This window comes from Taibaiella chishuiensis (assembly GCF_003014535.1).
GTDB lineage: Bacteria > Bacteroidota > Bacteroidia > Chitinophagales > Chitinophagaceae > Taibaiella > Taibaiella chishuiensis.
Window position 1 is genome coordinate 807399 of record NZ_PYGD01000001.1, and the last position, 57671, is coordinate 865069.

At 50.1% G+C, this 57671-nt stretch carries 44 protein-coding genes (1 of these 44 only partly in view); 22 read left to right on the plus strand and 22 right to left on the minus strand.

Annotated features, from left to right (window positions below; all coding sequences use genetic code 11):
* Window positions 1-63: 63 nt before the first annotated feature.
* On the plus strand, window positions 64-558 hold the full coding sequence (locus B0I18_RS03380) for a TlpA family protein disulfide reductase (RefSeq protein ID WP_106521228.1): 495 nt from the start codon (window positions 64-66) through the stop codon (window positions 556-558).
* Window positions 559-634: 76 nt separating this feature from the next.
* Complete coding sequence (locus B0I18_RS03385) at window positions 635-1009, plus strand: DUF1634 domain-containing protein (protein ID WP_181358319.1); 375 nt, start codon at window positions 635-637, stop codon at window positions 1007-1009.
* Window positions 1010-1015: 6 nt separating this feature from the next.
* Here B0I18_RS03385 and B0I18_RS03390 read toward each other — a convergent pair whose 3' ends face one another.
* Window positions 1016-2017 carry an NAD(P)H-dependent glycerol-3-phosphate dehydrogenase gene (locus B0I18_RS03390; RefSeq protein ID WP_106521230.1) on the minus strand — a complete coding sequence of 334 codons (1002 nt, stop codon included), beginning with the start codon at window positions 2015-2017 and terminating at the stop codon, window positions 1016-1018.
* Between the two features lie 105 nt (window positions 2018-2122).
* Here B0I18_RS03390 and B0I18_RS03395 point away from each other — a divergent pair, with 105 nt between their 5' ends.
* The gene (locus tag B0I18_RS03395; RefSeq protein WP_106521231.1) at window positions 2123-3436 is read left to right on the plus strand and encodes a MutS-related protein; all 1314 of its coding nucleotides are present in this window, start codon (window positions 2123-2125) and stop codon (window positions 3434-3436) included.
* A gap of 56 nt (window positions 3437-3492) precedes the next feature.
* Complete coding sequence (hpt, locus tag B0I18_RS03400; protein ID WP_106521232.1) at window positions 3493-4029, plus strand: hypoxanthine phosphoribosyltransferase; 537 nt, start codon at window positions 3493-3495, stop codon at window positions 4027-4029.
* Window positions 4030-4187: 158 nt separating this feature from the next.
* On the opposite strand, the gene B0I18_RS03405 is transcribed toward hpt, so the two are convergent.
* The 4 genes from B0I18_RS03405 to B0I18_RS03420 form a co-directional block, all read right to left on the minus strand.
* Window positions 4188-5354, minus strand: a complete 1167-nt coding sequence (locus B0I18_RS03405; protein WP_106521233.1) for a T9SS type A sorting domain-containing protein — start codon at window positions 5352-5354, stop codon at window positions 4188-4190.
* Between the two features lie 35 nt (window positions 5355-5389).
* A complete protein-coding gene (locus B0I18_RS03410) occupies window positions 5390-6118 on the minus strand; it encodes a hypothetical protein (RefSeq protein WP_106521234.1) in 729 nt (242 codons plus the stop codon).
* Between the two features lie 250 nt (window positions 6119-6368).
* A complete protein-coding gene (locus tag B0I18_RS03415) occupies window positions 6369-8489 on the minus strand; it encodes a prolyl oligopeptidase family serine peptidase (protein WP_106521235.1) in 2121 nt (706 codons plus the stop codon).
* 34 nt (window positions 8490-8523) lie between these two features.
* Window positions 8524-9219, minus strand: coding sequence for a hypothetical protein (locus tag B0I18_RS03420; protein WP_146146642.1), 696 nt, complete (start codon window positions 9217-9219; stop codon window positions 8524-8526).
* A 152-nt stretch (window positions 9220-9371) separates the two neighbouring features.
* Between B0I18_RS03420 and fabG the strand changes: the two genes are divergently transcribed.
* Both fabG and B0I18_RS03430 read left to right on the plus strand, forming a co-directional pair.
* A complete protein-coding gene (gene fabG / locus B0I18_RS03425; protein WP_106521237.1) occupies window positions 9372-10118 on the plus strand; it encodes a 3-oxoacyl-[acyl-carrier-protein] reductase in 747 nt (248 codons plus the stop codon).
* A 134-nt stretch (window positions 10119-10252) separates the two neighbouring features.
* Window positions 10253-11242, plus strand: coding sequence for a beta-ketoacyl-ACP synthase III (locus B0I18_RS03430; RefSeq protein ID WP_106521238.1), 990 nt, complete (start codon window positions 10253-10255; stop codon window positions 11240-11242).
* A 1558-nt stretch (window positions 11243-12800) separates the two neighbouring features.
* Here B0I18_RS03430 and B0I18_RS03445 read toward each other — a convergent pair.
* On the minus strand, window positions 12801-13436 hold the full coding sequence (locus B0I18_RS03445) for a response regulator (protein ID WP_106521241.1): 636 nt from the start codon (window positions 13434-13436) through the stop codon (window positions 12801-12803).
* Between the two features lie 68 nt (window positions 13437-13504).
* The gene (locus B0I18_RS03450) at window positions 13505-15481 is read right to left on the minus strand and encodes an ATP-binding protein (protein WP_106521242.1); all 1977 of its coding nucleotides are present in this window, start codon (window positions 15479-15481) and stop codon (window positions 13505-13507) included.
* A gap of 229 nt (window positions 15482-15710) precedes the next feature.
* Between B0I18_RS03450 and B0I18_RS03455 the strand changes: the two genes are divergently transcribed.
* The 3 genes from B0I18_RS03455 (at window position 15711) to B0I18_RS03465 (ending at window position 24964) form a co-directional block, all read left to right on the plus strand.
* Window positions 15711-19061 carry a GEVED domain-containing protein gene (locus tag B0I18_RS03455; protein WP_106521243.1) on the plus strand — a complete coding sequence of 1117 codons (3351 nt, stop codon included), beginning with the start codon at window positions 15711-15713 and terminating at the stop codon, window positions 19059-19061.
* Window positions 19062-19185: 124 nt separating this feature from the next.
* Entirely contained in the window at window positions 19186-21780 is a 2595-nt protein-coding gene (locus tag B0I18_RS03460; RefSeq protein WP_106521244.1) for a T9SS type B sorting domain-containing protein, read from the plus strand.
* Window positions 21781-21811: 31 nt separating this feature from the next.
* Complete coding sequence (locus B0I18_RS03465; RefSeq protein ID WP_106521245.1) at window positions 21812-24964, plus strand: T9SS type B sorting domain-containing protein; 3153 nt, start codon at window positions 21812-21814, stop codon at window positions 24962-24964.
* Window positions 24965-25039: 75 nt separating this feature from the next.
* On the opposite strand, the gene sufD is transcribed toward B0I18_RS03465, so the two are convergent.
* From sufD to sufB, 3 genes are all read right to left on the minus strand, one after another.
* On the minus strand, window positions 25040-26404 hold the full coding sequence (gene sufD, locus B0I18_RS03470) for a Fe-S cluster assembly protein SufD (RefSeq protein ID WP_106521246.1): 1365 nt from the start codon (window positions 26402-26404) through the stop codon (window positions 25040-25042).
* Window positions 26405-26461: 57 nt separating this feature from the next.
* Window positions 26462-27214: a Fe-S cluster assembly ATPase SufC gene (gene sufC / locus B0I18_RS03475; RefSeq protein ID WP_106521247.1), complete on the minus strand. Its 753-nt coding sequence runs from the start codon at window positions 27212-27214 to the stop codon at window positions 26462-26464.
* A gap of 63 nt (window positions 27215-27277) precedes the next feature.
* The gene (sufB, locus tag B0I18_RS03480; RefSeq protein ID WP_106521248.1) at window positions 27278-28723 is read right to left on the minus strand and encodes a Fe-S cluster assembly protein SufB; all 1446 of its coding nucleotides are present in this window, start codon (window positions 28721-28723) and stop codon (window positions 27278-27280) included.
* Between the two features lie 356 nt (window positions 28724-29079).
* On the opposite strand from sufB, the gene B0I18_RS03485 reads away from it, so the two are divergent.
* Both B0I18_RS03485 and B0I18_RS03490 read left to right on the plus strand, forming a co-directional pair.
* Window positions 29080-29274 (plus strand): class I lanthipeptide, encoded by a 195-nt coding sequence (locus tag B0I18_RS03485; protein ID WP_106521249.1) that lies wholly within the window; start codon window positions 29080-29082, stop codon window positions 29272-29274.
* Between the two features lie 86 nt (window positions 29275-29360).
* A complete protein-coding gene (locus B0I18_RS03490) occupies window positions 29361-29576 on the plus strand; it encodes a class I lanthipeptide (protein WP_106521250.1) in 216 nt (71 codons plus the stop codon).
* A gap of 69 nt (window positions 29577-29645) precedes the next feature.
* On the opposite strand, the gene B0I18_RS03495 is transcribed toward B0I18_RS03490, so the two are convergent.
* The 4 genes from B0I18_RS03495 to mscL form a co-directional block, all read right to left on the minus strand.
* Entirely contained in the window at window positions 29646-31202 is a 1557-nt protein-coding gene (locus B0I18_RS03495) for an Rne/Rng family ribonuclease (protein ID WP_106521251.1), read from the minus strand.
* Window positions 31203-31598: 396 nt separating this feature from the next.
* Window positions 31599-32468, minus strand: a complete 870-nt coding sequence (locus tag B0I18_RS03500) for a tetratricopeptide repeat protein (protein WP_106521252.1) — start codon at window positions 32466-32468, stop codon at window positions 31599-31601.
* Between the two features lie 978 nt (window positions 32469-33446).
* Window positions 33447-34208, minus strand: coding sequence for a phosphoglycerol geranylgeranyltransferase (locus tag B0I18_RS03505; protein WP_245882042.1), 762 nt, complete (start codon window positions 34206-34208; stop codon window positions 33447-33449).
* Between the two features lie 61 nt (window positions 34209-34269).
* Window positions 34270-34701 carry a large conductance mechanosensitive channel protein MscL gene (gene mscL, locus B0I18_RS03510; RefSeq protein ID WP_106521253.1) on the minus strand — a complete coding sequence of 144 codons (432 nt, stop codon included), beginning with the start codon at window positions 34699-34701 and terminating at the stop codon, window positions 34270-34272.
* Window positions 34702-34938: 237 nt separating this feature from the next.
* On the opposite strand from mscL, the gene B0I18_RS03515 reads away from it, so the two are divergent.
* The 9 genes from B0I18_RS03515 to B0I18_RS03555 all read left to right on the plus strand — a co-directional run bounded on the left by B0I18_RS03515 (window position 34939) and on the right by B0I18_RS03555 (window position 46743).
* Window positions 34939-35499, plus strand: a complete 561-nt coding sequence (locus B0I18_RS03515) for an RNA polymerase sigma-70 factor (RefSeq protein ID WP_106522038.1) — start codon at window positions 34939-34941, stop codon at window positions 35497-35499.
* A 63-nt stretch (window positions 35500-35562) separates the two neighbouring features.
* On the plus strand, window positions 35563-36543 hold the full coding sequence (locus tag B0I18_RS03520) for a FecR family protein (protein WP_106521254.1): 981 nt from the start codon (window positions 35563-35565) through the stop codon (window positions 36541-36543).
* Window positions 36544-36744: 201 nt separating this feature from the next.
* Window positions 36745-38541: an STN and carboxypeptidase regulatory-like domain-containing protein gene (locus B0I18_RS03525; protein ID WP_181358320.1), complete on the plus strand. Its 1797-nt coding sequence runs from the start codon at window positions 36745-36747 to the stop codon at window positions 38539-38541.
* Window positions 38542-38596: 55 nt separating this feature from the next.
* A complete protein-coding gene (locus B0I18_RS03530) occupies window positions 38597-39826 on the plus strand; it encodes a hypothetical protein (protein WP_106521256.1) in 1230 nt (409 codons plus the stop codon).
* 132 nt (window positions 39827-39958) lie between these two features.
* Complete coding sequence (locus B0I18_RS03535) at window positions 39959-40672, plus strand: head GIN domain-containing protein (protein ID WP_106521257.1); 714 nt, start codon at window positions 39959-39961, stop codon at window positions 40670-40672.
* 143 nt (window positions 40673-40815) lie between these two features.
* A complete protein-coding gene (locus B0I18_RS03540; RefSeq protein WP_181358321.1) occupies window positions 40816-41175 on the plus strand; it encodes a DUF4288 domain-containing protein in 360 nt (119 codons plus the stop codon).
* 1185 nt (window positions 41176-42360) lie between these two features.
* The gene (gene murB, locus B0I18_RS03545; RefSeq protein ID WP_106521259.1) at window positions 42361-43377 is read left to right on the plus strand and encodes a UDP-N-acetylmuramate dehydrogenase; all 1017 of its coding nucleotides are present in this window, start codon (window positions 42361-42363) and stop codon (window positions 43375-43377) included.
* A 211-nt stretch (window positions 43378-43588) separates the two neighbouring features.
* Window positions 43589-45895: a TonB-dependent receptor gene (locus B0I18_RS03550; protein WP_106521260.1), complete on the plus strand. Its 2307-nt coding sequence runs from the start codon at window positions 43589-43591 to the stop codon at window positions 45893-45895.
* A gap of 41 nt (window positions 45896-45936) precedes the next feature.
* Window positions 45937-46743: a DUF4249 domain-containing protein gene (locus B0I18_RS03555; protein ID WP_106521261.1), complete on the plus strand. Its 807-nt coding sequence runs from the start codon at window positions 45937-45939 to the stop codon at window positions 46741-46743.
* A 100-nt stretch (window positions 46744-46843) separates the two neighbouring features.
* Here B0I18_RS03555 and B0I18_RS03560 read toward each other — a convergent pair whose 3' ends face one another.
* The 4 genes from B0I18_RS03560 to trhO all read right to left on the minus strand — a co-directional run bounded on the left by B0I18_RS03560 (window position 46844) and on the right by trhO (window position 51468).
* The gene (locus B0I18_RS03560; RefSeq protein ID WP_106521262.1) at window positions 46844-47896 is read right to left on the minus strand and encodes a tryptophan 2,3-dioxygenase family protein; all 1053 of its coding nucleotides are present in this window, start codon (window positions 47894-47896) and stop codon (window positions 46844-46846) included.
* Window positions 47897-47946: 50 nt separating this feature from the next.
* Entirely contained in the window at window positions 47947-49608 is a 1662-nt protein-coding gene (gene gldG / locus B0I18_RS03565) for a gliding motility-associated ABC transporter substrate-binding protein GldG (RefSeq protein ID WP_181358322.1), read from the minus strand.
* 139 nt (window positions 49609-49747) lie between these two features.
* Window positions 49748-50368, minus strand: coding sequence for an HAD family hydrolase (locus B0I18_RS03570; RefSeq protein ID WP_106521264.1), 621 nt, complete (start codon window positions 50366-50368; stop codon window positions 49748-49750).
* Between the two features lie 2 nt (window positions 50369-50370).
* Window positions 50371-51468: an oxygen-dependent tRNA uridine(34) hydroxylase TrhO gene (gene trhO / locus B0I18_RS03575; protein ID WP_106521265.1), complete on the minus strand. Its 1098-nt coding sequence runs from the start codon at window positions 51466-51468 to the stop codon at window positions 50371-50373.
* 539 nt (window positions 51469-52007) lie between these two features.
* Here trhO and B0I18_RS03580 point away from each other — a divergent pair.
* Complete coding sequence (locus tag B0I18_RS03580) at window positions 52008-52784, plus strand: T9SS type A sorting domain-containing protein (RefSeq protein WP_181358323.1); 777 nt, start codon at window positions 52008-52010, stop codon at window positions 52782-52784.
* A gap of 98 nt (window positions 52785-52882) precedes the next feature.
* Here the strand turns inward: B0I18_RS03580 and B0I18_RS03585 are convergent, their stop codons facing one another.
* Window positions 52883-53872: a tetratricopeptide repeat protein gene (locus B0I18_RS03585; protein ID WP_106521267.1), complete on the minus strand. Its 990-nt coding sequence runs from the start codon at window positions 53870-53872 to the stop codon at window positions 52883-52885.
* Between the two features lie 200 nt (window positions 53873-54072).
* Entirely contained in the window at window positions 54073-54921 is an 849-nt protein-coding gene (locus B0I18_RS03590; protein ID WP_146146643.1) for a T9SS type A sorting domain-containing protein, read from the minus strand.
* Window positions 54922-55096: 175 nt separating this feature from the next.
* On the opposite strand from B0I18_RS03590, the gene B0I18_RS03595 reads away from it, so the two are divergent.
* Window positions 55097-55993, plus strand: a complete 897-nt coding sequence (locus B0I18_RS03595) for a hypothetical protein (RefSeq protein ID WP_106521269.1) — start codon at window positions 55097-55099, stop codon at window positions 55991-55993.
* On the opposite strand, the gene B0I18_RS03600 is transcribed toward B0I18_RS03595, so the two are convergent.
* Both B0I18_RS03600 and B0I18_RS03605 read right to left on the minus strand, forming a co-directional pair.
* The gene (locus B0I18_RS03600; RefSeq protein WP_181358324.1) at window positions 55948-57195 is read right to left on the minus strand and encodes a 3-deoxy-D-manno-octulosonic acid transferase; all 1248 of its coding nucleotides are present in this window, start codon (window positions 57193-57195) and stop codon (window positions 55948-55950) included. The two genes, B0I18_RS03595 and B0I18_RS03600, sit on opposite strands and share 46 nt — an antisense overlap.
* Before the next feature lie 31 nt (window positions 57196-57226).
* Window positions 57227-57671: the 3' portion of an MBL fold metallo-hydrolase gene (locus tag B0I18_RS03605; RefSeq protein WP_245882043.1), read on the minus strand. Its footprint extends 332 nt past the window's final position; only the last 445 of its 777 coding nucleotides appear in the window; the start codon falls outside the window, past its right edge — the gene reads right to left on this strand; it ends in the stop codon at window positions 57227-57229.

The following is a 57671-nucleotide window of genomic DNA, read 5'->3' on the forward strand; positions in this document are numbered from 1 at the left end:
TTTTTGTTTAGCAATCAAGCAATATTTTTATTATTCTTTTTAACTGTTTATCATTCTCCATTTATGAAAAAAATATGCGCGCTCCTCGCCCTGGCTGCTTTCAGCTTCCAGTCTTTTGCCCAGCAGTCCGATCTGCCTGCTACGCCGGTAAAAGATCTTAAAGGCAGCACAGTGTCTTTTGATAAAACCTTTGAAAAAGGGAAAGTAACCCTGGTAAGCTTTTGGGCTACCTGGTGCGTACCCTGCAAAAAAGAAATCAAAAGCATCCGCGACAGGATGACGGAGTGGAAAAGCCAGGCCGACTTCAACTACATGACCGTATCGGTTGATGACAGCCGCGCTACCGCCCAGGTAAAAGGTTATGCCAAATCCCAGGGCTGGGACTTCCCCGCTTATCTCGATCCTAACTCTGATCTGAAACGCAGCCTTAACTTCCAGAACGTACCCTTTACCATCATCGTAGGTAAAGATGGTAAGATCGCACATATGCAGAGCGGTTACGAAGCCGGTGGCGAAGACATCCTGTTTACCAAAATCAAAGAACTGGCTGCAAAATAAGCTGCATCCTGCTTTGCAACGATATATATCGATCCCGAAGCCTTTCCTTTGCCGGAAAGGCTTTACTTTTGCGTTTATGAAAACTTTCCGGGATAAAGACCTGCAGTCCCTGGTCGGCAACCTGCTGCGTATCGGTGTAATCTTCGCCATGACCATCGTCGTGGCCGGCCTCGTGCTTTACCTGTTCCGGCATGGCGGCGAACAGGCGCACTACGAGACCTTTACCGATCAGGGCGTCTTTGGTTTCGATAAATTCTTTGCAGACCTTAGCTCGGGCCGTGCAGGCGCTATTATCGAACTGGGCGTTATGGCCCTGATCGCAACGCCCATTGCCCGCGTCATCTTTACGATGATCGGTTTCTGGCTGGAGAAAGACCGTTTGTACACGGTTATTGCATTATTGGTATTGTGCGTGATCGTGCTGAGTATGATGCTGGGTGCAGCGCACTAATCCGGATCAGGAAAGCAGTTGTTCGATCGCTGCAAAAGCATCGGCAGGCTGGTATTGCTGCCAGAGCACGGTATAGATATGTTCCATGATCGGCATCTCTATCTTCAGGTTTGCGGCGATCTTCATCATCCCTTCTACGGCAAAATAGCCTTCGGCAACCATGCTCATTTCTGTGGTTGCCGCCTTTACCGAATAACCTTTGCCCAACAGGGTACCGAACGAACGGTTGCGGCTGTGCGGCGAATAGCAGGTTACCAGCAGGTCGCCGAGATAGGCGCTGGTATGGAAGTCCGGCACTTCGCTGGATGGATGTACCTGTTCGAACTGGATCTGCAGGAAGCGGTACATCTCGCGGTAGCAGTTGGTAATGTACACACTCAGGAAGTTGTCGCCATAACCGATACCATGGGCCAGGCCGGCGCCTACGGCATAGATATTTTTCAGCACGGCGGCATATTGCGCGCCCCATAGATCGTGGTTAACGGTCGTGCGTATGTATTCGGTACAGAAGTTAGCGGCGGCCAGGCTGGTCGTTGTATCGTTAAGCCCCGAAAAGGTAAGGTACGAAAGGCGCTCCTGGGCTACTTCTTCGGCATGACAGGGGCCCGTAATGGCCACATACTGCTCGAGCGATATATGGAAACGGCCGGCCAGGTAATCGTGCAGCAGCACATATTGTTGGGGTAATATGCCTTTGATGGCAGAGATCACCGTCTTGCCTTCGAAACTATCGGCAGGTAAGGACTCCAGCAATTGCACCACGAAGGCCGAGGGCACGCAGATGATCAGTTTGTCGCTCTTTTCGATTACAGCCTCCAGGTCGGTGGTCGGCGCAATAAGATCAGGATTGAAGTTAACGGAAGTGAGGTACTGGGGGTTGTGGTGTTTGCGGAGCAGGTGTGCTACCGAAGCATCGTTACGCATCCACCAATTGATTTTATGACCGTTATCCGTCAGCATTTTTGCTAATGCGGTCGCCCAACTCCCGTTTCCAATAATACCAAACATTATTCTGTGACTAAATTTGCGGAAAAGTAATACCTTAATCGCGCAAATAAAAATTTTAGTTGTGTGGAAATTGCGTAAACAAGGATCAGTACTAAAACCAGAATTGTGAATTTAGATAAGACCACCCTCAGCGATCTGTCCTTTCTTACGGGCGATCATGCTGTGTTTAACCTCATAAACCGTTGCACGACACAAATGGGTACCGAGGCGCTCCGGCAACAGGTGCTCAACCCGCCCGCTACCTATGGCCTGCTCAAAGCACAACAGGACGCGGTGCGCTTCTGGGAGCAACACCTGGACCAATGGCCCAAAGGCATCTCGAACGGAACCCTGGTGATGCTCGAGAAATTTTACGAATCGGCCGACATGGCCGCCACCCGGCCCAATGCCTTTGGCTTGATGATCAGCTCGCTGATGCAGCGGTTGTTTGACCGTAACGAATACTCTTTTATCCGATTTTCGGTATCCCACCTTATCGATTTCCTGAAAGGTTGCGACGAACTGATCGCCCTGCTGGAATGGAACCCGCCGGAGCCGGTGCTCCGCGAACTGGAACTTTTTAAAAGCGGCCTGGAACTGCCGCTCTGCCAGGCTTTGATCCGTACCGACGCCCATGCCAAACAAAGTACCCTGCTGGACCTGAGCTACCATGCCCGTCGCGAGATCAAACACCTGGTGCGTAAAATGATGGCAGGATATGCACGCCTCGATGCCCTGCAATCGATGGCCCGGGCTACCCGCGAACATAACTGGAGCCTGCCCGACCTGCTGCCGCCCGACCAACTCAGCTACCAGGCACAGGGACTCTACCACCCATTGCTGCAACGGCCTGTGGCTTATGATATCGCTTTTGCCAAAGACCAGAATTTCCTGTTCCTGACCGGCGCCAACATGTCGGGCAAGAGCACGCTGATCAGGGCTATGGGCCTGGGTGCACTGCTGGCGCACCTGGGTATGGGCGTACCGGCGAAAGGGATGACGATCAGTTTCTTGGAAGGTATTATTACCAATATGCACGTGGAAGATAATATTATACTGGGCGAGAGCTACTTTTTTGCAGAGGTGCAGCGGATGAAAATGACGGCGCAGAAACTGAACAGGAACCGCTACCACCTCGTACTTATGGACGAGTTGTTTAAAGGCACTAATGTGCACGATGCCTACGAATGCAGCCGCGCGGTGATCGAAGGCCTGCTGACGCACCGCGACAACCTGATGGCCTTATCGACCCACCTGAACGAACTTTCCGAAAATATAAAAACCGTACCGAACGTGGTATTCCGGTATTGTTATACCCGTATCTCGGAAGCGGGACAATACGAGTTTACCTACCAGCTGAAAGAAGGCGTGTCGAAAGACCGGATCGGCTACCTGGTACTGAAACAGGAAGGGGTGCTGGACCTTTTAAAACGGGATTAGCCGGGCTGTTCGCCCGATATTTCGTTTCTTTGCGTTGCAAAAAAACAAAACCCGGTATGGAAAGGATCACAGTACATGATAAAAATTTTGTCCCGTATCTGACGGCTGCAGATATCGAAGTGAAGGTAAAGGAACTGGCAGCGCGCATCAGCGCCGACTATGTTGATAAACGCCCGCTGTTCCTCGCTGTGCTCAACGGCTCTTTCCTGTTTGCGGCCGATGTGTTCCGCAACCTGACCATCGAAGCGGAGATCTCTTTTATCAAGCTGGCATCGTATAAAGGCACGACCTCTTCGGGTAATGTGATTACGGCTATCGGCCTGGAAGAGCCCTTGTTCGAACGTCATATAATCCTGCTGGAAGACATTATCGATACCGGCAAGACCCTGCACGAGTTTATACCGCAGCTGGCGCACCAGCAGCCGGCCTCGATCCGTATTGCCGCATTGCTTACCAAACCCGATGCGCTCAAATACCCGGTACATGCCGATTACGAAGGTTTTGCCATTCCCAATAAATTTGTAGTGGGTTATGGCCTGGATTACGATGGCCTGGGCCGCAATATTCCCGCCATCTACCAGGTGGAGCTTTAATGCTTGCACATATACAGGACTATTACGCAGGCCCAATTATCGCCGGGAATTACCAATTAGAAAATGCCGGAGTATCTATCCTAATACTTTACCACTTTATACAGGAACAGCCATCCCGGAACAGGAGATGGCTGTTCCTGTATATGAGGAGGGCAGGACTATTGCTTAACTACTTTCTGTACTTCAATACGTGTGCCATCTGTAACCCGCACAAAGTAAATACCATTGGGCAGGGAGGATATATCGATTTCGGTTTGTGACTTTCCTGAAATCTTTTCTTGTTTTACAATTCTGCCATCTATTGATGTAACGGATACTTCGGCAGCTTCAGGCGCCTGCGCAAAGCTGATCCGGAACAGGCCTTTCGTAGGGTTCGGTGTTACAGTAAAGCACTTGATATTGCTTTGGGGGAGGTCAGGGTTAAAATCAATGCTGCCGCTCTTCGTGTCGTTACCGGGTCTGGCATAACCGCAGGCTCCCGCTCTGAATTCATGCTCTACCACCCCGAAAGGAAGGTTTAAAGGAAATGCTGAGAGACAGTCGTAGGGCCTGACATCCAGGACTACTGTTTTACCCGGATCAACGGATAGGTTCGTGTTTTCCCGGAGTTCAATCTTTTTTGTAGCAACAATCTCAGTGGATTGGGTCGGGTCGCTGCTGGTAAGTGACGCTATATTGCCGAAGCTCGAACCAATGTATATATTCTTCATGGCTGTTGTCCCTGGCGATATAGTAGTATTGTAACAGTAGTAATTATCGTCGATGGAACAGGATGTGATCGTAATGCAATCTAACGCCAAGGTAGCGTGGCCTCCGGGTATTGTGGTTACAGGGTAGAAAACAATATTCTCATAGCCCTGGCTGTAGGTCCGGAATTTCAGGCGTAATGTTTTATCGGAAAAGTTAGCTCCGACATGGCTGTAGAGTTGCCTGGACGAAGGGAAAGCGGGTATGGAACTACCTTGGTTTTGAATGCCGTTTGCCACAACATTGTTGGCCAGCAAAACCTTAAATCCATTTTGGTTATGGTCGGGGAATGTCTCGGAAGAAGGGATCCCGATATAAATGTCGTATTCGGTATCGGGCATAAAATTGAACCTTTTGAATACACCTTCTCCTACATTCCAATCTTTGTTATACCACATAAAAAAGTACGAAGGGAAATAGTCGGGGGAACCATGAGTGCTGCCCCAATCGCCAATCTGGCCTACAAACGAATGGATATTATCCGGTCCAAGGTAGATGGGGTCCGTTACATAGTACTGTGCTGAAAGGCGGAAGGAGGTGATTAAAAGCCCGGTGAAAACCAATATTTTTTTTATCATGTGATGTGTTTTTTCAAATAGGGGATGAAGCGGGTTTACTTTGCTTTTAAGGTCTCCAGTTGCTTTTTCATTTCACTGTTTTCTTTACTTATCTGAATCATATACAGGGTAAGCTCTTCCACTTTTTGTAGCAGGATTTTATTCATCGCACCCATTTCGACGCCATTTGTCAGTACTTCTTTTTCACTGGGTACACCGGGCAGGTGTTTATGCTCCTGTATATATTGCTCCACTTCGGCAAGGTCGGGCAGGTTGTAGTTCTCGTTAAATACATAATCGGCCCAGTTAGAGACCTGGATTACACAGCGCTTTGCGATCATATCTCCATCCACGCTTAGTTTGTAATTGGCATAGGAGCCATTGGCGGCCGTTGCCCCTATCCGAAGGCTCTTGCTGATGCCCACCTCGTCGCGGTTACTTATCCAGAATACGAGGTTGGGATTGTAATTTTCGAAAGACCCGTTTGGGCCGGAAATGAGCTGGTGAATACCGTTCCATACCTCGAAAGCGTTGTTCATTACCGAACCATCGTATCCGTTCAAGATTTTCAATCCAGTCGGTGCTTGGTTGAATACAGGTAATGTTTGACGCTGGATGTTTTTTATCGTCAATTTAGCATTCGCATAGGTAGTCGTACCAATTGCTGCATTGCCATTTGTGGCAGTCGAGATAGAGGATCCGTTCCAGGCCTGTAACAAGGTGATTTGTGCCATGGACCCTGTACCCGTAAATATCAGCGAAATAATCAGCATGTATTTTTTCATAATTTTTTAATTAAAACTTTATAATATAGAATAATTTCTATTTCAAATTTATATTATGTATAAAGTTGGTCAAAAAAGAAATGAGTAAGTGAGCTGTTACACTGATTATGTGCGTAACATTCCTGGAAATGTGAGGGATCCGGCGTAGATATCTGCAATTACGATATGTATGAACGACAAAACGCCCCGGCCTTTCGGGCCGGGACGTTTTGTCGTTATAAAGCTTTTAAGAATAAAAGCCCGGGTACTCTTACAGTTTTGTAATACCCATATTGTAGAATACAAAGCTCCAGATATCTGCGGCTTCGTCGATCATTTTGGAGGTTGGTTTACCCGCGCCATGACCGGCTTTGCTGTCGATACGGATCAGGGTAGGATTGGCGCAACCCTGGGCTTCCTGCAGTGCAGCGGCAAACTTAAAGGAGTGCGCCGGTACTACGCGGTCGTCGTGGTCGGCCGTGGTAACCAGGGTAGCGGGGTAGCAGGTGCCTTTTTTGATATTGTGTAAAGGCGAGTATTTGATCAGGTAATCAAACTGGTCTTTGTTGTCGCTGCTGCCATACTCTACCGCCCAGCCCCAGCCTACGGTGAATTTGTGATAACGCAGCATATCCAGTACGCCAACCTGTGGCAGGGCCACTTTAAACAGGTCGGGACGCTGGGTAAGACAGGCGCCGATCAGCAGGCCGCCGTTGCTGCCGCCGCGGATGGCCAGTTTGGATGAACTGGTATATTTCTGTTTGATCAGGTATTCGGCGCCGGCAATAAAGTCGTCGAACACGTTCTGTTTTTTGCCGAGCATACCGCCTTTGTGCCACTCTTCGCCATACTCGCCGCCGCCACGCAGGTTGGCTACGCAATACACACCGCCGTTTTCGATAAATACCATATTGGCTACCGAGAAGGCTGGGGTAATGTTCACGTTAAAACCGCCGTAGGCATACAGCAGGGTCGGGTTCTTGCCATTCATTTTCAAACCCTTTTTATGGGTAATGAACATGGGCACCTTGGTGCCGTCCTTGCTGGTATAGAACACCTGTTTGGTTTCGTAGGCAGCCGGGTCGAACTTTACTTCAGACTTGCGGAACAGCTCTGATTTACCGGTTTGGATATCATACTTGAAAATGGTAGGCGGATAGGTAAAGGAGGTAAAGGAATAGAAGAAAGACTGGTCTTCTTTTTTACAACCGAAACCGCCGGCAGTACCTACACCGGGCAGGGTAATGTTGTGCTCCAGTTTACCGTCGAGGCTGTACTGTACTTTCAGCGAAGCGGCATCTTTAAGATAACTGGCAAACAGTTTGCCACCGCCGGTGCTTACGCCTTCCAGGGTTTCTTTCTGCTCGGGGATAATGGTTTTCCAGTTGGCTTCGCCGGGGTTTTTAGGGTCGAGCAATACCACTTTATTGTTGGGCGCACTGCTATTGGTCTGCAGCAGTATTTTGTCGCCTACGTTGTCTACCACGCTGGCATTGGTTTTAAAGCCGGGCACGATGGTGGAGAAGTTGCTCACGCTGCGGTCGGTCAGGTCCTGTACTTTGATCTCACTGCCGTCGGTACCTTCAGAAATACTCAGTACCAGGAAGCGTTCGTCTTCGGTAAGACCGCCGCTTACATAACGCAGCGGGTGCTCGCGGTCTTCATAGATCAGGATATCCTGGCTTTGAGGTGTGCCTATGCGGTGGAAGTATACTTTCTGGTATTCGGTTTTGGCGCTGAACTTGGTCGCTTCGTCCTTCGGACGGTCGTAACCGCTGTAATAGAAGCCCAGCTCTCCTTTCCAGCTGATGCCGGTAAACTTCACGTATTCCAGTTTATCGGAAAGCAGTTTACGGTTCTGGAAGTCCATCACATAGATTTCCTGCCAGTCGCTGCCCGAGGCCGAGGCGGCGTAGGCAAAGTACTTTTGCTTTTTGGAGAAGGCCGTGGCCTGCAGGGCTACCGTACCGTCGGTAGACAGTTTGTTGGGATCCAACAGTACTTCCGGTGTACCGGTCAGTCCTTTTTGAACATAGAGCACGGCCTGGTTCTGCAAACCGTCGTTTTTATAAAAGGTATACCAGTCGCCTTCTTTATCGGGTGCGCTGTACCTGGGGTAGTTCCAGAGTTCGGTCAGGCGGTCGTGCAGTTTCTGCCGGTAAGGAATTTTCGACAGGTAGTTATGGGTCAGGGTATTCTCTTCCTTAACCCAGGCTTCGGTATCTTTTGCCGTATCGTTTTCGAGCCAGCGGTAAGGGTCGGCGATCTGGGTGCCAAAGTAATTGTCGGTCTGCTCCACTTTGCGGGTGTGTGGATACTGTAGGGATTGTGCGCTCATACCAAAAGAAACGCCCAGCGAAAGGGCGATTAAGGGTAAGGATTTTTTAGCCATTTTATCGTGTTTGATGAGGTTTTTTCTTGTTCGGTTAAAGTTGTTTGCAATTATGAAGCTGCATGTCTTCCATATCGTCGTACATCAGTTTTAGTAATTTCGATTTCCTTTTCTGTATATTCAGTTTATCGCGGGTATAACGGTCAAAGAAATTAAAACAGTTATAACTCGCGCACCCGCCTTCCTGTTTCAGGATAATCTGGTAGCAATCCCTGAAATGCTGCATCGCGGTATAAAAATAGTCCAGGCTGAACTTCAGACCAAAAACTTTACGGGTACCGACCGTATGGGTACAGCTATTTTTAAAAGCATCCGTTATTTTACGCTGCGGGCTGATCGCCATTACCGTATTCGGGCTGAAACATTGCATGTCTATCACCAGCGAATCGCGGATCAGCGGGATCTCTGCTTCTATACCATTGCTCAGCAGCTCAAAGCCGTTTTTCCTTTTCCGCAGGAATACCAATACCTGCTGGCCTTCGGCATAAGGCATCCAACGGTAGGATCCCGAGCCTGCCAGGCCTATGTACCGGGCAATTTTGATCTGGCCGCCCTTGCCCTGCCGGTCGGCAAGGTAATAATACAGGTCCTCTACCTTGGTAATGGTGCCGTAGGCAATCCTGTCTGCCGATATCGCCATATCGAATAGTTTCATGGCTTTGTAGGTTGCGTGTGCACCAGGCAGGAACACCGCCAGGCATACGAGGATAAGCAGGAAACTCTTCATCATGCTGCAAGATACAATAGCCGGAAACGGTACGGAAAAGACAGGGAAAACAGGCCGGCAACCTGCCGGGGGGCGGGATGCCGGGGCGGCTAATTTCGTCCAAAAGTACAAATTTCGATCATAAAGATTTATTTTAGCGGCGCGAAACTACAATTATGAGATTACTTGAGAATAAAACCGCCCTGGTTACCGGTGGTAGCCGGGGTATCGGCGAGGCTATCGTACTGAAATTTGCAGAACATGGCGCCAATATCGCTTTCACCTATTTATCTTCCGACGAGAAGGCCAAAGCCCTGGAAGAGAAACTGACCGCTATGGGTGTAAAGGCCAAGGCCTATAAAAGTGATGCCGCTGACTTTGCCGCGGCAGAAGCACTGGCTGCCGATGTGGCGCAAACTTTTGGTGGTATCGATATCTGTGTGAATAACGCCGGTATCTCGCGCGACAACCTGTTGCTGCGGGTTACGCCCGAACAATGGGATGAAGTCATGCATGCCAATCTTAAATCCGTATTTAACCTTACCAAACAGGTAATACGCAGCATGATGAAGGCACGCAAAGGCAGTATCATCAATATGACCTCTATTGTAGGTGTAAAAGGTAATGCAGGCCAGAGCAGTTATGCCGCTTCCAAAGCGGGCATCATCGGGTTCACCAAATCTATAGCGCAGGAGCTGGGCAGCCGTAATGTACGTTGCAACGCCATTGCACCGGGCTTTATCGAAACCGATATGACCCATTACCTGAAAGAAGGCGATGCCGGCAACTGGTTCGAAAAAATTCCGCTGCAGCGTTTTGGCAAGCCCGAGGAGATCGCTGATGTAGCGCTGTTCCTGGCTTCCGATATGAGTAATTATGTAACCGGCCAGGTGATCAGCGCCTGCGGCGGTATGAATGTATAAATAAGGAACGTTGAAGACTCCGGCAGGAGTGCTGTCCGGGTTGCCGGCGGTACTCCTGTTAATTTGCCGGGCAGGGCTGTAGCTAATTACTGAATTACTCCTACCTTTGTCCTCTCAAAAATAAAAATATTTTAATGGGAAAGATTCATGCAGCGATTACAGCTGTAGGTGGCTATGTGCCGGACTATATTTTATCCAATAAAGAATTAGAATCAATTGTAGATACGACCGATGAGTGGATTTCTGCGCGGACCGGGATTAAAGAGCGTCGTATCCTTAAAGGCGAGGGACTGGGCACTTCTTTCCTGGCTACCAATGCCGTAAAAGATCTTTTAGAAAAAAGGCAGATCGATCCTGCTACTATAGACCTGCTGATCTGTGCTACGACTACGCCCGATATGCAGTTCCCGGCTACGGCCAACCTGGTTGCCGCCAATACCGGTATGACCAATGCTTTCAGTTATGATATCAGTGCCGCCTGTAGCGGCTTTCTTTACGCCCTGAATACCGGTGCGCAGTTTATCGAAAGCGGTAAAAGCAAACGCGTAATCGTTGTGGGTGCTGATAAAATGAGCTCAATCGTCGATTACCAGGACCGTTCTACCTGTATTATATTCGGCGATGGCGCGGGTGCTGTACTACTCGAACCCAACGACGAAGGTAATGGTGTACTGGACTCTATCCTGAAGAGCGATGGTAAAGGCTGGGTGCACCTACACCAGAAAGCCGGCGGTTCGGCAAAACCGGCAACCATCGAAACGGTAATGGCCAAGGAACACTTTATTTACCAGGAAGGCCAGACGGTATTCAAATTTGCGGTAAAAAATATGGCCGATGTGTCTGCCGAGATTATGGAACGCAACGGGCTTACAGCCGAGTCGGTAGACTGGCTGGTGCCGCACCAGGCCAATCTCCGGATCATCAGCGCTACTTCCGAAAGGATGAACCTGCCCGAAGAAAAAGTAATGCTCAATATCCAGCGGTATGGGAATACGACCAGCGGTACCATCCCGCTGTGTCTCTGGGAGTGGGAGAGCCGTCTTAATAAGGGCGACAACCTGATCCTGGCTGCATTTGGCGGCGGTTTTACCTGGGGATCAACTTATATTAAATGGGCTTATTAAGCCGTTTTCAATACTACCGGAAAGGTGTGTCTTACGTGACGCACCTTTTTTGTTTTAGGGGAAGTCCTGTCATCCTGAACACCCGGAAGCACAACTACCCAAAGGGAGTCTGTCATCCTGAGCCTTGCTAAGGATCTCATCCCATAGCTGGCTTTATTAGAGGGGTACGTTTAATGGAGTGTGCTACCGGCTTACTTGTACTTGTACGCCCTTCAGTAAGATCCTTCGCGATGCTCAGGATGACAATCATCTTCCCTAATAGACTACTCTCTCAGTTTTGTACTTAACCTTCCTCTGTTAAGATCCCTACCAAAGGGAGCCTGTCATCCTGAGCCGTGCGAAGGATCTCATCCCATAGCTGGCTTTATTAGAGGGGGGCGTTTAAATGAGTGTACTACCGGCTTACTTGTACTTGTACGCCCTTTAGTAAGATCCTTCGCGATGCTCAGGACAACTACCAAAGGGAGCCTGTCATCCTGAGCCGTGCGAAGGATCTCATCAGTTAGCTGGCTTTATTAGAGGGGTGCGTTTAAATGAGTGTGCTACCGGCTTACCTGTACTCGGACGCCCTTTAGTAAGATCCTTCGCGGGGCTCAGGATGACAATCATCTTCCCTGATAGACTACTCCTCAGTTTTGTACTTGTCCTCCCTCTGTTAAGCTCTTTCGCTGTGCTCGGGACAACTACCAAAGGGAGCCTGTCATCCTGAGCCGTGCGAAGGATCTCATCAGTTAGCTGGCTTTATTGGAGGGGGACGTTTAATTGAGTGTGCTACCGGCTTGCTTGTACTTGTACGCTCTTCAGTTAAGATCCTTCGCTGCGCTCAGCGACAACTACCCAAAGGGAGCCTGTCATCCTGAGCCGTGCGAAGGATCTCATCCTATAGCTGGCTTTATTAGAGGGGGTGCGTTTAATTGAGTGTGCTACCGGCTTACTTGTACTTGTACGCTCTTCAGTAAGATCCTTCGCGATGCTCAGGATGACAATCATCTTCCCTGATAGGCTACTCCTCAGTTTTGCGCTTGTCCTCACTCTGGTAAGCTCTTTCGCTGCGCTCGGGACAACTACCCAAAGGGAGCCTGTCATCCTGAGCCGTGCGAAGGATCTCATCAGTTAGCTGGCTTTATTAGAGGGGTGCGTTTAATTGAGTGTGCTACCGGCTTACCTGTACTCGTGCGCCCTTCAGTAAGATCCTTCGCGATGCTCAGGATGACAATCATCTTCCCTAATAGACTACTCCTCCGTTTTGTACTTGTCCTCACTCTGGTAAGCTCTTTCGCTGGGCTCGGGACAACTACCCAAAGGGAGCCTGTCATCCTGAGCCGTGCGAAGGATCTCATCCCATAGCTGGCTTTATTGGAGGGGGACGTTTAATTGAGTGTGCTACCGGCTTACCTGTACTCGTGCGCCCATCAGTAAGATCCTTCGCGATGCTCAGGATGACAATCATCTTCCCTGATAGGCTACTCCTCAGTTTTGCGCTTGTGCTCCCTCAGTTAAGATCCTTCGCGGGGCTCAGGATGACAATCATCTCACATCTCACATCTCACATTTGCCATCACTTATCCAGGCCGAGCTCTATGGCATACTTCACCAGGCCAGCGGTATTCTTGGCCTCCAGCTTCAGCGACAGGTTTAACCGGTAATTTTCAACAGTTCTTTTGCTGAGAAAAAGTTCGTCGGCGATTTGCTGGTTGCTGTAACCGCGGGCCAGCAACCGGAGTATTTCCGTCTCCCGGGGTGTAAGCGAATACCGTGCCGATGTTTTGCGGTTGATCGTTTTCTGGAAGTCGGTAATGCGTTGCCGCATATCGTCTGTAAGGAATTGTTGTCCTGCCGATACGGTTTCGATAGCGCGGATCAGCGTTTCCCGGTCGGTATTCTTCAGCAGGTAACCTAATGCCCCGTTTTTGATCATATTACTTGCATACAGGGTATTGTCAAAATTCGTGAGGGTAAGCACTTTCAGTTCCGGGAACTCTTTGCGCAACGCAAGTATAATTTCTTCGCCACGGATATCGGGCATATTGATGTCGAGCAGAAGTACATCCGGGAGGTTGATGCGAAGTCCTTCGAGCAGGGTGGCGCCATTGAGGTAAGTATACGGTACACTTATAAAAGAGCAGGAGGACAACATGTCCCTTACCCCGTTAATAACCAGGGGATGATCATCGGCAATGGCAACACATATCATAGCAGCTTTATAATCAGCAGGTTTAGTCTATACAATAATACCAAAAAAAAGCGTCTTCCTGCTATTTTTTAACTAAAAGGGAATTCCATGCTGGTTGTGGTGCCTCTTCCCGGCGTGGAACTGATATGAATTTTGCCCCGGAGCAGCCTGGCCCTTGCTTCGAGATTGGTAAGACCGAGTCCTTTCTTTACTTTGCCCATATCGAAACCAATGCCATCGTCTTCGATCAGCACATTGAGTTTACCGTTCCGTTCAAAGATCTGGATATTGACCTTCGCCGCCCGTGCATGTTTGACCGTATTCTGGATTACCTCCTGCAGCATCCGGTATATCGATAATTTGGCCGAAGGGTCGCTGATACAGATCTCGGAATTGACCTGGAGGTCGATATAGTTTTGCTGTAGCGATTGGTTGACCGAGCCCGTGTAGGAGGTCAGTATTTCTTTAAGGCTAAAGCCTGTAATGGCATCGGGCATTAAGTTGTGCGCGGTTTTGCGTACCTGCACCGCTGTTTCGTTAAGCAGGGCCACTACACCGGCAGTGGCATCGCTGTGGTCCAGGCTCAGCTTCATTTTCAATACGGCCAGCATGCCGCCTATACCGTCGTGCAGTTCTTTGGCAATACGGCTGCGTTCTATTTCTTCGCCTTCCATTTTTGCTTTAAGCGTGGTTATCTTGGTCCTGTTCCTGAAGTTACGATAGCCGGCGATCGCAAGGATCAGGATAATGCCGAGGCCGGTAACCACGGCTACGATCTGGGTATTCTTGTGTTCTATATCCCGTTGTTGTTTTTCGATCAGGAATTCTTTCTGTGCAATTTGTTTGTCTTTTTGTTCGCTGCGGAACCGGGCTTCCAGTTCCCCTGCTATTCTCAGGCTTTCGCGGTTTTGTATGCTGTCGCGCAGGGCATTGGCTACATGCTGCTGGGCAAGGGCTTCCTGGTAGCGCCCGGTGTTTTCATAAATAGCTACGAGGGTATTCAGGGCTTTCAGCTTGCCCGACAGGATGCCGGACGATTCGGCTTTGTCCAGCGCTATAAACAGTGCCAGTTCTGCATTCTTAAAGTCGCCGGCCTGGTAATAAGCATCCGCCAGGGTATAATAAGGCGCTACGATAGAGTAAAACGGGTAGGCTGCATTACTGGGACTGCGCAATGCCCTGCTTTGGTAGGGGATAGCCTTCTCCGGTTGGTGGAGCGCCAGGTAAAGGCGTGTACGGATAATATAACAGGACTGCAGCAGTTCCTCGTTGCCCGACTTTAAGCCATTGGCCAGGGCCTTGGCTGAATAGGCTTCGCAGGCTTTATAATCCTTGCGCATCAGGGCTACTTCCGATTTGTTGATCCATACATACCCATATATACTTTCCAGTTTCTTTTTCTTCAGCATGAGCGTTTCTGCCAGGTCGAGGTAGTAGGCCGCGTTATCGTACTGGTCCATATGGATCAGGACATCTGCAATATTACTGTAGGCCATTACCATATTGCGGTCTTCAGGCATTACCTGTTGCATGTACTGGATAATTGCGGAATAATATTCGATGGCCTTCTCATAATTTTCCTGTACGAAATAGGTGACGCCGATATTGACAAACAGCTTGGGCAACAGCTTCCGGTCATTGCCCGATGTACGGATGTAATGATAAGCTTCTTTATAGTAGCTGAAGCAGGAGTGGAAGTCGCCCTGGCCCATAGCCACCAGCCCCATCGATATCTTGGAAAGGGAAGCGAAGTAATAGTTGCCGGTAGCGATACTCTGCTGGAACAAGCGGTTGAACAAGGTCATAGCGCTGTCGGGATAGGTCCATTGCAGCAGGGTGCCCTGCTGGAACAGGTTTTCCTTTTTAATAGAATCAAGGGCATCGGGAGGCTGTTTCGGCATCCACATACGCAATACCGGGGCGGTGCCCCGCACATCGGCTTTAAACTCCTGTGCATACAGCCCCCTGCCCGGCAGCAGGTACAACAGCAGCACGAGCAGCCAGGTATAGCAGGAACGGCAGGCCCGCGGCAAAGAGTTATGGCAGTAGGTAAATAAGGCCGGCATTTGATTTAAGAGAATGGTAACCAGGCGCAAGATTGAAAGAATTGTTTAAAAATTATAGAGTAGTAGTACTCTATATATTTTTTTTGTAATGCCGCATTGGTGTTGACCTGTAGCTTAAGCCGGCAACGCCCGTTTTTTAAATAGGAGTAGTAATACTCTGTTTTCTGGCTGGAGCAATAGATAGTTTTGGATTAGAAATTTTGATCACTAATCATCAATTCAATTGTTCATGAAGAAACTAATACAAAAAACGGGCGCGCTTTTATTGCTGCTCTGTAGCCTGCTGCCTTTGCAGCGGGTGGTTGCCCAGGTCATTACGATCGGTACCGGAACCTTTTCCTCCACGTTGTATAACCCGGTTTCGGTGGGAGGTATGGCAATCTTTAACCCGGCTACGGCGCCTAAGAATGTGCATATACAGGTGGTATACAGCGCCGCCAGTATTAACGCTGCCGGCATTACGGCGCCGGGCATGATCGACTCTATCGCCTGGGATGTGGCTACGGTACCCAGCCGGCCGCTGATCAATTATACCATCAAGGGTAAGCTGCATAACACGGATTCCATTAGCGCCTTTTCGGGTAACAACCTCACACAACTTTTCAACCAGGCGAGTTTCATGCCGGTCGCCGGCTGGACCTGGATGCACTTCCAGACTCCCTTATACTGGAACGGTGTGGACAACATTGTTTTCGATATCTGCTCCGATACGGTTACCGCACCTATTTCCGGTACTGTAAGGTTAAGCAATCCTACTACCGGGCCTAATACCTGGGTTGCGGCCACAGCCCTGACCCCGCTCTGCGGCGTCTATACCGGCGCCAACGGCGGTATACGGTTAAGGCCCAATATCAAAATGTCTTTCCGGCCGGTAACCTGCAGCGGCGTACCCGCTACGATGACGATCACGCCGGCAGGTCCATTGCAGGGTTGCGATGGCAACTACAAATTACTGCAATTGGGTAGCGTACCCCCCGGCGCTTATAGTGTACAATGGCAAAAGTCGGTCAATAACGGTCCCTGGGGAAATATAAGCCCGGGCGGCAATAGTGTGGCCTATAACGCGCAGATCGTTGCCGGGCAATCCGTAAAATACCGTGCCGTTATTTCATGCCCTACTACCAGTGCTTCTGTTACCAGCAACGAGGTTACTGTAAATCCCGCACCCGATCCGGTATTTGCCGTATTACCCTATACCCAGGATTTTGAAAGCTGGATGGACCGCTGTCTGACCAGCGATGCACCGGACTCTTCGTGGTTGAACGTAAATGCTGACGGGCCTTTCTCCTGGCGCCGCGAAGACCAGGGAGCAACTGCGGGCTGGATTTATGATGTGAACCCGCTTTACTATAACCCCGTGAGCTCCACCGGCAGCCACTCTGCGCGTATCCAGAGCTCCAAAGGCCCGGGTACGGGTAGCCTGCTGTTGCACGTTAACTGTACCGGTACCGGTAATAAGGAGTTACGTTTTGACTATATGAGCAAAACCGGGTCCAACAACAACCTGCAGATTCTTTCTTCTTCCAATAACGGGACTACCTACGATTCGTTGGCCACCTTTGGTTCTATGGGCGTAAACGCCCAGTGGCAGTCGTATGTGGTGCAGATCCCATCTACCAGCGCCAATACCATTATCCAGTTCAAGTCAATCAGTTCCGGCAGCCAGTCTGGTGATTTCGATATGGGTATCGATAACGTGCATGTTTATCCTGCTTGTGATGGTAAGCCTGTAGCGGGTACTGTGGATTCTGGCTCAGCTTGCCCCGGCGCAGGCGTAACCCTTTCGCTCTCCGGATCTTCGCTGGTAGCCGGGCTGAACTGGCGCTGGCAGCAAACCACAGACGGTATTGCCTGGACAGACGTTGCCGGCGGCAATGTCGAGCATCCGACCACGCCCTTAAACGCACCTACCTGGTTCCGTTGTATCCTCACCTGTACCAATAGCGGGCAAAGCGATACCACGGCGCCGCAATTATTCGCGCTTAAATCTTTCTTTAATTGTTACTGTAACTCCGGTTCTACGGTGGCCAGTCCCGGTCTGAATATCGGCAATGTAAAAGTATTCGCCCCGGCTGCCACAACACCCATGGTAGATAATGGTAACCCACTGCCGGCAACCAACAACCTGCAGGCCAAAAAACACTATACCGATTATACCCATGTGGCACCCGCAGATATGTATCGCGACAGCACCTATAAACTGCTGCTGACCTTCTTTACCAGTAATGGGACCAATGTATTCCCGCAGATGGGTAAGACCTATACCAAAGTATGGATCGACTTCGACCATAACGGTACTTTCGATGCTGCTGAACAGGTAATGGGGCATACCAAAGAGGCCAGTGTTTACGTGGATTCTGCCACCTTCGTTATACCAGCTACAGCCGCAGCAGGTATAACCGGTATGCGTATCGTAACCAACGATGTATATGATACCACGCTGATACAGCCCTGCGGGCCTTACAGCTATGGCGAGACCGAAGACTACCTGGTACACCTCTGGAACATGCCTTGTAACGGAAGTGCCGCAGCCGGTACCATAACAGCTTCCGATAGCCTGGCTTGTCCCGGTTATCCGTTTACCCTTACCCACACCGGTTATGACAGCACCTCAGGACAAACAACCCGTACCTGGCAGCAGTCTGCAAACGGAACAACCTGGACCGATATAACGGGGGCGGATAACGTAAATGTACTGGCACAATTGTTTACCGCTAAACAGTGGTATCGCGTAAAGACGGTATGCAATGCTACGGCAAGCAATTCCTATTCCGACTCGGTGCTCGTTAACCTCAGCAATGCCTGCTATTGCGTAAGTTATGCCGATGGCGGCTTTGCCGGTAAGGCAGACAGCAGCGATATAGGCGGCTTCAGCTTTGCATCGATGAGCTTCCCGCTTACCGGTGGGCACCTCAATAACCCCGATGCCGTGCGTAAGTATACCAGCCGCACCTACCTGGCGCCGGTACAGCTCTGGGCCGACAGCACCTATAATTTTACAATAGATCATACTTTGTTACGCAACGACCATGCCGATGCCAAAATAACCCTGTTCATCGACTATAATGGCAATGGTACTTATGATATACCTGCCGAACGTGTGTATTCCACGATTTCGACTGCTACTACCTGGCATAAAACCGGGCAGATCACCATTCCTTCCGGTGTGATCACCGGCCAGTCCGTGGGCATGCGCCTGATCGTTAACAACGATACCAGCGCCAATGCGCCGTCAGACGAGGCTTGCGGCATCTACACTTCCGGAGAAACGGAGGACTATTGGTTACGTTTCGACAAGTTCGTATCGATAGGCGATATCGCTCATAGCCTCGGCGCTATCCACATCTTCCCCAACCCTACTACGGGTATAACCTCTGTACGATACGATGGTAAAGGTGTGCGGCAAGCTACGCTTAAAGTAACGAATATAACCGGGCAGGTACTGGAAACGCTTGTCTTGCCTGTACTGGAACAGGGACAGGTGATCAAACTAAACCTGGATGGTTACGCGAAAGGCATCTACTTTATTACGCTTGGAGCAGACGGCCGTAGTGTAACCGGTAAAATAGCTATACACTAGCAACGGGAAGTGGTTATCCCCATTTATCGTTATGCCGGACGCTGGAATAGATAAGGCATCCCGATGATTTTGCAGTTCCGCGGGCCGCCCGGCCTGCGGGACTGTTTTAAAATTTTTTTATACCATGTCAGTATTATACCGATCAGGACTTTTTACCACGTTGCTGTGCCTTGCTTTTATAACGCTCTGCGCCCAGCAGGAAAATAAATGGGCCTTCGGCAATCATGCGGGCCTGGATTTCAGTTCCGGCACGCCGGTTGCGTTCCAGACGGCCATGCAAGGGTTTGGCGAAGGCGAAGCCTCCGTATGCGACCCCGTTACCGGGCAATTGCTGTTTTATACCGAAGGCAGTTTTGTATGGGACCGGAACCATAACCTGATGCCCAACGGATCCGATCTTACCGGACTTGCAAGTGTTACCTCTTATTCTGTTACATCCAGTGCTTCGCAGGGTGCATTGATCATACCGATGCCCGGCAATACCCAACAATATTATGTATTCTCGCTCACCTCCATGGAGCAGAATGGCGTGGGTAACGCCGGCAAGTTGTACTACAGCATTGTCGATATGAGTCTCAACGGCGGTATGGGCGATGTGGTGCCTAATAAGAAAGGGGTTTTTGTAGACGGCGGCCTGTCCGAACGTATGACAGCCGTAGCCGGCGATCGCTGTAACATCTGGGTGATCACCTGCTCGGTAGATGCACAGATCAGGGCCTACGAGATCAACTTTACCGTAGTGGATCCCGTGCCTGTAACATCGCCTGTAGGTATGGCGCAATTATTCACCGGTAACCTGGCTATATCGCCCAACGGTAAAAAGCTGGCGGCTACCAAATGTAACGTATACGGGCAGGGGCTTGACGGCGCTATGTTGTTCGACTTCGATGTCACAACGGGCCTGGCTTCCAACCCCATCAACCTGTTGCCTGCCTATGGCGGCTACAGCGTATGCTTCTCGCCCGATAACTCAAAACTCTATGTAGCCGGTGGTTTTCAGCACCTTTTCCAGTACAACCTGGCTTCGGGCAATGCAGCGGCGATACAGGCTTCAGAAACGAATATCGGCGCAGCATCCATGACGGATCTCAAGATTGCGCCCAATGGCAAGATCTACTTTAAAGCAAACGATTATCTCGCAGGCAGTCCCAATTATCTTGCGGCACTGAACACGCCCAACCTGCCGGGCACGGCTGCCGGTTATACGGCCAACGCGGTAATGCTGCTGCCGGGTACCTCGGCCCTGGGTAGCCTGCCCAATATCGTACCGGTATTCAGCTTCAGTAAAGATACCCTGCACAGCATGCACTACCGCAGCGATGTGTGCTTTAGCAACAGCATCCTGCTGGAAGCCACGAATACCAATGGCTGGAGCTATACCTGGAGCAACGGCGACACGGGGAGCCTGCTGGTCGTGAATACGCCCGGGCTCTATACGGTACGTTACTATACCAGTCCCTGCTCTTATAATATCGACAGCTTCGAAACATTTTTCCCCTCTGTACTTACGAAGAACAGCTGCCGGCAACAGGCCAACGGCAGTGCATGGGTTATACCGGCCCAGGGCGATACCACCGGTTACACCTATACCTGGACCGATACCGCGGGCAATGTACTGTCTGTATCCGATACCCTGCCCGATGTTGCACCGGGTAATTACAAACTGCTGATCACCTCGGCAGGCGGCTGTAATACCAAGCTGGATATCAGTATCGGGGAGGATGTATACGAAACCTCGTTTACAGCCGATACGCTTGCCTGCCAGGGCAAGGCTGTCGCCTTTCAAAATAATTCCGATCCTTACTTCACCGGCTTCCGCTGGTATTTCGGCGATGGGTCCAACTCCGTACAGGTAAGCCCGGAGCATGGCTTCGGCAATGCCGGCAGCTACCGGGTAATGCTGGTGGGTACGGGTACTCATTGCACCGATACCAGCTACCGGCAGATCGTGATCGATAGTATATACCAGTTGTCGCTAACTAAAGATAATAACCGTATCTGTATGGGGAATACAATCCGTTTCGAACCCCGGGGTATAGCGGACAGCACAGTACAACAACTCTCCTGGTCCTTTGGCGACCAGACTGGTTTCGCCGCACAACCCGGCCCGGTAAGCCATGCCTACGACCGGCCCGGTGTAATGCCGGTAACGCTTACCGTAATGTTCCGCACTTGCCCCGAACAGGTACTGCAGGATACGGTCATTGTTTTTGCCATGCCGTATGTCAACCTGGGCGCCGATTCCAGCCTTTGTCTGCATGGATCTCCATTGGTATTGACCGAACTTAACGGACAGCCCGTGGGCAGTACTTACCGCTGGAGTACCGGCGAGACGGGCAATAGTATAACGGTACGGCAGCCGGGCACTTATACGCTCAGCGTTACTTCGCCCGACGACTGTACCACCAGCGAGGTACTGGAAGTGCGTAAAGACTGTTATATCGATATTCCCAATGCCTTTACGCCTAATGACGATGGGATCAACGATTATTTCTTTCCCCGTCAGTTATTGTCAGCAGGTGTAACAGGCTTCTCCATGAAGGTGTTTAACCGTTGGGGCCAGGTGGTATTCGATACCGACAAAACCGATGGCCGTGGCTGGGACGGCCGCTTTAACGGGGCAGAGCAACCCCAGGGTGTATACCTCTACAAGATCGATGTGGTGTTGAAGAACGCACGAATGGAAAACTATACCGGTAATGTAACCCTGCTCCGGTAGGCTACAACCTAAACGAATAAAACAAACTAAGATGAAGAAGATACACATTGGGATGGCGCTGATCGTAATCTTGCTGCAGTTGGTATGCAGCAAAAGGGCTGGCGCTGTCGATGCGGGGGGCGGCGAGCTGACCTATGAATATGTAAACGACTCTACCTACCGGTTTTATTTTAAGTATTACCGGGGCTGCGGCGGCTTCCCGGAATGGAACCAGATAAGCCTCTGTTACCGCAATACAACCTGTGGCGGTATCTGGTCTACCAAGCGCCTGGATAAAATGGTATCCACGCCCGATGGCCGGCCCAACGGCCAGGTTGTAGATGCGGGCTGTGCCGGAATCAGTAATACCTGTAACGATCCTACTTCTACCAACGAGATGTACCGTGCCTGGTGGTATTCCGGCGAAGTAACCATACCACCCTGCAACAAATGGCTCTTTTCCGTCAACATCGTACAGCGCGATATGAATACGCCTTCTAACCTGGTGGTACTGCCTTACCCCGACAACAACCTGTACATAGAGGCTGTGATCGATAACACGGTTGCCAAAAAACAATCCTCTCCTTACTTTACCGTACCGCCGCCGGTGTATGCCTGCGCCGGCAGTAGCTTCAGCTATAACGGCGGGGTGATCGATCCCGACGGCGACTCGCTGGTCTATCGTACCATTCAGCCGAGAAGTGCGACCGCCGATCTTTTTGTTGTTTGTGCCGGCTATCCGCCGCTGACCATGTCCTTTTCCAACATGGCTTACAACACCAACAATAATCCCTTTGCCACCAATAATAGTTATAGCCTTAACGCAGCCACGGGCGATATGAGTTTTACACCGGCCGGCAGCCAGCGGGCTTACCTGGCCTATATCGTAGAGAAATACCGTAACGGTACACTGATCGGTTCGGTGATGCGCGATTCCCGCCTGGATATCCGCAATTGCACCACGCCGCCCTTTACCGTAAATATGAATACCGCTACGATAACCGGCGGTACCATGAGCAATGATACCCTGATGTTGTGTGGCAATACGGAAGCCAACTTCTGCTTCCAGGCTACAGCAGCCGCAGGTACGGTACTGCAGGTTACGGACAATAGCGGCGCGATGTTGAAAGGAGCGGCTGTAACCTATACGGGACAAGGCTCCAACAATGTATCGGGTTGTGTACAATGGCGGCCGCAGGGCAATGATACCGGTTATCATAACTTCGTGGTGAATGTAAAAGATTCTACCTGTTCGGCTACCGGTATGCCGGTTATCCGTTCGTACCGCTTCCCGGTTTATGTAAAACCCGGCGCCCAGATCTGGGTAGAGGATACGCTCATTTGCCCTGGAGCATCTACACGGCTTGCCGGTATCGGTGGTACGCAGTTCTCCTGGTCTTCGGTGCCTATGAACTCGGGCTTCTCCTGCACCACCTGCGATACCACCATCGTTACGCCCCAGGATACCACGCTGTACATCGTACATTCGAACCTCAACAACGGTTGCCGTACCGTCGATTCGGCATGGGTATACCGCGACCGGTCTACCAGGCTGGACGTATCGCCCGATACCATTGCGCTCTGTGATGGCGGGGCTTATGTAATGCTGAATGCAACCGCTTCGGGGCTTAAGCCGCTCAAAACCGTTGCCTGTGGCGCTTACAGCCCTGTATCGTCTACCGGGCTGCATGTGATGGAAATGGCACAGGGCAGCAATAACAGCAGCTCCAGCAATATTCATTATACCTATGCCGAATATTGGGGACCTTTCTACCAGCTCTATCGTACCCAGCGTATGCAGACCATCTACCGTAAGGAAGAGCTGCGGCATGAAGGCATGTTGCCCGGGAGTATACAGAAGCTGGCACTGCATTACGCGCCGTCCGGCGGTGTCAATCCCACCTACCAGGACGTAAAGATCGCTATGCGGTGTACCGACAAGTTCGAGTTTGTATCGCCCTTCCAGAATGAATTTGAAACCGGCCTGGTCGAAACTTTTTCCGCGCCGAGCGTCACTCTGCAACCGGGTTGGAACGAATTTACCTTTACCGTACCTTACGATTACGATACGGCTAAGAACCTGGTCGTGCAGTTTTGCTACAGCGGTGTAACGCCCGCCTACTCGGCCTCGGCGCCTATGCTGCCTATCTATTATGTAACCACGCCCTACCGCTCGTCTATCAGTTCGGGGCAAACGGCAGCGGGCAGCGCCTGCAGCAACAACGTAGGCACGGTGGTCACCAATAGCCGCAGGCCGGATATCCGTTTGTCCTTTACCGGTATGCCGGAAACCAACTATACCTACGCCTGGACACCGCCTGCCGGAATGGATAACCCCGGAGCCGCATCTACAGGCGTGTTTGCCGACTCTACCCGCTGGTATACCGTATCGACCAAAGGGCGTTATGGCTGCGAGGTTAAAGATTCGATCCTGGTTTATGTAGCTAAGAAAGATTTTGAAGTATACCCGGCACGTACCGAAGCCTGCCTGGGCGATGTAGTGCGGTTGAATGGTACCGGCGGTTATACGTACAACTGGTACAACAGTGATTTTTCGCTGCCCTCCGGCTTTACCTGTATCAACTGCGATACGCCAAACGTTACGCCCGGCCTGGGCCAGCATGACTACAGTGTGATCATTGCCGACTATTTCAAATGCTCCGATACGCTCAATGCCTCGATCTATGTAAACGATACGCCGGCCACGGTTGTGCTCAATAACGATACGACCATCTATTACGGGCAAAGCATACAGCTGTTTGCCGAAGGCGCCCTGCATTATATCTGGACGCCGGCCGCTTCGCTCAATAACCCAAGGGTTGCTGCCCCGGTAGCTTCGCCGCAACAGAGCACCTGGTACGTGGCCAACGGTTATACCGCGGCAGGTTGTACCAATAAGGATTCTGTGCTGGTAAAAGTGATCGTTAATGAAAATGCATTTATCCCGAACGCGTTCAGTCCTAACGGCGATGGCGTCAACGATGTGTTCAAGGTAGGCAACCTCATACACCAGCGTATTATGGCCTTCAGCATTTTCGATCGTTGGGGGGAAGAGATATATAAAGCCGGTATCAACGAGAACGGCTGGGACGGAACCTACCGGGGCAAACAGATGCCCCTGGGCACTTACTATTACTATATACAGCTGGCCCTGCCCGACGGTGCGCTTAAAACTTACCGCGGCGACCTGACGCTGATCAGATAGACGACCAAACGAGTACCTGCAAAAAAACACCCGCGATAAGCGGGTGTTTTTATCTACAGGTATATTTTACTCAGGTCAGGCTTCTTCGTGTTTCGACATTTCGGCAGCGATCAGCTGTTCGAGATAGGTGCGTAATGCGGGTATTTTTACCTTTTCGGTAACGTCGAAGGCAAAGGCATTCACCATCATCTTCTTGGCCGACTGTGCACTGATACCGCGGCTTTGCAGGTAGAACAGGGCTTCCTTGTTGATCTGCCCGATAGTAGTACCGTGGCTGCATTTTACATCGTCTGCAAAGATCTCTAACTGCGGCTTGGCATTTACTGTAGCCTTTTCGCTGAACAGGATATTGTTGCTCTGCTGGAAGGCATTGGTCTTCTGGGCATCCTGGTATACATAGATCTTACCGTTAAACACCGCTTTAGACTTGTCGAGCAATACGCCTTTATACAACTGGTTGCTTTCGCCATGCGGGAACTTATGGTGTACCTCGGTATGGTTGTCGACCAGCTGGCTGCCTGCGGTCAGGTACAGGCCATACAGATGGCTTTCAAGACCTGCGGCATTCAGGTGCAGGCTCAGGTTATTGCGTACAAAGTCTGCGCCGGGTAAGGTAAAGGTATAGTTGCTGTAATTGCTGCCTGCAGCCTGTGTGGCTTCGGTACGATGTACCAGGCGGATACCTTCCCTGCCGGTCTGTATATCGTAATGGTGGAAGTGCGCGTTTTCGGCTACTGCGATTTCCGTTACACCGTTTACAAAAACAGGGTTAGTGGTCTTGTCGGTAATTACGGTTTCGATAATCTCGAGCGATGCGCCTGCAGCTACCACGATCAGGTGACGTGGTTGCAGGAATACAGCCGAGTCGGCCAGGATTACGTTAACGATATGCAGGGGCCTGTCGAGGGCTTTATTTTTAGGCGCTTCGAGATACAGGCCGTCGGTATACAACGCGGTATTCAAAGCGGTAAAGGCATTGTCCTTAACCGTGGCAATAGCGCCGAAGTGTTGTTCAAAAGCAGGCTCATGCTCTGCATCCAGGAACGAAAGGATCTTCAGGTCCTTAGCATCGGGCAGTACGGACAGGTCGTTGTTGATACGGCCGTTAACCGTAACCAGGCGGTAAGCGCCTTTCTGCTCGCCTTTGATCGAATGTTGCACCTCGTCCAGGTGGGCGGCGATCAGTTTTGCAGTCTGATCGAAAGCTTCTTTGGACAGCTCGCTGGTAACTACTTCCAGGTCGTAGGCTTCTTTAAGGTAGGGCAGGGTATTGGTAAACCGCCACTCCTCGTTTTTAACAGAAGGAAAACCAGTAGATCTGAATATATCGAAAGCTTCCTGGCGCAATGCCCGCAAGTGTTCGTTGCCGCTTTGTAAAGAGGCAATTTCAAACTTAGCCGCAAAGCGCTCGTATAACGGCGTTTCTATTTGATTGGTCATTATCATTTTTATAGATTTTCATGCTGCACCGGTGCGATGCACCCCTACATCAGCAAATTAACTCACTGTTTCTTCTTTGATCCAGTCATAACCCCTTTCTTCGAGTTCCAGGGCCAGTTCTTTGCCGCCGGTTTTTACGATCTTGCCATCGCTCAGTACGTGTACAAAATCGGGAACGATATAGTCCAGCAGGCGCTGGTAGTGGGTAATGATGATGAACGCATTGTCCTTGCTGCGCAGTTTGTTTACGCCGCGGGAAACGATACGCAGGGCATCGATATCGAGGCCCGAATCGGTTTCGTCCAATATGCTCAGCTTAGGTTCGAGCATAGCCAGCTGGAAGATCTCGTTCCTTTTCTTCTCACCGCCGGAAAAGCCTTCGTTGAGCGAACGGTTAACCAGTTTGGCATCGAACTCTACGAGTTTCTGTTTTTCTTTGGACAGGGCCAGGAACTCTTTCGCAGTCATAGCCTCAAGGCCTTTATACTTGCGGATCTCGTTCATGGCTGTTTTCAGGAAGTTGATATTCGATACGCCGGGGATCTCGATCGGGTACTGGAAAGCAAGAAACACACCTTCGCGGGCACGGTCTTCGGGCGACATGTCCAGCAGGTCCTTGCCATCGAGGCTGATGCTGCCTTCGGTCACTTCGTAGTTCTGGCGGCCGGAAAGTACGGAGGCCAGCGAACTTTTTCCCGCGCCGTTGGGACCCATAATGGCGTGAACTTCGCCGGCTTTTACTTCGAGGTTAAGCCCTTTCAGTATTTCTTTTTCTTCTACTCCTGCGTGCAGGTTTTTAATTGATAACATATAAGCTCAAAGCCACGGGGGCCTTTTTAATTAAGGTTGATCACAAAAAATGAATGCCGGGTCTTAACCGACGCTGCCTTCCAGGGATATCGCCAGCAGCTTCTGTGCTTCTACGGCAAATTCCATCGGCAGTTTATTCAGTACTTCTTTGGCAAAACCGTTCACGATCATCTCCACCGCCTTTTCGGTATCGATACCGCGGGCATTGAGATAAAAGATCTGGTCTTCGCCGATCTTCGACGTCGTAGCCTCATGTTCCAGCGTCGCCGTATTGTTCCTGGATTCGATATAAGGGAAGGTATGCGCACCGCAACGGTCGCCGATCAGCATCGAGTCGCACTGGGTAAAGTTACGTGCGTTGTCTGCCTTGCTGCCGATCTGTACCAAGCCGCGGTAGCTGTTCTGGCCATTACCTGCCGATATCCCTTTGGAGATGATGCGGCTGCGGGTATTGGCGCCCAGGTGATAAATCTTGGTGCCGGTATCGGCAATCTGTTTGCCTTTGGTAACGGCTACGCTGTAAAACTCACCATAGCTGTTGTCGCCCTGCAGGATCACGCTGGGGTATTTCCAGGTAATGGCCGAACCGGTTTCTACCTGGGTCCAGGAGAGTACCGCGTTGGCGCCTTTGCAGATGCCGCGTTTGGTTACGAAGTTGTAGATACCGCCTTTGCCTTCCGCATCGCCGGGGTACCAGTTCTGCACGGTCGAGTATTTTACTTCGGCATTATCCATCACCACGATCTCTACTACTGCGGCGTGCAATTGGTTCTCGTCGCGCATCGGTGCGGTACAGCCTTCGAGGTAGCTTACATAAGCTTCCTTATCGGCTACGATCAGCGTACGTTCAAACTGGCCGGTATTCTGCGCATTGATCCGGAAATAGGTAGAGAGTTCCATCGGGCAACGTACGCCTTTGGGTATGTATACGAATGAGCCATCGGAGAACACCGCGGCGTTCAGTGCGGCAAAAATATTATCGCTGTGCGGTACCACGCTGCCCAGGTATTGTTTTACCAGTTCGGGATGCTCTTTAACGGCTTCGCCGAAGGAGCAGAATATAATACCCAGTTTGTTCAGCTCTTCCTTGTAGGTGGTCTTTACCGACACGCTGTCGAATACCACATCCACGGCTACACCGGCCAGGCTTTTCTGTTCGGAAAGCGGTATGCCCAGCTTTTCAAAAGTGGCCAGCAGCTCGGGATCTACCTGGTCGAGACTGTCGTATTTAGGTTTGGAACTGGGAGCAGCGTAGTAAGAAATGCCCTGGAAGTTCATGTCGGGCATTTTAAAGTTCTGCCAGCCGGGAAGGTCCATTTTCTCAAAAGCATGAAAAGCCTTCAGGCGCCATTCCAGCAGCCATTCGGGCTCTTCTTTTTTCTTTGAAATAAAGCGAATGGTATCTTCATTAAGGCCGGGTGGCAATATGTCCATTTCGATGTCGGTAACGAAACCATGCTCGTATTCTTTACCGGCAATCTCTTCTAAGTATTCGGTACTGTTTTCCATAACATCTCAGCCCATGGGATATAGGGCATTACCTGTGATTAAGCCTGCAAAGTTACAACCAAAAACCTGCAAAAACCAAGGTTAATGATAAAAGGTTTCTATATAGTATTAGGCTATACAAACCGGCCTCCGCAGCAGGCTTGCAGCACTTTTATCCTCCTGCACCGGGTATCGGTCGGTATATTTTGCGCCGCAAAGTTCTTATTAAAAAAATAAAAAATACCAGGAATCCGGTATTTTTTATTAATATGTGAAAATTTATTTTTGTTGCCGCTGCTTATGCAGCGTACTCCGGGGCTTGCCCCGTTTTTACCCGGCTTATCATTTCCTTTTATTCACTTAAAAACCAAATTTTTATGAAAAAGAAAAGTGCTGGTCTCTCCCGTAAATTATTTCTGAATAAAGCTGTGCTGGCCGAACTGAACCTGCGGCAGCAGCAAGTGCTTATCGGCGGGGCTGCGCCCAGCCGCAAATTGCCCTGTGTAACCGTAGCCGGCGCCGGCAGTTGCAATACTACGCCCCCGAACCAGGATATCTGTATCTGGTGCTAAAATTAACCGGTACCATTTGCATTGCCTGATGTCCCCGCTGCGGGGAACTGAAGAAAATTTAATCACCCCCTTTATTCCCATTGTTTATGAAAAAGAAAAAAACCGGCCTGCCCAGGCTGCAGTTCAACAAAGAAGCCATCAGTATTTTGAATACCTGGCATAGCGCCGGGGTAAAAGGCGGCAGCGGCCTCGATTGCGGCGGCGTGCAGGTGAGCAATGGCCAGCCCATCAGCTGTATCGGCCATACCTGCGAGTCCTGGAACTCCGAGATGCCTACCTGCTGGAATTGCGCCGAGGCCTGATCCCGGGTATAAAAAAGAACGCCGCCAATAACCACGATGGTTAAGGCGGCGTTTTCTTTTTTGAAGCTTTTAGAGCTTAATAATTTCTTCCGTTTTCTGATCGAAAAAATGATATTCGGTCATCTGGTAATTGTTGTCGGTGTGGAGCTTCAGCCATACACCGTACGTACGGTACCATTTCCACTGCAGGGAGCGCCAGAAACCGCTGGTCTTCAGGTAAGCAACAAGCATGGGGTGTGCGTGCAGCTTCAGTTTGCGGTGTCCCTGGTTGATCAGGTACCTGAAATCTTTTTCTACCTCGTCGGTAATCAGGATCGAAGGGCCTATTTTGCCGGTTCCTTTACAGGTAGGGCATACCTCGGCCGTACTGATATTGATCTCGGGGCGGAGGCGCTGACGGGTAATCTGCATCAAGCCGAACTTGGAGATCGGGAGCAGGGTATGCCGAGCTCGGTCGGTGGTCATGCACTCCGTCATGTAATCATAAAGCTTTCGCTTGTTGTCGGGCAGCTTCATATCGATAAAGTCGATAATGATGATACCGCCGATATCGCGAAGGCGCAGTTGCCTGCAAATTTCTTCTGCGGCTTCCAGGTTGGTCTTCAGGGCGCTTTCCTCCTGGTTGCCGTCTGCGGCGCGGGTACCGCTGTTCACGTCGATCACGTGCATCGCTTCGGTATGCTCGATAATGAGGTAAGCGCCGCTTGCGAGGTTTACCGTTTTACCGAATGCGGCCTTTACCTGCCGGGTAATCCCGAAGTGATCGAATATCGGCTGGCCGTTATGGTAGAAGTTGACGATCTCTTCTTTTTCCGGTGCGATACGGGATACATATTCCCGGGTTTCGTTCATGATCCCTTTTTCATTGACAACGATACGCTGGAAACTTTCGTTCAGCAGGTCGCGCAAGATGGAGGTGGTTTTAGCCTGTTCGCTCAGGATCCGTTTGGGCGGATGAGCGCCTTTCAGGTTTTCCTGTATAGTTTTCCACTGGTTGGTCAGGTCCAGCAGATCGGCATGCAATTCGGCCGTGTTTTTGCCCTCGGCTGCGGTTCTTACGATTACCCCGAAGTTTTTGGGTTTGATACTTTCCACGATCTTTTGCAGCCGTTTTCTTTCTTCTCCGGAGTGAATTTTCCGGGATACGGATACAAAATTATTGAAGGGGGTAAGTACTACAAATCTTCCGGGAAACGAGAGTTCGCAACTTAAACGGGGACCTTTGGAAGATATCGGTTCTTTCAGAATCTGGACAATGATCTCAGGTTTCTGGGTAAGAACATCGGTAATCTTACCGGTCTTTAATATTTCCTGCTCATTCTCGAACTTGCCAAAATCGAAGCCATTGGGGCTGTTGTCCCTTATGGCTGTATTTGTAAATTTCAACAGTGAACGGATATACGGACTCAGGTCGGAATAATGGAGAAAAGCGTCTTTTTCGTATCCAACATCTACAAATGCGGCATTAAGGCCGGGCATCAGTTTTTTTACTTTGCCTAGATATAAATCACCAACGGCAAACGCCGAATTATTATGTTCGTAATGAAGTTCTACGAGTTTTTTATCTTCCAGAAGCGCTATTTCTACCCCATCAGCCGACGCATTGATTATCATTTCTTTATTCATGAAAATCGTTTTAGTCGTCACCAATACTGCTCCTGCTCCCGGGTATAGATCCCGTGGAGCAGTGCAGTTTTTTTTCTGCACGCTTATAAAAATACAAACCCCATACTTACTCAGGGAGCAGTACCGGGGTTAGCATTTTATAATATTGGAATTAAACAGAAAGGCCATGCATATACATTAGATAAAGCTGGTTTCCGTTAAAAAACAGTGCTATTTCTTTTTGCTCTTATGACGGTTCTTTCTTAAACGCTTCTTACGTTTGTGGGTGGCGATTTTATGACGTTTCCTCTTTTTACCACTTGGCATAGCTCAAATAATTTTTTGTTGTTAAAAATAGTATTTCGTATAGAGTACCTTATAAAAAAGTCTTCCAAAGTTTGGTTCCCTTACGGGAAATTAAAAGGTCTTCATGTATTCGTCCAGGTCTTTGTTGAAGTCCGGGTTATTCATGATCCTTTTAGCTTCATTGAACATCGCTTTCGCTTTATCCGTTTCCTTTTGCCGCTTATAGGCTTCACCCAGGAACAGGTAGGCTTCTACGTTATTCTTATCCACCCGCAATATCGTATTGCCCCGCGCTACAGCCTTATCCAGCTGTCCCGACTCCACGGCCATTTTACCTAAAATAATATTGGCAGGTATATTTGTCGAGTCTTTCCGCACAATAGTCAGCAGCTGCTCAATGCCTTTCATCGTCTCTCCGGTTCCATCTATAAACACGCCGGCAAGCTCTATGCGGGTAGTGTCGTTATTGGGGTTAAGCTCCAGAAGCTGGTTGTAGCAAGCGATTGCTTCCTCTGCCATCCACTGTCTTACCGATCGATTCCGTTCATGATGGAGCTCCTCTGACAGCAAATGGGCTGCAAAGTTCAGCTTTTTTTCTGAATTTTCCAATTTTCCGGATTTCGCGAAGTAATAAGCAGCTACGGCGTGGTTTTTATTTTGTTGCCACAGCTTACCGAGGGTCTCATAAGCAGCGATTTGCTGGGCGGTTACATCGCCGCGGGTAATCGTATTTTCCTGGCGGTTAATTTCGGCCTGGGCTGCCGGAGCCAGCTTTTGCTTGGCGGCGGCGAGCAGCGAATCGAAGCTGGCGGCTTTTGGAATTTCCATACCGGCGGCCTGGCGTTCACCCGGTGTTCCGCCCTGGGACATGGCTGCAGCCATTTTATCCTCTTTTTTAGGCGCCACCGTATTCCCGGCAAAATAGAGCAATGCAATCAGTCCTAAAGCGGCGGCAATAGCGCCGTAATGTATCGGTTTCAAAGGCAAAATTTGCTGCAAAGGTAGGGAAGGAAAATTTAAGCGCCGGTTAATGGGTGCAAGGCCCGCGATCCGGCAGACACGGATGAAGAGGAATTAAGGACGCTAGTTAAGGCCTCACACCGCTGCGATTCTGGTGAATTGTATTGCTTTGGACGGGATAGTGTGGATTAGGGCGGATTTAAGGGTTGGCTATTGTTAGGGATATTTTTAGGTCTCGCGGCGGCTACGATTGTCGTGGTGTATTGTATTGCTTGGGTCTGTATCGTGCGGGTCAGGCGGGATTGAGGGATGGATATTGTCATAGATATTTTTGTCTCGCTGCGGCGCGGCGAGACCATTTTTTTAATACCTGTTACCTGTATCAGGCCTGCAGTGTAACAGGACAAGCGAAACTTCGTATGCTCGTCCGGGGCTTTTTCAGGTCTCGCAGCGAGACAGCGATTGTGTGGATTTTATTGCTTTGAACGGGATAATGCGGATCACGCGGATTTGAAGGTTAGCTATTGTTATAGATGTTTTCCGCCGCTGTTGGTGTTGTCACCAACAGCAGATTTATATGCTAAAGTACGGTTATCAGCACCCGGAGAACGCTCGGAATAGATCGGGCTAACAGATAAGCTTGCTCAAAATTGCCGCGGGGAGGAACAAGATGATGGTTTATAAGGTGAAAGGCAGGATAAGGATGGATCAAGCGGAAAAGCTGGATATTTCCGGACATCACTTGTCTCGTTGCGGCGCGGCGAGACTATTTTTTTAATACCTGTTACCTGTATCAGGCCTGCAGTGTAACAGGACAAGCAAAACTTCGTATGCTCGTCCGGGGCTTTTTAAAGTCTCGCAACGACACAGCGATCGTTGCGGGAAATGTTTTGGTAAGTCGTGTGCAAACAGCCAGGGTAAAGTATCCGCCTGCAAACTCAAAAATAAAACTCCCGGCGCCGGGCCGGGAGTCTGAAAAAAATATCAGGAAAAAAGGGATCAGATGCCGATCGCGGATTCTTTGGCGGCGAGGCTCATTTCCCGGATCAGCGAAGGATCTTTTTCGATGGCATTGCCCACCACGATGATCTGTGCACCGGCCCTGCCGTTTTCATAAACCTTTTCGGGCGTACGGATACCGCCGCCTATTACCAGCGGGATGTCTATATTGCCGGCTACCCGGCTGATCATTTCGGTACTGATCGGGTACTTGGCGCCACTGCCGGCATCCATATAAATAAGGTGCTTGCCCTGCAGTTCGCCGGCCCATGCGGTACAAAGCGCCACGTCGGGTTTGTTGGCCGGGATGGGCGCCGAATGGCTCATATACGAAACCGTAGTGGGCACGCCACCATCGATCACCATATAACCGGTAGAGATCACTTCGAGGCCGCTCATCTTAACCGCCGGGGCAGAGACTACGTGCTGCCCGATCAGCAAGTCCGGGTTACGACCCGAGATCAGCGAGAGGTACAGCAGGGCATCGGCGCAGGGGGAAACCTGCGCAGGGCTGCCGGGGAACAGTACTACCGGGATCTTACTGACGGTTTTAAATTGCTGGATACAATGGTCTACATGTGCGGTAACCACGATACTACCCCCCATAAAGACATAATCTACGCCGGCATCTTCACATTTCTGTGCGATACTGCATATGGAGTCGGGAGTAACGCTGTCCGGGTCAATTAAAACGGCAAAGGCATGTTTGCCCGTCGCTTTTAATTGCCTGAACTGGGGTAGAACCAGGCTGGCACGCATCATAATCTATTGGATTAAAGGGGCCCGGGGCAACCCGGGCCGGGTACTTGAATTTACTGCAAACTTAGTTTTTCTTTTTCAACTCATCACGGATTTCAGTAAGTAAAACCTCGGTAGAGGAGGGCGCTTTCGGCGGTGCAACAGCCTCTTCTTTACGTTTCATGGCATTGATTGCTTTTACCATAATGAAAATAACGAGGGCCAGCAGCAGGAAATTGATCGCTACGGTAATAAAGTTACCATAGGCAAATATGGCGGTGTCTTTGATCTTCTGCGCTTCGGCCAGGGGTGTACCGGCCGGCACATCTCCTTTCAGGACCACATAAAGATTGCTGAAGTCGGGCTGGCCGATAACGGCCGAAACCAGGGGCATGACAAGGTCTTTTACGATGCTGTCGATGATCTTGCCAAAGGCAGCGCCAATGATGACACCGACCGCCAGATCCATTACATTACCCTTGATTGCAAACTCTTTAAATTCTTTAAGAAATCCCATACGATTTTAAATTTATTGGTTAAAAATAAAGATCATGGCTCAAAAATAATTCCTTTTATGATAAATGCAGGTTAATAATAGGATTATTATCCCCGGCAGGGGCCATTTTTCTGTTTGTTATTACTGAAACAAATTTCGTGCCGTTGTATAGGGGTAAGTGTATTTTTAAATGTCTGATATTAAATGCAAACTTTGGAACAAGCGAGTACCTTTGACGGGCAAAGCCATTTATTGCACATGGAAATAAATACTACCGGAATTACCACAACGGAATTTGAACGGATTTTTAAGGCCCATTTCAAGCCCTTGCATGCTTATGCCTGTACGATCCTGAGGGAGGAAGCGATAGCGGAAGAGATGGTGCAGCAGGTTTTTTACAAACTGTGGGAGAAAAGAGAACAGGTGATCATTAACCAGTCGGCCAGCGCGTACCTGTACCGTTCTGTTTATAATGAATGTTTAAATTATCTGAAACATCAAAAGGTGAAACAGGCACATCAACAGCATACACGGCATACGACAGAAGAAGCCTCGGAGCACGCTTCGAAAAAAATTATTGCCAAGGAACTGGAGGCGAAAATTGCAGACGCGCTTACCCAGTTGCCCGAACAATGCCGCACCATTTTCCAGATGAGCCGCTTCGAAGAACTGAAATACCGGGAGATCGCACAGCGGCTCAACCTTTCGGTGAAAACGATCGAAAACCAGATGGGTAAGGCACTGAAGATTATGCGCATGCAACTGGCAGAATACCTGCCCCTGGTACTGGTGGGATTACTGCATTTATTACACTCCTGATAGGGTCGGGAGTAAAAAACAATACTTAATTGCCCGGGGGGGCTGTTATAAATAACTGATAAAATGGATGAACTTTTAGTAAAATATCTTTTGGGAGAAACCAGCGCGGAAGAGAGCCGGATGGCAGAGCAGTGGATCAATGCCAGCAAGGATAACAAACGCTACTACGATCACTTCAGGCTGATATGGGAAGAAAGCCTGCAGCTGACCGTAACCCATGAGATTGACGAAAATGATGCCTGGGCCCGCTTTCAGCAGCGTATAGCGCCACAGGAACAGGAGCAGGATACGGCTACCAGCAATAATGTGATTGCCTTCCCGGTTAAAAAGAAGAAAACGGTGTGGCGGGCAGCCGCAGCCGTCGCAGTACTGATGTTCGGCGCCTGGGTAGCACACTTCTATTACGAAACGAACGCCAACCGGGTTACCCTGGCCTCCTCGGAGGATGTGCGCATCGATACCTTGCCGGATGGCTCGGTGGTGACGCTGAACAAGAACTCGTCGCTGGCCTATGCCCGCGATTTCAAAGGCAATGTGCGCGCAGTAACGCTTAAAGGCGAAGCTTTCTTTAATGTGGCCCCCAATAAGGCCAAGCCCTTCGAGATAACGGTCGATGATGTAACGGTAAGGGTAGTGGGTACCTCGTTTAACGTAAAGAACACGCGGGATAAAACCGAGATCATTGTAGAAACGGGTATCGTAACGGTGGCCAAAAGAAGGAACCAGGTAAAATTGCTGCCCAAACAAAAAGCTACCGTGCTGAAAAAGGATGATGCGCCGGTAATTGAAAAAAATAGTGACGAGTTATACAATTTTTACCGGACCCAGGAGTTTGTATGTAATAACACCCCCTTGCATCAGTTGGTCGACGCCCTGAACGAATCGTACAATGCGAAGATCACAATCAATAACCCGGCCATCCGCAACCTGCCGATAACGACGACTTTTCACCGTAAGGACCCGCTTAACCTGATTCTTGGCGTAATAGTAGAAACTCAGAATATACAGATCGAACAAAAAGACGGAAAAATTATGCTGAAATAAACAGCAGCAGTTTTTCAGTGGGATAAAAAAGGTTAGCACAATTTGCTTTGCTGCTAACCTTTTTATTTTTACCAGGGTATGTTTTCCTAAATATTCCCTAAAAGAAAATGAAAATCCCCCGGTAAGGGGGGCGTATTATCTGCGGCTGCGGTTGATTAAAATATTTAATCCCCATAGCTTTGCATGCTATTTCGTCGCCCCATGAAAATACGAATTATACCCTTTATACTCCTTTCCTGCCTTTTACTCTTTTGCTTTTCCACCCGGGCGCAGAATTATCTTCATAAGCGGATAACGGTGCAGGTAAAAAATAAGCCGGTATCGGGCGTATTGAAAATCATCGAACAACATGGTGGTTTTTATTTTTCCTACAACAACAATATCATCAGGGAAGACAGCCTGGTAACGCTCAATATCAATAACAAAGAGGTGCAGCAGGCGCTGGAAGCCCTATTCGGCAAGCGTTACCAGTTCGTTGAGCGCGACAACTACCTGATCATACAACCTTTCCTTTCGCCACAGTTCTGGTATGTAAGCGGCGTGGTGATCGATAAGAGCACCGGCGAGCCGGTAAGTAATGCTACGGTATACGAACGGCAGCAACTGATATCGACGATGACCAATGAGCAGGGTTATTTCCGCCTGCAGCTTAAAGAGCGCCGTCCCGATGTGAATATCAGTGTCAGCAAGATATCTTATGCCGACACCTTCGTGGTATTATCCTCGGCTACGCAACCCGAAGAGCTTAAGCTTACCATTGCGCCGGTTGCCTATCAACTGGATTCGGTGGTTATCTCGGGTGTGGAGCGTACCTGGCTGGGTGGCGCTTTCCTCTCTTCGAAGCAGACCATGAACAGTCTTAACCTCAACAGTTTTTTTACCAAACAACCCTTCCAGTTTTCCCTTACACCCGGGCTGGGGTCGCATGGCCGTATGGGCGCGCAGATCGTTAATAAATTTTCGTTTAACGTGTTTGGCGGTTATACCGCGGGGGTAAATGGTTTCGAGCTGGGCAGCCTGTTCAATATCGTCAAGAAGGATATGAAGTACGCACAAGTAGCCGGTGTGTTCAATATCGTAGGCGGGAGTGTAACGGGTGTACAGATCGCCGGCCTGCACAATACCGTGCTCGACAGTATGAGCGGTATACAGATCGCGGGACTGACCAATGTGGTATCCAAGCGGGTAAAGGGTATACAGATCGCGGGCCTGTACAACCATGCCGTAAGGGGCGATGGTATACAGGTAGGCGGCCTGGGCAATATCAATATACGCCATGCCTCGGGTCTGCAGGTAGCCGGCTTCTTTAACTGTACGCAAAGCCTGAATGGTACGCAGATAGCGGGTTTTGCCAATGTGAACGTGAAAACGCTGAAAGGTATACAGATCGCCGGCCTGGCCAATGTAAGCGCCAAAGAAGTAAACGGGTTGCAGATCTCGGCTTTTGCGAATGTGGCGCGGGTACTGAAGGGCGTACAGATCGGCTTTGTCAACTATGCAGATACCTCTGACGGTTACAGCATCGGCTTTTTGAATATTGTACGTAGAGGCTATCACAAGCTCTCGATCTCCACCAGCGAACTGCAACATGTAAACCTGGCCTATAAATCGGGCAACCATAAGCTGTATAGTATACTGGTACTGGGTTTCCAGGTCGCTGGTAAAGAAGATGCCTACTCCTTTGGTTATGGCCTGGGCAGCGATCTGCGCCTGGGTAAAAAAGGTTTTTTCTTTAACCCCGAACTTACTTCCCTTTATGTATATACGGGCGACTGGGAGCAGCAAAACCTGCTGCACCGTTTGCAGCTGAATATGAAATACAAGCTGGGCAAGCTTTGCAGCGTTTATATGGGGCCTGCGGTTTCTATACTGTATGCCAAGCCTGTGGGTTATGTGGAGGGCTATCGTTCTGATTTTGTAAATGGTTATCCCTCTTTTTCACTGGGCAAAGAGGTGACCGGCTGGCTGGGCTGGTGTGTGGGTGTAGACCTGTTCTGATACTTCCGTAGGGGTATACACGCGTTGGGGTGTCTCATATCCAAACGCACACAGTATGACACGGAAACTTTTTAGCACGGCCCTGCTTTGGCTGATATGCAGTATCCTCGTTTTCTTTTGTTTTCTCATCGTTGCTTCGGCGCAGGAGCTTAAACCGCGCCCGGCACATGTCGGCATTATTTATCCTTTAAGTACTAATGGTACCGAAGCGCCGGAATGCAGCAACCGTTTTTCACTGCACCTGCTCTCCGGCGTTTCGCGTAATGAAACGGCCTTTTGCTTGTCCGGCATCTCGGGTGTGGTACGGCAAAACGCACAGGGGCTGATGCTTTCGGGTATTACCAATATTGTAGGCGATAAGGCACGTGGTGCACAGGTAGCGGGCATCCTCAACCTGGCCCGCAAAGCCACAGAAGGTGCGGCTATAGCCGGTATCGTTAATATTACCGCCGATATGCGCGGTGCACAGGTTGCGGGTTTTGCCAATATCGTACGCGATGCGGAAGGCGCACAGGTTGCCGGTTTTATCAACAAGGCACGTACGGCCGATGCACAGGTGGCTGGTTTCGCCAACCTGGCGCAACGCTCCGATGCCGTGCAGATCGCCGGTTTCGTGAATGTATCAGCCCAGGGTGCAGGGTCGCAGGTGGCAGGTTTTGCTAACCTGGCGGGTAAGACACAAGGCGTACAGGTAGCCGGCTTTGGCAACCTGTCGCGTAGCGATGCCGGTTCGCAGGTAGCAGGCCTGATCAATATTGCCCGCAAGGTGAAAGGGGTACAGGTGGCCGGCCTGATCAATATTGCCGAAGAAAGCGACTACCCCATTGGCCTGATCAACATTATTAAAAACGGGGAAAGGCAGATCGGCGCCAGCATAGACGAGTCGGGCGTAAGCATGCTTACCTTCCGTTCTGGCGGCCGTTACCTCTACGGTATACTCGGCGCCGGTTATAATTTCAAAGAAGATAACGCCCGTTATGCGCTCGAAGGCGGTATCGGCTTCCACATTCCGCTGGCGCGTTATTTCAGGGCCAATGTCGAAATGACCGCAGGTGCACTCTCCGACCTGAAACACAACGTTTACTACAAATCGGGCCTGCGGGTACTGGCAGCCTATAAAGTGGCCAACCGTATCGAGTTCTTTGCCGGCCCATCTATCAACAACCTGAGTTACGAAAGAGACCAGGACGATATCCGGGACCATTACCTCTGGCAGCATAAAGGACGCAACAGTATCAACGGGATATATATCGGCGGAATTGCCGGTATACAAGTAAACCTGTAAGTCCGAAAAAATAAGACCGCCTTTACAAATCTTTAGCCAAGCCTGCCCGCTTTTTCTCCGTCTATGAAGGTGAAGAGGTGAAGTTTTAGCAGATCGCAACACTATTATTTTAAAACAAAACCAATTCAAAACATGAAAAAAATAGCCCTGTTACTGTCTATTGCCTTTTTTGTCCTTACGGTACAAGCCTGCCGTAAAGTATCGGGCCGCGGACCGGTAGTGACCGAAAGTCGCAGCGTGGCCGATTTCAAAGAGATCAAATCCGATATTTCCGGGCAAGTGTATGTTACCCCTTCCGCTACTTATTCCGTAACCATCGAAGCGCAGCAAAACGTGATCGATGTGATCGAAACCGTATTGAACGACAACCGGCTGACCATCAGGGTTAAAAACAATACCTCTGTACGTGCCGAAGACAACATCATCGTACGCGTTTCTTCGCCCGATATCCGTGGGCTGATCCTCAGCGGTTCCGGCAATATCAGCGCCAACAGCCCGATCGCCACTTCCGACCTGTATATGAAAGTAAGCGGCTCCGGTGATATCTACCTCAATGGTTTATCAGCACAAAGCCTGGATGCCAATGTAAGCGGTAGCGGCAGTATCGACATCGCCGGCGGTTCGGTAAACAGGCAGTCGCTCGAGATTACGGGCAGCGGCGATATGGACTTCCTGAATATGGCATCGGGCGATGCCGATGTAAAGATATCGGGTTCGGGTAGCGCCAAAGTGCAGGCTACCGAGAGGCTTAAGGTGCGTATTACCGGTAGCGGCAATGTGTACTATCGCGGTAGTCCCGCCATCGATGTGAATATTACCGGTTCGGGTGGACTGAAGCATATATAAATTAACGTCCCGTTATAAAGGTGCATGTTAAAAAGAAGGTGCTTAAAAACACCCTGATAATAATTCCCTGGCAGGCCCGTTAATACCTGCATGTTACATGTGGCGTTCAAAGGGATAATACGTTTTCTTAAAAAATAATGATTATGGCAACGCAGTGGTTTCTTTCAGAACTTATTTTCCGGATACACGACCCCAGTGGTAAGGCCCTGAATAAATTTATCAAGCAATTGCGACTGGTGAGCGCCGAAACAGAAAAAGAGGCCTACCAGCTGGCGCTGGTACGGGCTTCGCAAGAACTGGACAAGCTCAATAACCCGCCTTATAAAGATATGATCTGGGAGTTTGCCGGTATCGGTTTTATTAAAAACACCGACGACCAGGAGGAAAAAACGACCGAACATCTTTTTGATACGATCGAAGAATACCCGGATGCCGGGGCTTATATGAACCAGCTGCGGATGCGCAACGAAGTGATCCAGATGCAGATCGCGCTTACTGCCTGAGCAACCGGTTCACGACAAGATAATGTTGGTCTGTATGTATACCTTTCGGATTTAACGGATCAGGAAAGGGCAGGATATACCGCTTAGATATTTCAGACATAAATAGCATCGCTCCTGCCAAAGCCGTCTGCTGCATACCAACGCCTTACCCAGCTTCTCCCCGCGCCTGCGGTGGAGAAGCTTTTTATTTCAGGATTAATCGCGGGAAAGAGCGCTCTTCGGGTCAAGCGGAAAAGTTGGGGAACCCCTGGATACTTACCCTGTGTTTTTATTCTTCTTTGTCTTGATACAAAGAAGCAAAAATCAAGACTGTAGAAAAAGTGCTAAAAATGCCTTGTACGCCTAAAAGAAATATTCCGGGCAGTAGAAAAAAATGGACGAAGGAATGATGAACAAACTAAGGTACAGGGCCAGACTGTGGGAACTGTATTTCTTTCTATACGGCGTCCTGCAGCATTTATTCGCTGTATTTTTTTATTCTTTTATTGGTGCTCATGAGCGCTACGCGGTTTATTAACGCCCTTTTTCTAAAGGTCGGTATGTTTGGTTGTTTCCTGGCTAGATGCCCGGCAATGCATGTAATAGGCGTTGAGCAAAGCATTTCCTACGCGGTTGGAGACCAGATGTTACGACCAATATGCACCCGTTCGCTGTGTCGCAGCGCCGCTATTAATATAGTCTATAATTCCCACTACGAACTGCGTAGTGCGCCTTACGGACATTGTGGGGATATCAGGATTTTCTTTTGCTCGCTGCGAGATCCGCGCCGCCGCGAGACCTTAATTAAATATAGCCCCGAAAGCTACAAAATCGACCGACCTTAGAAAAAGAATTCCCCAAAATTCTGCTTGATCCTGCTCTTCCAAGACACATCCGGTCTCGCGAAAAAAGACAAATAAGCATACCGGGCCCGACAAAGCGATTCGTTTAATGTTTCCCTATTTTTTCCAGCCGCGGCGCTACGGAAAAAAATGAATTTCACCGGATCACATTCGCTGGCAAGGACCTTGTATGATAGTATATTTATCTATTCCGGATAGCTTAGGTACTCCCTACTAATTTTCCTCGCATAAAATAACATAGCAACACAGCTGCAGGCTCGATTTGTAATACCCCCGGAAATTCCTCCTGGTCCGTTTTTTCCCGATTTGTTGGTAGTTTCGCAGCACAATTCTACAGATCTACATGTTACAGGTACAACCACACTACGCATTGGCGGGGCTTAATACATTCGGAATGCAGGTTTATGCAGCCCGTTATGCCACCTTCGACCGGGAAGAAGAACTTGCCGGCCTGCAGCAGGAACCGGCCGCAGCAGCGGGCATCCTGGTACTGGGTGGCGGCAGCAATATGCTCTTTACCGGCGATGTGCCGCAACTGGTTGTACACAACAGGATCAAAGGCATCGTTAAACTGCGGGAAGACGGGCAGCACGTATGGCTGCAGGTCGGCGCCGGCGAAATATGGCACGAACTGGTGTTGTATGCCGTAGCAGCCGGTTATGCCGGTATCGAAAACCTGTCGCTGATACCCGGTACGGTAGGCGCTGCACCGATACAGAATATAGGGGCCTATGGCGTGGAAGCCAAAGACGTGATCGAAGCAGTACGGTACTACGATATCGCATCCGGCGCCTTTACCGTTTTGGGCAACGAAGATTGTCGTTTTGCTTACCGCGACAGCATTTTTAAACGCGAGCTGAAAAATAAGGTGATCATTACCGCGGTCACTTTCAGGCTTAATAAAATACCCGTATTCAATACCAGTTACGGTAATATACAACAGGAGCTGGATGCCATGGGCGTTACCGAACTGTCCATCCGGGCTATATCTGATGCGGTTATCCGTATCCGCAGCTCCAAATTGCCCGACCCGCGCGAGATCGGCAATGCCGGCAGTTTTTTTAAAAACCCGGAGGTCGACACTGATCTGTACCTGGCCTTGAAAGCGCAATACCCCACCATACCCGGTTATGCCCTACCCGGGCATATTACCAAAATACCCGCAGGCTGGCTCATCGAGCAATGCGGCTGGAAGGGCTACCGTAAGGACAACTACGGCGTACACAAATTGCAGGCCCTGGTACTCGTTAATTATGGCGGAGCCAGCGGGCAGGACATTGCCGACCTTTCCCTAACCATTATGAACTCCGTAGCAGAGCGGTTTGGTATACAGCTCGAAAGAGAAGTGCAAATCATTTAATATTGATCTAAGTCAATATTGGCGCGGTTATTGCTGGGGATAATCCCGGTGAATTATCGGTAAACGCGATAATATCCGGCTGCTTTTGCCGTTTTGGTAACACCCGGTATAAAATATTTAAACACATAGGGGTAAGCATATCATGCGGTGTCTTAATCCTACAACCCCAAAATATTAATCGAAACCAATGCAATACACAAAACAATGCTTCATGGCCTTCCTGTTTTCTGTCGCGGTTGTACCCGCAATGGCGCAGAAAGTTACAGTAGGCGGCACACTCAAATCCAAAGCGAATGGCGAAACCCTTATCGGCGCCACCGTCAAAGTGGAGTCTGTTGCGGGAACATTAACGAACGAATACGGCTTCTACTCGCTTTCCCTGCCTGCAGGCAAGCATAAGATAGAAATGTCTTCGGTAGGTATGCAGACCCAGTATATCGAAGTAGACCTCTCTAAAGATACGACCATCAACCTGGCACTGAGCGACAACAGCCGCGACCTGCAGGAAGTAACCATTACCGAAACCTCCAAAGGCCGCAGCCTGAGCAGCGCACAGACCAGTGTAGAAAGGCTTACCGCACAGGAGATCAAAAATATACCCGTGCTTTTTGGCGAAAAAGATATCCTGAAAGCCATACAGCTGCTGCCCGGTATCAAGGCTGCCGGCGATGGCAACAGCGGTATGTTTGTACGCGGCGGCGCTGCCGATCAGAACCTGATCCTGCTCGATGAAGCACCGGTGTACAACGCATCGCACCTGCTGGGGTTCTTCTCTACCTTTAACTCCGATGCCGTTAAAGACATTACCGTATACAAAGGCGGTATGCCCGCCCAGTACGGCGGACGCCTGTCGTCGGTACTGGATATAAAAATGAACGATGGTAATAACCAGGACTTCGACGTGAGCGGCGGTATCGGCCTCATCTCGGCCAAACTCAATGTGGAAGGGCCGATCCAGAAGGATAAATCCTCCTTCCTGATCACCGGTCGCCGTACTTATGCCGACGTGTTCCTGAAGGCTACCGACGATTATAAAAATAACTCCCTGTACTTCTACGATCTCAATGCCAAAGTAAATTATACATTAGGCGAAAAAGACCGTATTTATCTTTCGGGTTATTTCGGGAAGGACAAGCTGAAAGCCGCGTTCGGCGATGATGACGGCTTCGGTATCAACTGGGGTAATGCAACGGCTACCCTGCGCTGGAACCATATCTTCAACAATAAGCTGTTCTCCAATACCTCGTTTATCTTCAGTAACTACAACTACAAGATCTCGATTAAATCGGGCGCTTACGATTTCAATATCTTCTCCCAGATCCAGGATCTTAACCTGAAAGAAGAAATACAATGGTATATCAGCGATCGCAATAATCTGAAGATCGGTTTCAACAGTATTTACCACACCATCCGTCCCGGCGAGGTAACCTCGGGCGATGAAAACAGCATCGGCTCGCAGGCACTGCAGAAGCGCTACTCCTGGGAGAATGCCGTTTATGCAACCAATAACTGGAAGGCAGCCGACAACCTGAATATCACCTATGGTGTACGCGTATCGGCCTTCAGCATCCTGGGCGGCGGCAACTTCTACGATGTGAATGCAGGCGGCGAAGTGGTCGACACCTTTAAGTACAACAGCGGCCAGTTTGTAAAAACCTATGTGAACCTTGAGCCAAGGCTTGCGGCGAGCTGGCAGTTTAACCCTACCTCTTCGGTAAAGGCTTCGTTTGTACGCAATACCCAGAACCTGCACCTGATCTCGAACTCCACCTCTTCCAGTCCTACCGACAAGTGGATCGCGAGCACCAACCTGATCAAACCCGAGATCTCCGACCAGGTATCAGTAGGGTATTACAAAAACCTGGGTGGCAATAAATATGAGCTGACCGTGGAGGCTTATTATAAAACCATGCAGAACCAGATCGACTACCGCGATGGCGCGAATGTGTTTTCATCCTCCAACGCGATCGAAACGGAACTGCTCTATGGTAAAGGCCGCTCCTATGGCCTGGAAGTATTGCTGAAAAAGAAAGTGGGCCGCCTGTCGGGCTGGATAAGCTATACGCTTTCCAAAACAGAACGCCAGATCGACGGTATCAATAATAACGAATGGTATAATGCACGCCAGGACCGGACGCACGATATCGCTATCGTAGCTACTTACCAGCTCAACAAGAAATGGACCTTAAGCGCCAACTGGGTGTACTATACCGGCGATGCCATTACCTTCCCGGCCGGCAAGTACCAGGTAGACGGACAAACGGTTTACTACTATACCAAACGTAACGACTATCGTATGCCGGCTTACCACAGGCTCGACCTGGGCGCTACCTGCAAGCTGAAAGAAACCAAAAAATGGAGCCACGAGCTGGCCTTCAGCCTCTTCAATGCTTATGGCCGGGAGAATGCTTACACGATCTACTTCCGCGATGTGAAGAACGATCCGACCCGTACAGAAGCCGTGAAAGTGGCCCTGTTCAAATTCATCCCATCCATCTCTTATAACTTTAAATTCTAAAGCGCAGCTTCCTGTAGCTTCATCTTAAAATATAAATTCCAATGAGATATTTGCTTTCTATACTGGCGCTTGTTTCGATCGTATTCGCTTTCAGTTCCTGCGAAAAAGTGATCGACGTAAAGCTCGACCAGGCCGATAAAAAAATAGTGATCGATGCCGTACTTACCGACCAGGCGGGCGGTTGCCAGGTAAAGGTATCGCAGACTAAAAACTTTAATGACGACAACAGCTTTGCAGGTATCGGCGGGGCGGTGGTAACCATTGCAGATGCTTCCGGTAATACCACTACGCTTAATGAAACCTCGGCCGGTGTTTACGAGGCACCCGCCCTCAAAGGCCAGAACGGCGCCACGTACAGGCTGAAGGTAGTAACCGGCGGACAGACCTATAACGCTACTTCCTTAATGCCGCAAAAGGTAACCCTGGACAGTGTTTATACTACTAAAATGAAAATGTTCCAGGATGAAGAGATCTTTGCAAACGTGATCTTCCAGGACCCGGCCGGCGTGAAAAACTTTTACCGTTTTATCCAGTATGTGAATGGCAAAAGAAGCAAAGGCATTTTCGTAATGGACGACGACCTGAGCGATGGTAAACTGTTTAACTCTACCCTGTACTTCTTTTCCGACGACAATGATATAAAGCTGATCAACCCGGGCGATGTAATAACCGTGGAAATGCAGTGTATCGATGCGGCAACGTATAAATACTGGTTCAGCATGGACCAGGGCGCTACCGGTACCAACCGCAGTGCTTCGCCCGCCAACCCCGTGTCCAATATCGACAATGGCGCGCTGGGTTACTTCTCGGCCCAGGTGGTACAACGCAAACAGGTAACTGCCCCTTAAACGGGATGCAGGAAAGATAAAGTAAAGGCCGGCTGTAAGCATACAGCCGGCCTTTATTATGAGGTATCTATTCCGGGAACATGTTCCCTTACTTTTTTGATTAAGGTCTTCTGAAACTCAGTTCGTTTTCCAGTTTAGCCGGCAATTGCGGCAGCTCATGCCTGGGCAGGAGGAAAGAGGTGAGTTCGGCAATCTCTTTAAAAATGGCATGGCTGTCGGCGGCTGCTTTCAGGTAGCCCGCGCCGGTACTGCCGCCGGTGCCTACCCGTTTGCCGATGGTACGCTGTACCATATGGATATGGCGATGACGCCAGAGCGAAAGCAATTCGTCGATCTCCAGCAGGGTGCTCAGTAATTCGTAAGGCAATTGCAGCAGCGGGTAGTCGCGGTACAACATGATAAAGAAGGCGTTCCTGCTGGCCAGGCTGCTCAGCCTGCGCTCTTTGGGGTAGTCTTTTTCGTTCATGAAAATAGCGTCGAAGCTGACCAGGTTTTGCTGCTCCGCAGGCTGCAGGCCATCGGCATACTGCTTGCGGTAGGCAAGCCAGAAGGGGTGGTCCGTGGCTTGATGCTCTTCGTTAAGGTCCCAGTATACGGTATCCTTGCAGAAGGGCATACGTTCCAGCCATTTATTCAGCAATACGATCAGCGACTCTTCGGCCTCTGCTTTTTTTACACGGTCTATATCGCCCTGGTTCAGCTGCGACAGGTAATACTCCTGGCCGAAGCGATGCTCGTAATTGAGGCCCAGTGCGGCTTCGATCATTTTAAATTGTATACTCTGGAAACCCGAGGCCGGGCGCAACAGGTCGCGGAAGTCGAGGAAGTCCAATGGCGTCATGGTCTCGATCACGCTGATCTGGTCTACCAGTATCGTGAGGATCGAGCAGATACGTTTGAGGCGGTGTACCGAGTTATAGATATCCGGCGAATTGTCGGGTACATTATCCTGGCGGAATACATTACGTACGATATCGAGTTCGTGCAGTACCTGTTTGAACCAGAGCTCATAGGTCTGGTGAATGATCACAAACAGCATCTCATCATCCGCGCGGATGCCTTCTTTAGCACTTTCGGGCTGCTGGGCATTCAGGATCTTTTCCAGCTGCAGGTATTCGCTGTAATAAACCGGGGGCCTTTGCTTTTTTTCCATTTCGTATACTATTTTGATTCCGGGTGTACCGGCCTGTTTATTGTTTATGATCAGGCGTATTTCTTTTTCCTGATAAAGAAGAACACGGCGCCCAGTACCAGGATCAGGGCTATGGGTATACCGATGTTTACAAACTGCCAGGTGCTGCGTTCCTGTTCTACCCGCTTCGGATCGAGGATCCGGTTGTCGATGTTCCGGGTACGGGCTTCCAGCAGGTTATCAGGATCGGTCAGGTATTCTATGCTGTTTAACAGAAAACTTTTGTTGTCGAACTTATAGTCGCTGTAGCGGTAAATACCCAGTTCCAGCGGACCTTCCTTAGCCGATACCTCGTTGACCATAAGATCGCCGTCGCCTGCGATAATTATTTTGCCCGGGCTTTTTACCCTGGGCACTACCTGCAGGTGCAGGGAGTCGGCAAAGCGCTGCACGCTTTGGGGTACATGCCCGGCATAAAATGAGCGGAATGGCCCTTCCAGCAATACGGCTGCCGGCACATTCCTTTTGGTAAAGGTAGCGGGGCGTACATCTTCTATAGCGCTTTCGAGGATAACGGGCAGGGGCGCCGCTTCGATTTTACTATACCTGGAAGAGGCCAGCAGTATGGTTTTCCGGATAGCGGCATCGTTGGTATTGGTATCGATACTGCTTACGAAACGCGACAGGATGCCGCCCATGTTTTTAACGATGGGGTGCTCGCTGCCGGCCTTCAACACGGGGAAGTAAACCCAGGGCCTGATCTCGGGTGCGCCCTGGCTGCCTGGTGCTGCCAGCGGGATACCGGCAAAGTCTACCGCATCTTCGATCAGGTTGGGATTAACCCGCACGCCATAGTGGAATAAAAGATCATTGAGTTGCAGCTCTACCGGCATGGCATTAAAGCGCGGCGCGCTGCGGAAGCTGTCCAGCGATCCGCTCACCGCATTGATATTCATATAGAGGCTGCCGCCGTTCATAACATACTGGTCGAGCTTAAACTTATCTTCATCGGTAAAGGCTTTCATCGGCCTGTTGATGATCACGGTTTTGTAGCGGACAGGTATAACGGGCGCCTGTTGCAGGTTGTACGTATCGATATTATAATAACGCCCCAGGGTATTAAAGGCGCTCCAGATGCTGTAGCCGAATTCTTCTTCATTGCCGGTAAGGTAGGCTACCGCCGGCTTTTCCTTTTTCGAGATCTGGTGTATGGCGTTAGCCAGGTTGTACTCCAGCAGGATCACCGATTTGTTGAGCAGGGTACGGGATACATTCTGGGTATTGGTTTCCTGCAGGAATACAGGATAAGCGGTGGCTTTTCCGGTGGCATCGATCGTAGTCACCAGGGCCCAGGGAAAGATCATCTTCTGCGTAGTGCCTTTTTTGCCGGCATTGATGGTTACCGGTATGCCGGTCATCCGGAACTGGGCCAGGGTGGCCAGCGCCGAGGTGTCTTTTCCCAGCGGATCGGTAAAATGGTAATCGACTTTATTGTTGCTGATGTCGCGGAAGTTGCGCAACAGGTCTTCGGTGCTCTGGGCCAGGCTCTGGAAGGCAGCCGGCAATTCATCGCCGGTAAGGAATACCTGGACCTCTACCCGGTTGTCCAGGTGTTGTAACATATTCCGGGTAGCCGGGGTAATGGTATAACGACGGTCCTGGGTAAGATCGATCTGGCCGTAAAAATAATAGGCGGCGATATTTACGAGCAGTAATACCGCGATAATAGCCAATAGCCTTTGCCCTGTTTTATTTTTTTTCTTTGCAGACGGTTGTTGTGCTGTTGCAGACATTATTCTATTTCAAATGATGGCAAAAATAGGCTTTGGGATGGGGAAATGCTAATTTTAATTTAAAGCGCCGGATGCGTTCTTAGACCGTTTCAGCCCCGATATGATCGATGCGTATGGCTTGCATACCGGCGGCAATAGCCGATTGTACACCAGGCACGCCGTCTTCGAATACCATGCATTTCGCGGGGTCTGCACCCAGGTCCTGTGCTGCTTTCAGGAAGGGATCCGGGAAGGGTTTGCCCTGCGGCGTTTCACCTGCACAGACAATCGTATCGACCAGGGGCATAATGCCCAGTACGTTCAGGGTGCGCTCTACCGTATGCCGCCTGCCGCCCGATACCACGCCGATCTTTACTTTGCCGGCATGTTGTTTCAAGTGTTCCACCACGAAGCCGACGGGTTGCGTATGTTCGATATATTTTTCGAAAAAGATCTGGCCTTTGCGTTGCGTAAAGGCAACCTCATCGATAGCTACCTGGTAGCGGCGGCTCATTTCCGCAACTACGGCTACGGTAGGCCAGCCGGCCAGTTCGTCGATCAGGGCAGGGTCCAGGGTAAAGCCGAATTCGCCGGCTGTGGTTACATAACTGTCTTTATGGGCCTGCATATTGTCGGCCAGTGTGCCATCGCAATCGTATAGAAAGGCCTGGTAATCTCCCTGGGTTTTCGCAGTAAGCAGGTCCAGTAATAAGGTATCCATAATTATTTATTTTGTGGATCGCCGGGCCGGGGGTTGTTCCCGGCCAAGCGTTCTTCTTTCCAGGCATCCCGGTGTTTGCGCAGCGGGTGGTCTTTGGATTTATTAAAAATTTTGATGCCGTTTTCCCTGCCGGCCCTTAAGGCGCGTTGTTCCTCTTCGGGCAGGTGATGTTCGGTGGTGCAGGCCTCGCTGCAACAGCCATCGTATTGCTGTGCGCAATCGGGGCATTGGATAAACAGGAGGTGGCAGCCGTCGTTTTTGCAATTGGTATGCACATCGCAGGGTTTGCCGCATTGGTGGCACTGGGCTATGATATCTTCCGTAATGCGTTCGCCGAGCCTTTCGTCGAACACAAAGTTTTTGCCGATAAATTTGAGGGGCAGGTTTTGTTCGCGGGCTTTACGGGCATATTCGATAATGCCGCCTTCGACATGGAATACATTTTTGAACCCGTTATGCAGCATGTAGGCGCTGGCCTTTTCGCAGCGGATACCTCCGGTGCAGTACATCACGATGTTCTTGTCCTTATCTTCCTTGAGCATGTCCAGCGCCATAGGCAACTGTTCGCGAAAGGTATCGGAGGGTACCTCCACCGCATTTTCAAAATGACCTACTTCGTATTCGTAATGGTTACGCATATCCACAAACACGGTACCGGGGTCGCCGATCATGGCATTAACCTCGTCGGCCTTAAGATAGCGCCCCACGCGCGAAGGGTCGAAATCCGGATCTTCGATCCCGTCGGCCACGATCTGTTTACGCACCTTCATACGCAATACCCAAAACGATTTACCATCATCTTCCACCGCGATGTTTAAGCGGATACCGTTCAGCTCGGGCGCGGCAGCAAAGAGCGTGTCGCGGAATGCATCGTAATTGCTTTCCGGTATGCTGACCTGGGCGTTAATGCCTTCCTGGGCTATATAGATACGGCCAAATACTTTAAGGGCTTCGAACTGGCGGTAGAGGTTATCGCGGAATGCCTGCGGATCTGCGATCCGGAAGTATTTGTAAAAGGAAACTGTAGTACGCTTTTCCGTTTCGGCAAGCATACGGGCTTTCAGTTCCTCGTTGGAGATGCGGTTGTGTAACACTGGCATGGTGTACCTTCCTGTCTTTTGGAGGTTAAAAATGAGCCGCAAAGTTACGGTTTTATCCTGATGTACAGTGCCTGGAGGCGATAAGCAGGTGTTGGCGGGGCATTACGGTATAGAAGGGCAGGGGCAGGGAACAAATTATACCTTCTTTTTCCCGGCGAAAGCGAGGTATTTAAATGTGAATTAAAGATAAATAATGTAAAATAGCTATAATTAATTACAATAAAGTACGACTACGATAACTATTTAAAATCCCCTGTTTTTGATCCGGAAAATATAAGCCGAACAGATGTTATTTTTCCGGGTATTAAATTAATGTGAATTTACATTATTTGTTTTTATTTTGTAATGAATAACATAGTTGCACTATTTTGCATTTTAATACGAAAATTAATAATTTATTTATATTGACTTGTGTTGATGAAAAATTATATGATATTTTGATTTTTGTTTTCGTGCTTAAAACCTTGCGCTTTTCGCCCCCGGTAAACCTGTCATAATATATGACTATCATTGTGGCTTATCTTAAAAAAGAACAAAACATGAAAAAATTTACAAAATCCCTGTTGATTGCCGGCTTAAGTCTTGTATCCGGCGTCAGCGCATTTGCACAAACGCCTAAATCCTGCGATTTGGGTGTAACCCTCGTTACACCGGCCGCCAATGCCGTTTTTAATATCGGCGACGATTGTATCTTAAAGTTCGATATCAAGAATAACGGTCCTGCAGCCATAGCGCCAACCGATACGATATACTACCAGATGAGCGCCAGCGAAAATATTCTCTCCATTACCGGTAAAACGGTTGCTTCAGGCGGTACTACTACCATCGACCTGGGTAAGATCGCAACCTGGAAAAATGATGGCGCCGAAGATATCAGTGCGAACTTCTGCGTAAAACTGCTGGCGCAAAATATCATTTTCCGCATGAACGGAACAGATACGGTATGGGCAAAAGTTACGTATACCGATGCGGTAGCGGGCAACGACCAGAGCTGCAACCCGATCAAAGTGAAGAAAAAAGCAGGCACCGGTATTTTCGACCTGGGCAACGGCGCCAAAGAAGCCCTCAGCCTTTATCCTAATCCTGCAAGCAGCCGCGTAACCTTCAGCATCAACCTGGAAAAATCAGAAAATGTACAGGCTGTAGTACGCGACCTTACCGGCCGTGAAGTGCTGCGTAAAGACTTCGGAAAAGTACAGGCGGGCAATACCAGTCCCTTTGCTTTAGATATCGCCGCATTGAACGCAGGTATTTATATGGTGGAAGTAAATGCCGGCGACCGCAGGGCGATCGGTAAGGTAACCAAACAAAACTAAGGTTGCTGCAATAGCGTCCTAACGTTACTCATAACAAAGAGCAAGTCCGGTAAAGGGCTTGCTCTTTTATTTATACATTTATAAGCGGGGCTATTCATTTATTTAAGCCGCAACAAGGCTTCCTGCGCCGCTTTAAGACCGGGCTTGAATACCAGGGCCTGGCGTAAGGCCACAATGGCGCTGTCGCGTTGTTTCAGCTTTTCGTAACAGAGGCCCTTATTCAAATAAGCCTCCGCACTGCCGGGCCGGGTTTGTATGGCAAGCAGGAACTGGCGCAGCGCCTTTTCGGTAGAATCCTGCAGGGCCAGTATTTTGCCCGTTTCGATATAAGCATCGGTATAATCAGGATCTTTCAGAATGCAGACGCGGTAAGCCTCTTTGGCCTGTTGCAGTTGCTGACGCTGTTTGTACAGCTCGCCGATCTCAAACAGCGGGCTTACATCGAGGGTGTCCATACGGAAGGTTTTTTCGTACTGGGGTATAGCCGCCTTGATATCTACGCTGGCATACCAGTCGGCCAGCTGGTAGGCGGCCTGGTAATAACCGCTGTCGATCGCGAGGGCCTGTTTGACCAGGTTGATGGCTGCGGTCGTATCTTTTTGTACGTATTTTATTTTGGCTTGCCAGTACAGCGCGTCGGGGTAATTGGGGGCTGCGGCCAACACTTTCTCTACTTCCTGCTGGGCGGCCGCTTCATTTTTGTTTTCCAGGTAAGCTTTGCTCAGCAACAGCCGTACGCGGGCATCGCCGGGACTTAACAGCAGGTTTTTACGGAAAGCGGTAATGGCCTGGGCCGGTTGCTCCAGTTCAAGGTAGATATTGCCCAGGGCCTGTACGTATTGCGGGTTAAGACTGTCGAGCTTTACCGCCTGTTGCAGATCGGCAAGACAAAGCGAATCTTCGTTGACGCTGGAAAGCGCCTTGGCCCGTTCAAAATACCAGGTGGCGATTTCGGGATGGGCGTCTATGGAATCGGTATAGGGCTGTACCATCGGGTTATGGTAAGCAGCATGGTCGGCCGTGTTTTTTTTATCTCCGCAGGAGGCGCCCAGGATCAGGCAACAGAAAAAGGCAATCGGGTATTTCATGGTTGTTGTTTAAGTCGCCTGTTGCCCGGCGTTTGTTATGGCCGGCTGCAGGGTTATTACGGCAGCGCTTTAGTGCTGAAGAGCAGCGCGCGGGGAACGAAAAAATTAAAAGTATCGGAATAAAAAATGATGCAGCCGCTGTTGCTTTGCCGTCGTGCAGGACGTGTAGGCGGCGCCCGGTCTATAAAGCAGGACGCAGCTTATTGCTTAACAAACTTCTGCTGCAATACACCTTTGCTTGTGCTTACCGATAACACATACATGCCCGGTGGCAGGCTGCTGATGTCCAGCTGTTCGGTTTGCCTGCCTGGTTGCAGGGCGGCAGTCTTGCCGGATATAACCTGGCCCATGATATTGGTAACACGGAAAGTGGCATCCGTAGCGACGAGCAGGTCCATTACGATGTTGAGCTGGCTACGGGCGGGGTTGGGCGACAGGCTGAGTTCGGTGGTCTTGAAAACCTGGTCCATACCGGTCATGCCGGGCGGACAGTCGTTCATCCTTTCTACAAAATAGGCCTCGGTCCAGTTGGGTGAAAAGCCTTCCGCATTAAAGATCACTTTCCGGTTAGGACAGATCAGCAGGAAGGTAGGAAAGGCAATAGAGGTAGCCCCGGGCTGGAGAAAGTGGATAACCGGTGTGAAGTTGGGATAGTCGATAATGGGATAATCGACGCCGGTAACCCAGTCGCCCTGGCTCGCGCCGGTATTGCCAGCCAGGTCGGCGCTCGTGGTCGTATTATCGCCTTCGATAAACCAAACCATTATCCTGCCCGGTTGAACCGTACCGTTGGGTCCGTAATGTTTGTAGAGGTCTTCGGCAATATGGCTCTGCCTGAAATACCAGCAGGGCGCGCACCAGGTGGCGGAGATATCGATCAGTACGGTATAACCCTGGTCGAGATAACTATATAACGATACGCTGTCGCCGTAAATGGTTTTGAGTTTGATATCGTCTACAACGGCGCCTACGGCCAGGGGTTGCGCCCCGGCCCTGTTAAAGGCCATAGCCATCAGTAAACATAAGATTGTAAAGGCTGATTTTTTCATAATCCAATTGTTGTAACCGGTACAGCAACCGGAATAGAGCAATGAAACGAGGCTTAAAGTTCGTGTTTTTTAACGATTCCCGGCACTATTTAATGCTTTGGCAATAATTTAAATCCTGCCGGAGTGCTTGTTGGATGGGAATACAATACCTTAGCATTACAAATTGAACCGACATATGGAACGTATTGAAAATGTATTACGCCGTATACAGGAAGTGTATTACAGCAGGCATGAAAAAACGGGTATCGATATCGACCTGATGCTCGATTATACCCGGGTAATGTATGCCGACCTGCTGGAATGGCGTAAACGTTTTAAAGAAGAACCGCCAGTAACAACATCTGCCGCCACTGCCGCGCCTGAAGCGGACACTACTGAAGCGCCTGCGCAACCAACACCCGCGCAAGCCCCGGTTGCCGCAGATGAGCCTGCAGCACAACCTGAACAAACGCAACCGGAGCCCGGCATAACCTCAGCTGACCCGGAAACAGGGACAGTACCGGCGCAACCGGAACCGCAGCTCGCGGCCGATCCGGTGGAAAGAGCTGAAAGTGCCGCTGTGCCTGACGTTGAAGCAATACCTGCCGAAACGATCGCCGGCCTGGAGAAAGAAGAAGTGGAAGCGGAAATGGTAAAAGAAGTGCTGCACAATAATGCTTCAGCGATCAGCTTTGAACCACCTGCACCCCGGCCTGCGCATACCATGGAGATCGAAGATGTGCTGGCAGAAGACGATCCTGTTGTGAATACCCCGGTCGAAGATATCGTGCTGCCCGAGGTGGAAACTGCGCCCCTGCCGGCTCCTGTCCAGGTGCCCCAAGAGCCGTCATTGCGCAAAGATATACGGGGGGCGATCGGCATTAACGATAAATACCTTTTCCTGAACGAACTCTTTGCCAATAATAAAACGGATTATGAAGAAACGCTGGACCAGCTCCGGCTTTTCGATAATTATGAAGAGGCTTATAACTGGCTACAGACTTACCCGGCCCAGAAGAACCGGTGGGATAAAGAAGACGATACGGTTCAGAGTTTCCTTTCCCTGGTAAAACAGTACCTCTCTTCCAGGTAGGCCATAATAGTGGCTGTGGCGCCCAGTTGCTCCTGCACATATTGCCGGGCATGGGCGCCCAGCGCTGTAAGCCTTTGCTCATCGTACATACAGGCTATAAGCCCCGCTGCATTGGCCGTACTCTGCGCAGCTTGCCGGGCTATCATATCCACGGCCTCGCGGTAGCGGCTGTAGTTGGGCCCGAAAAGCACCGGCAGGCCATATACCGCCGGCTCTATAATATTGTGGATACCGCTTTTGGTAAACCCGCCGCCCACCCATACCACATCAGCATACCGGTACAGGTAGGAGAGCTGTCCTACGCTGTTGACAATGCCTACGCTCTTCTCTGCAATATCCGGGTCTTCCCAAAGGCCGGCTATATGCCCGAATAAACTACGGATTGCTGTAATATGCCCCGGATCTACCTCGTGGGGTACGATCAGCAATTTATAACCCGCGGGTAACTGCGATAAGGCTTGTTGTAATAACTGTTCGTCTTCTGTCCAGGTGCTGCCCGCAACAATAAGCCGGCTGTCGCCTTTCAGTGCCGCTACCTGGCTGTAGGTGCGGGGTGTTTCGAGAATCTTTGCAGCCCGGTCGAAGCGGGTATCGCCTGCAATGGCAGCCGTCTTTATGCCAATACCTGCCAGGAGCGACAACGATGCTTCGTCCTGTACGAAAATGCGGTCGTAACAGGCCAGCATACTGCGATACAGGCTGCCATACCATTTAAAAAACGGATGGCGCTCCTGGAATATCGCAGAGAACAGGATCGTCGGAATACCTTTCCGGGAAAGGGTTTTAAGGTAATGGTACCAGAATTCATACTTCACGAACAGGGCACATGCCGGTTGCAGGATGGCGATGAAACGCCGGGCATGCGCTGCATGATCGAGCGGCAGGTAAAATACATGATCGGCGCCGGCATAATTTTTTTGTACTTCATAACCTGAAGGGGAAAAGAAGGTAAGGATGATACAGACCTCAGGGTGCGCTGCACGGATCTGTTCCAGCAGGGGGCGGCCCTGTTCGAATTCGCCCAGCGAAGCGCAATGCATCCATATGCGTTCGCGTTTTTCGCCGGCAAGTGCGGCGGCTGCTTTGCTGAAGATCGCCTGCCTGCCGGTTATAAATTTGCGGGCCTTGGGGTTAAACGGCGCCGCCATCCGCAATGCGAGCGAATACAACAACAGGCCCAGGTTATACAGTAGCAGGTACAAACGCTCGTATTTAAGAATTAGGGGTTTATCGTTAAGCCTTTTCGTCGATATCGAGTACCAACCCGTCGTATGCCATAAACATGCCATCGGGCAGGCCGGCTTCGATTTCGGTATGCAGGCCCAGCTGGTGGCTGGCATGGGTAAAATAAGTGCGTTCGGCGCCTATGTCGCGGGCTATGGCTATGGCCTCTTCCAGCGTAAAGTGAGAGATGTGGGTCTCGTGCCGCAAGGCATTCAGTACCAGGAAACGGCTGCCCCGTATTTTATCCATCTCTTCGGGCGCTATATAGTTGGCGTCGGTAATATAGGTAAAGTCGCCGATGCGGTAACCGTACACATCGAGTTTGTAGTGGAGTACTTTTACCGGTATAAAGTCCAGGTCGCCGATGATAAAAGGCGCGCCGGTCATAGGACGTATGTTGAGTACGGGTATACCGGGATAGCTAACGCCGCTGAAGGCATAATGAAATTCGCGG

Bases quoted from the DNA above. Each gene is read 5' to 3' on its own strand.
- B0I18_RS03520 (WP_106521254.1), top strand. From the start codon at position 35,563: ATGGATGAACTTTTAGTAAAATATCTTTTGGGAGAAACCAGCGCGGAA.
- B0I18_RS03525 (WP_181358320.1), top strand. From the start codon at position 36,745: ATGAAAATACGAATTATACCCTTTATACTCCTTTCCTGCCTTTTACTC.
- B0I18_RS03420 (WP_146146642.1), bottom strand. From the start codon at position 9,219: ATGATGAAGAGTTTCCTGCTTATCCTCGTATGCCTGGCGGTGTTCCTG.
- B0I18_RS03535 (WP_106521257.1), top strand. From the start codon at position 39,959: ATGAAAAAAATAGCCCTGTTACTGTCTATTGCCTTTTTTGTCCTTACG.
- B0I18_RS03445 (WP_106521241.1), bottom strand. From the start codon at position 13,436: ATGATATGTGTTGCCATTGCCGATGATCATCCCCTGGTTATTAACGGG.
- fabG (WP_106521237.1), top strand. From the start codon at position 9,372: ATGAGATTACTTGAGAATAAAACCGCCCTGGTTACCGGTGGTAGCCGG.
- mscL (WP_106521253.1), bottom strand. From the start codon at position 34,701: ATGGGATTTCTTAAAGAATTTAAAGAGTTTGCAATCAAGGGTAATGTA.
- B0I18_RS03460 (WP_106521244.1), top strand. From the start codon at position 19,186: ATGTCAGTATTATACCGATCAGGACTTTTTACCACGTTGCTGTGCCTT.
- B0I18_RS03405 (WP_106521233.1), bottom strand. From the start codon at position 5,354: ATGATAAAAAAAATATTGGTTTTCACCGGGCTTTTAATCACCTCCTTC.
- B0I18_RS03455 (WP_106521243.1), top strand. From the start codon at position 15,711: ATGAAGAAACTAATACAAAAAACGGGCGCGCTTTTATTGCTGCTCTGT.
- B0I18_RS03495 (WP_106521251.1), bottom strand. From the start codon at position 31,202: ATGAATAAAGAAATGATAATCAATGCGTCGGCTGATGGGGTAGAAATA.
- B0I18_RS03490 (WP_106521250.1), top strand. From the start codon at position 29,361: ATGAAAAAGAAAAAAACCGGCCTGCCCAGGCTGCAGTTCAACAAAGAA.
- B0I18_RS03410 (WP_106521234.1), bottom strand. From the start codon at position 6,118: ATGAAAAAATACATGCTGATTATTTCGCTGATATTTACGGGTACAGGG.
- B0I18_RS03560 (WP_106521262.1), bottom strand. From the start codon at position 47,896: ATGGAAAAAAAGCAAAGGCCCCCGGTTTATTACAGCGAATACCTGCAG.
- B0I18_RS03485 (WP_106521249.1), top strand. From the start codon at position 29,080: ATGAAAAAGAAAAGTGCTGGTCTCTCCCGTAAATTATTTCTGAATAAA.
- B0I18_RS03580 (WP_181358323.1), top strand. From the start codon at position 52,008: ATGAAAAAATTTACAAAATCCCTGTTGATTGCCGGCTTAAGTCTTGTA.
- murB (WP_106521259.1), top strand. From the start codon at position 42,361: ATGTTACAGGTACAACCACACTACGCATTGGCGGGGCTTAATACATTC.
- sufC (WP_106521247.1), bottom strand. From the start codon at position 27,214: ATGTTATCAATTAAAAACCTGCACGCAGGAGTAGAAGAAAAAGAAATA.
- B0I18_RS03385 (WP_181358319.1), top strand. From the start codon at position 635: ATGAAAACTTTCCGGGATAAAGACCTGCAGTCCCTGGTCGGCAACCTG.
- B0I18_RS03450 (WP_106521242.1), bottom strand. From the start codon at position 15,481: ATGCCGGCCTTATTTACCTACTGCCATAACTCTTTGCCGCGGGCCTGC.
- B0I18_RS03595 (WP_106521269.1), top strand. From the start codon at position 55,097: ATGGAACGTATTGAAAATGTATTACGCCGTATACAGGAAGTGTATTAC.
- B0I18_RS03505 (WP_245882042.1), bottom strand. From the start codon at position 34,208: ATGATGCGTGCCAGCCTGGTTCTACCCCAGTTCAGGCAATTAAAAGCG.
- sufB (WP_106521248.1), bottom strand. From the start codon at position 28,723: ATGGAAAACAGTACCGAATACTTAGAAGAGATTGCCGGTAAAGAATAC.
- B0I18_RS03540 (WP_181358321.1), top strand. From the start codon at position 40,816: ATGGCAACGCAGTGGTTTCTTTCAGAACTTATTTTCCGGATACACGAC.
- B0I18_RS03570 (WP_106521264.1), bottom strand. From the start codon at position 50,368: ATGGATACCTTATTACTGGACCTGCTTACTGCGAAAACCCAGGGAGAT.
- B0I18_RS03390 (WP_106521230.1), bottom strand. From the start codon at position 2,017: ATGTTTGGTATTATTGGAAACGGGAGTTGGGCGACCGCATTAGCAAAA.
- sufD (WP_106521246.1), bottom strand. From the start codon at position 26,404: ATGACCAATCAAATAGAAACGCCGTTATACGAGCGCTTTGCGGCTAAG.
- B0I18_RS03430 (WP_106521238.1), top strand. From the start codon at position 10,253: ATGGGAAAGATTCATGCAGCGATTACAGCTGTAGGTGGCTATGTGCCG.
- B0I18_RS03530 (WP_106521256.1), top strand. From the start codon at position 38,597: ATGACACGGAAACTTTTTAGCACGGCCCTGCTTTGGCTGATATGCAGT.
- B0I18_RS03515 (WP_106522038.1), top strand. From the start codon at position 34,939: ATGGAAATAAATACTACCGGAATTACCACAACGGAATTTGAACGGATT.
- B0I18_RS03465 (WP_106521245.1), top strand. From the start codon at position 21,812: ATGAAGAAGATACACATTGGGATGGCGCTGATCGTAATCTTGCTGCAG.
- B0I18_RS03585 (WP_106521267.1), bottom strand. From the start codon at position 53,872: ATGAAATACCCGATTGCCTTTTTCTGTTGCCTGATCCTGGGCGCCTCC.
- trhO (WP_106521265.1), bottom strand. From the start codon at position 51,468: ATGCCAGTGTTACACAACCGCATCTCCAACGAGGAACTGAAAGCCCGT.
- B0I18_RS03590 (WP_146146643.1), bottom strand. From the start codon at position 54,921: ATGAAAAAATCAGCCTTTACAATCTTATGTTTACTGATGGCTATGGCC.
- hpt (WP_106521232.1), top strand. From the start codon at position 3,493: ATGGAAAGGATCACAGTACATGATAAAAATTTTGTCCCGTATCTGACG.
- B0I18_RS03380 (WP_106521228.1), top strand. From the start codon at position 64: ATGAAAAAAATATGCGCGCTCCTCGCCCTGGCTGCTTTCAGCTTCCAG.
- B0I18_RS03415 (WP_106521235.1), bottom strand. From the start codon at position 8,489: ATGGCTAAAAAATCCTTACCCTTAATCGCCCTTTCGCTGGGCGTTTCT.
- B0I18_RS03550 (WP_106521260.1), top strand. From the start codon at position 43,589: ATGGCCTTCCTGTTTTCTGTCGCGGTTGTACCCGCAATGGCGCAGAAA.
- B0I18_RS03555 (WP_106521261.1), top strand. From the start codon at position 45,937: ATGAGATATTTGCTTTCTATACTGGCGCTTGTTTCGATCGTATTCGCT.